This is a genomic window from Bradyrhizobium oropedii (genome assembly GCF_020889685.1).
GTDB classification, from domain to species: domain Bacteria; phylum Pseudomonadota; class Alphaproteobacteria; order Rhizobiales; family Xanthobacteraceae; genus Bradyrhizobium; species Bradyrhizobium oropedii.
The window spans coordinates 1-56,124 of the sequence record NZ_JACMYO010000030.1 but is presented as its reverse complement, the minus strand read 5'-3'; the positions used below and the strand labels follow the sequence as shown (position 1 = coordinate 56,124).

The window sequence follows — 56,124 nt, the reverse complement described above, 5'->3', positions numbered from 1 at the left end:
ACGCTATTTAAGGGCGGTGCTATCCGGAATTTCTGACGGCAAAAGAGAAAAAAGGCTGCTTCGGCAGCCTCATTTCGTTTCAGCAGTCACACGAACTCGCCAAAAGCGGGAATAACGTCCCTCTCCGCTGGAAACCGACCCGCACATCCATAAGGGGTATTCATGAAGACCGCCAAAGACGTCCTGAAATCGATCAAGGACAACGACGTCAAATACGTCGACCTGCGCTTCACCGATCCGCGCGGCAAGTGGCAGCACGTCACCTTCGACGTCAGCATGATCGACGATGACATCTTCGCCGAGGGAACGATGTTCGACGGATCGTCGATCGCGGGCTGGAAGGCGATCAATGAATCCGACATGTGCCTGATGCCGGACCCGGTGACCGCGACGATCGACCCGTTCTTCGCCGAGACCACCATGGTCATCACCTGCGACGTGCTCGAGCCGACCACCGGCGAGCCCTACAACCGCGACCCCCGCGGCATCGCCAAGAAGGCCGAGGCCATGGTGAAGTCGATGGGCGTGGGCGACACCGTGTTCGTCGGCCCCGAGGCCGAGTTCTTCGTGTTCGACGACGTGCGCTACTCGGCCGAACCCTACAACACCGGCTTCCGCCTCGACTCCTCCGAGCTGCCGATCAACTCGGCCACCGAGTATGAAGGCGGCAACCTCGGCCACCGCATCCGCACCAAGGCCGGCTACTTCCCGGTGCCGCCGCAGGACTCCGTGCAGGACATGCGCTCCGAAATGCTCGGCGCGATGGCCAAGATGGGCGTCAAGGTCGAGAAGCACCACCACGAGGTGGCGTCGGCCCAGCACGAGCTCGGCATGAAGTTCGACACGCTGACGCTGATGGCCGACCATATGCAGATCTACAAGTACTGCATCCACCAGGTCGCACACATCTACGGCAAGACCGCCACCTTCATGCCGAAGCCGGTCTATGGCGACAACGGTTCGGGCATGCACGTGCACCAGTCGATCTGGAAGGACGGCAAGCCGACCTTCGCCGGCAACAAGTATGCCGATTTGTCGGAGACCTGCCTGCACTACATCGGCGGCATCATCAAGCACGCCAAGGCGATCAACGCCTTCACCAACCCGTCGACCAACTCCTACAAGCGTCTGGTCCCCGGCTATGAGGCCCCGGTGCTGCTCGCCTACTCCGCGCGCAACCGCTCGGCCTCCTGCCGCATCCCCTACACCGCGAACCCGAAGGCCAAGCGCGTCGAGGTGCGTTTCCCCGACCCGATGGCCAATCCCTATCTCGGCTTCGCTGCGATGCTGATGGCCGGCCTCGACGGCATCAAGAACAAGATCGATCCGGGTCCGGCGATGGACAAGGACCTCTACGACCTGCCGAAGGAAGAGCTGAAGCAGATCCCGACCGTGTGCGGCTCGCTGCGCGAGGCGCTCGAGTGCCTCGACAAGGATCGCGCGTTCCTCAAGAACGGCAGCGTGTTCGACGACGACTTCATCGACGCCTATATCGAGCTGAAGATGACCGAGGTCGCCCGTTTCGAAATGACCCCGCACCCGGTCGAGTTCGAGATGTACTACTCGCTGTAAGCTTTACGGCACCTCACGAATGCGAAAGGCGCTTCCATCGGAAGCGCCTTTTGCTTTTGCGTCATTGCGAGGAGCGAAGCGACGAAGCAATCCATTGCGCCGATTGTGGTGAGAGATGGATTGCTTCGCTTTGCTCGCAATGACGATGCGGTGAAAGCGCCTCGCTTACACCTTCGCCTTTGCGATCCGCCGCCCGCCTGAATCGAGCGCCCCGAAATTGCCCGCTATCATGTCCGGCGTCGGGATCATGCCGCCCAGCGACCAGCTCGCCGGCTCACCTTCCTCGATCTTGACCCAGACGTTGCGGCGGAAATCGGGGTTACCCTGGCCCTCGATCTCGACCATGAGATCGGTGACGCGCTCCAGCATCGCGCGCTTCTGCGCGACATCGAAGATGCCGCGGACGGTGGAAATGGTGACGTAAGGCATGGTCTCTCTCCATTAGCTGAGGTTGTGACAACGCAACAAAGATGGACCGGCATGGCCCAATCAGGCAGTGGCCGATCGGACAGAGATCGGGCAATATCTGCCACGGCCCGATGGCCCAGATCGGGTAGGACGTCGGCAAATCCGGAGGTCCCATGAAACTTGCGATCGTCGCGCTGGAAGGCTGTATGCAATCGGCGGTCGCCGGCATCGCCGACATCCTCACACTCGCCAACCATGTGATGCAGCTGCGCGGCAGCAAGGCGCGCTTCAGCTGGCAAACGCTCTCGCTCGACGGCAAGGCGGTTCGCGCGGGCGGCGGAAAGCTGCTCGCCGTCGACGGCGCTCTCGGCAAGCGGACGGCATGCGACGCGATCATCGTGCCCGGCAGCCTGGTCGACCATCTGACCGCCGAACGCCTGCAACCGCAATACGACCGTGTCGGCGCCTGGCTGCGCCAGCAACACGCCAGCGGCCGGTTGATCGGCGCCTTCTGCAGCGGCGTGCTGCTGCTCGCCAATGCCGGGCTGCTCGACGGCCGCCGCGCCACCATCACCTGGTGGCTACAAAGCGAGCTGCGACGCCGCCATCCCAGGATCGATCTCGCCAGCGACGCCGTCATCACGCAGGCCGATCGCCTGGTTTGTGCCGCCGGCCCGATGTCGTGGGTCGATCTGCTGCTGCGGCTGATCGAGCTCGTCGAGGGCCCGGAAGTCGCAAAAGTCTGCGCCGACTATGCGGTGATCGACACCGCACAGCGCACCCAGGCGATCTTCATGCCGCTCGGCTACATGCTCGGACAGGACCCGCTGCTGATCAAGGCGGACATGCTGGTGCGCCGTACCGGCAAGACGCCGATCACGGTGCGCGGCCTCGCGCACGCACTGGGCCTGAGCGAACGCACATTGAACCGCCGCTTCCGCGAGCTGACCCACGAGCCGCCGCAGGCCTTCATCATGCGACGCCGCGTCGAGCACGCCCGCACGCTGCTGGAGACCACGGCACAACCCATCAAGTCCATCGCCCGCGCCACCGGCTATGAGGACGAGAGCAGCTTTCGAAAAGCCTTCCGCAAGCTCACGCTGCTGTCGCCCCAGGCCTACCGTGCGCAGCGATCAATGCGCGCGGCGTAGCCGCAGGGATTTCCCGGAGGACTACGGTCAGCAACACTGACAAACCGCGCGAAGCGATGCGACGCGGGCATGCAAGCTGCGACGTTCGGAATCGACAACGCCCGGGACTGGGTGTTCACTCGCAGCAAGGACCCGAAAGCGGCCTCGACAAAAACAGACACCTTCATTTTGCATTTTGGGAGAAACGAGATGTCTTTCGTCGCTCGACGAATGGCGGCGCTTTCGACCGCCATTGCTATTCTGGCTGTCTGTGCAGGCACCGCATTTGCCCAGAAGAAATACGACACCGGCGCAACCGATACTGAAATCAAGGTTGGCAACATCATGCCCTATAGCGGGCCGGCATCCGCCTATGGCACCAGCGGCCGGGCTCAGGCGGCATATTTTCGCAAGATCAACGCCGAGGGCGGCATCAATGGGCGCAAGATCAATTTCATCTCGTATGATGACGGCTACAGTCCGCCGAAAACGGTCGAGCAGGCGCGCAAGTTGGTCGAAGGCGACGAGGTCTTGCTGATCTTCGCCGCTCTCGGCACGGCGTCCAACGGCGCCATTCAGAAATACATGAACACCAGGAAGGTGCCGCAGCTGTTCATCCAGACCGGTGCGACCAAATGGAATGATCCGCAGAACTTTCCGTGGACCATGGGCTGGCAGCCCAGCTACCAGAGCGAGGGACGGATCTACGCCAAACATATCCTGAAGGAAAAGCCGAACGGCAGGATCGCTGTGCTCTACCAGAACGACGATTATGGAAAGGACTATCTCAAAGGCTTGAAGGACGGTCTCGGCGACAAGGCGGCCTCGATGATGGTGACCGAGGATGCGTATGAGGTCGCCGAGCCCACGATCGACACACACATCGTCAAGATGAAATCGCTGAATGCCGATGTGTTCGTCGACATTGCCACGCCGAAATTCGCGGCGCAGGCCATCAAGAAGGCAGCCGAGATCGGCTGGAAGCCGCTACACATCCTGAACTCGGTCGGCTCCTCGATCGGCGCCGTGATCCAGCCTGCCGGCTTCGAGAACGCGCAAGGCATCATTTCGGTGGCCTACCTGATGGATCCGCTCGATCCGCAATGGAAGGACGACCCCGGCATGAAGGCGTTCGACGAATATCTCGCCAAATACTTCCCGGAAGGCAACCGGGCCGATGGCCTGGTGGTGACGGGTTACAACGCCGCCCAGACGCTGGTTCAGGTGCTGAAGCAGTGTGGCGACGATCTCACGCGGGCGAACGTGATGAAACAGGCCGCCAACCTGAAGGCTTTCCGCACCAACAACCTGCTGCCTGGCATCACGATGAACACCAGCCCGATCGACTTCGCGCCGATCAAGCAGATGCAGCTCAGACGACTCAAGGGCGAGCGATGGGAGCTGTTCGGGCCCATGCTCAGCGCGGAGGTCGGAGGTTAGCAGTCCGCGGCCCAATTCGCATCGTTGCTCCGGCATCCGCCGGGACGACGATGCGTGCGGCATAGACTGGAGGAATCACACTCGCGTGGGATGGAGGAGCGAAGCGATACCCATCGGGCAATTGCTCCACGAGGCAAGAGTCCACGATCCACTCAGTCGAAGGAATTAGTGCCGTAGCCAAACGATCAATCCCACGATGACGATAGCGGCAGCAATCGCCTGCCAACCCTTAGCATTGAAATCAAAGAATGGGCCCTTGAACCGAAGTTCGTGGTCGGACATGACGCAGCTCTCCATTTGAAATCTTGAGAGCCGACTCGACCGAACGGGCAGTTCTGACAATGCATCAACGCAAAAAATCCGCAAATCGCGAGGACCGAGTGCTTTTCATTTCATAGGGTTAGGCTGACTCAGCAGTCTTCTAGGAATGCTGCGCCTTCGCTTTGCCCAATACTCATTGATTTCGCTGCAGTATTCCTGCGCGATTTCGCGCCGCATTTAACGTGCTGTTAAATGCGGGCGAGACTCGGAGGCCGCGGGATAAATGCACGCGAAGACGCTTACACAGCCTTTTGCTTGCCTGTGCGCCATCAAATATCCACTCGCCTTGAGCTACTTCAAGGACTTTCCGTTGCTGTTCGAGTAGCTCTCATGGGGGCGTCATGATGGCGCCCACATTCGTCGTGATCGGTGGCGCGCGCTAGGCGAGCCGATACGATCGTCCCTACCATGGAAGAAGGATGGGTTTCGCTTCGCTCTACCTATCCTGCAGTGTCACACCCGAAACAGCTTCGCATACCTCGCCTTGATCTCCTCGCTCTGCGCCTGCACCTGGGCCGGATCGGCCTTGAGCATCTTCAGTCTGTCGAGCGGCACGTGCCCGGCTTTCTCTTTCACCTTGGCGTGGAACGAGCGGTGCGCGAACTCGTCGGCCAGCATCTGCTGGGTCTCGGCGCTGAAGAAGTAGCTCTGGAACAGCCGTGCCGCATTCGGGTTCGGCGCGCTCTTGAAGATGCCGCTCGGCACGATGATCAGCGGCGCGCCTTCAGCCGGGTAGACCACCTCGACCGGCTTACCCTGATCCTTGGCCAGCACGAGGTTGTAATCGTTGCCGTCGGCCATGACGGCACGCTCGCCGAGCAGGATCTTCTTCGGCGGATCGGCCGCCGACTGCACCTGCATCACCCGCTGCTGCGAAAGCTTCTCCAGATACGGCCAGCCGAGATCGCGCGCCAGCACGAAGGTCGCGGTCATGATCGCGCCGGAGTAGCCCGGGTGGGCCTTGACGATCTTGCCGCGCCATTTCGGATCCAGCAGATCGGCGTAGCTCTTCGGCGCCTCCTCGCGCTTCACCTGCTCGGTGTTGTAGCCGATCACCTCGAACCAGGCGCAGGATGTCGCGGACGTGCCGTCGGGATCGATCTGGTCGGCCGGAAAGTGCTTGGCGACCTCCTCCGGCATATAGGCTGCGAGCCAGTCGTTCTTCTTCCAGTCGAGATAATGCGCGGGATCGGTCGAATTGGCGACGTCGACGGCATGGATGCCGCTGCCCTGCTCCTGTGCGATGCGCTGGAAGATCCGCTCGGCGCCGGAGCGTTCGACTCGGACGCTGATCCCTGGATATTTCTGCTCGAAATCGCGCGCCAGACGCTCGGCCGTGCTCAGTTCCAGCGCACTGTAGAACGAGATCCTGCCTTCCTTCTTGGCCGCCGCGATCAGCTCCGGCGTCACGGCCTCAGCCGGCGGCGCCGCCGCTCTTGAGGGTTCGGCGAACACCATGCCGGCGGCTGTCGCCGCCGTCACCTTGAGCCAATCGCGTCTCGACCAGTTGCGGTCCTGCATTCTATGCTCCCTGAATCGGGCCGTTGACCGGCCGCGCCATTGTTGTGGGACGACGATAGCGCCCAGGATGGGTAGAGCGAAGCGATACCCATCAAACAGAGCCGCAGGAGAGATGATGGGTTTCGCTGCGCTCTACCCATCCTGCGGCCCCGCCGACGCGGCTGACCATGCCTACGTTTTCTCCGGCGGGTTCTCGCGCAGGAAGCGTTCGAGATCGGGCTGCACGGAGTAAGGTTGCGGAACCGGATCACCCTGGAAGTCGACCTGAAGATCAAGGCAGCGCCGCAGTATCCGCGCCAGCTCGCTGCGCCGATAGGGTTTGGTCAGCAGCGGAATGCCATGGCCGCCACGCCCCTGTTGTGCCGGCAGCACGCCGTCGCTGTAGCCGGACGTGAACAACACCCGCAGCGCCGGACGCCCCGCCATCAGCGTGTCAGCCAATTGCCGGCCATTCATGCTGCCGGGCATCACGATGTCGGTGAATAAAAGATCGAACGCGGTGCCGCGGCTGACGATCTCGAGCGCGGCATCTGCATTCGCTGCCGCCAGCACCTTGTAGCCGAGGCTTTCGAGCTGGCCCATGACGTAGTCGCGGATCGTTGGGTCGTCCTCGACGCACAGAATCGTCTCGTTGCCGCCCCTGACCGGCAGGTCGTCCTCCTCGGTCGCGCGCTGCGCGGTGCCGTCTGCCTTGGGCAGATAGATCCTGAAGATGGTGCCCCGCCCCTGCTCGCTCCTGACCTCGATCCCGCCGCCACTTTGCTTGACGAAACCGAACACCATGCTGAGCCCGAGCCCGGTGCCCTGCCCGACCTCCTTGGTGGAGAAGAACGGATCGAAGATCTTCTTCAAATCCGACGGCGAAATTCCGGTCCCGGTATCGGTCACCTCGATCACGAGGTGGTCACCGGCGCGCTCGACGCCGTGCGCCACGGCCTCGGGAATCCCGAGCTGGATGTTGCGGGTCGCAAAGGTCAGCGTGCCGCCCTCCGGCATGGCATCGCGTGCGTTGATGGCGAGATTGACCAACGCTGCGCCGAGCTGGCTGCGGTCGACGAAGGCAAGCCATGCGCTACGGTTGAGCTCCGTCCTGATCTCGGTCTGCGAGCCCAGCGTCTGCGACAATAGCCGCACCACTTCGCCGATCAGGTCGTTGACGTCGGTCTCGGCGGGCTGCAACGGCTGCTTGCGCGCGAATGCCAGCAGGCTCGAGGTGAGTTGCGCGCCGCGATCGGCGGCATCGCTGATCAGCTTAGCGATCGCGGCAAGCTGCGGGTTGTCCTTGACGCCGTCGGCAAGGATCTCGACCGTGCCGGTGATCACGGTCAGCATGTTGTTGAAGTCGTGCGCGATGCCGCCGGTCAACCGCCCAAGCGATTCCGTCTTCTGCGCCTGGATCAGCTGCTCCTCCGCGATCCGTCGCTGGGTGACATCCCTGACAAAGGAATTGATGATGTAGCCGTCGCCGCGGCGGAGCGCATTGAGCGACACCTCGACATGGAAGCGGTGGCCGTCGCGGTGCACCGACGCGGTTTCGTAGCGCATGCCCATGCCGCCGGCCGCGGTCTCCTGCAGGAAGCGGGTGATGCGCTGGCGATGCGCGACGCGAAGCTCCTCCGGGAACACCAGCTCGACGACGCGCTGGCCGACCGCCTCGGAGCGTGTCCAGCCGGTCAGCGCCTCGGCCTGCGGGCTCCAGTCGAGAACGATGCCGTCCTGATCGGTCTGGACGAAGGCGTCGAGCGCGGTCCTGACGATCGCCTGCGCCATCTGCTCGCTGTCGACCAGCGCCTGATGCGCGCGCCGGTGCGCGGTGACATCGTGCAGCACGGCGACCGCGCCACGCAGATTGGCGGCGTCATCGCGCAGCGGCCTGGCGTTGGCGACGAGATAGACGTCCGGATCCGGCGGCGACAGTGGTCTCACGATCAGTTCGAAATCGTCGATATTCTCGCCGCGCAGCGCGCGCGCCACCGGCGTGTCCGAGATCGGCATCGCCGTCCTGCCGTCGGCATAATAGTTCTGGAACCTGCGAACGCCGGTCAGGGTGTGAAAACCGGGTTCGACACTGTACAGCCGCCGCGCCGCGGCGTTGGCGATCACGACCACACCGTGCTCGTCGGCGACCACGACCGGATCACGGATGCTCTCGATGGTCTTCTCCAGCAGGTTCTGCCTGCTGCCCAATTGCGCCGACAGTTCGGCGAGCGTCGCGGCGAGTTGAGCGGCCTCATCGTTGCCGCCTGTGCCGACCGATGCCTGCTGGCCGCGCGACGGCGCTTCCGCCGCCCGCACCATCTGGGCGGGCGTCCTGGACAGCGACTTCGCAATCAGCTCAGCAGTCATCAACACCACCGCAACCGCACCGCCGGCGAGCGCAACGCCCGACCAGCTGACGCCATGGATGAAGCCCAGAGCGAGCAGGAGCATGACGACGGGAAGCATCATCCCGACCGCCAGACGGCCCGACAAATTCATCCCGACCAACTCATCGTGAGCAGCTGCACCGGAAAATGTAAAAGGAAACCAATATCGGAAAGGACGTCGGCGCCGGGGCAATATCGGGGGCTTGCCCCCTTGCTTAGCCGAGTCCGGCCCGGCAATCCGCCACTTTCGTATCCGTATAAGTACGGAGAATTTCTACGTCCCGGCGCCGATTGATCCGAGTCGGACGCCGGATGGTCCAAGCCTCAGCTGGCCGGCCGACATATCCTGGTGCCGACGCCGCATGCCGGGGAGGCATCGTTGCAGATCAACATCATCTACGACAGCAGCGTGAGCAGCGCTCCGGTCCAGAAAGACCTCTCAGGAGGCGGAACGTAAGTCATAATAAATCTCTTCCGACACGACCTGTTCAATCTCTGGCGCCGTGTCGTGTCGGCGGGACTTCGAGAGTCCCGGCTTGTGGCGTTTGCGCCATCATGCCGCAACGGGATCGTCGCGGCCGGCGGCACCGCTGCGGTGAATTTGCAGGGACGAAAGCGATGCTCCCAGCCGGCTACGCCGCCCGCCGCCGCTCGCGCAGCGCGTCGCCGAATGCCTCGAACAGCGCGCGGTTGATCGGATTGCGCTGCGGATCGTATTCGGCGTGCCATTGCACGCCGAGCGCAAAGCCGGGCGCATCGGCGATGCGGATCGCCTCGATGGTGCCGTCCTCGGCGACACCCTCGATCACGACCCGCTTGCCGGGCTCGAGAATGCCCTGGCCGTGTAGCGAATTGACGCGAATGGTCTCGCGGCCGAGAATCTTGGCGAATGCACCACCGGGCGTCAGTGCGACGTCGTGCCGGTCGGCGAACACAACAGTCGGATCGGGATGGATTTCGCCGCTCTCGAGCCGCGGCATCCGGTGGTTCATGCGGCCGGGAATCTCGCGGATCTCCGGATGCAGCGAGCCGCCGAACGCGACGTTCATCTCCTGGAGGCCGCGGCAGATGCCAAAGATCGGCACCCCGCGCGCGACGCAGGCCTCCGACAACGCCAGCGCAACGTCGTCGCGGTGGATGTCGTAGGGCTCGTGAGCGGCGCAAGGTTCGATGTTGAAGCGCGTCGGATGGACGTTGGCGCGGGCCCCGGTCAGGACGACGCCGTCGACCACGTCGAGCAAGGCGCCAACCTCGGTGATTTCGGGGCTGCCGGCGAACATCAAGGGCACGGCACCCGAGACCTCGGCAACCGCGCGCAGGTTCCGCTCTCCGACCATCTGGACCGTGAAACGATTTTCAATGCGATGGGCGTTTCCGATCACGCCAACCACGGGCCGTCTCATTATTGAAGTCTCGCGCAATGATTCTTCTAAGTTTGCGACGTTGCGGAGACGATCATGCCTTCGAGTTCCCGCCGGATCAACCGTCTATATCTGCACAGCGGGCCTTGCAGTCCTGCACAGATTCGCCCCCGGGAAGCCCAGGTCCGGCCCGGCGCCCGGTGGTCGTGCCGGATGCCACGGCGCGTCAGCGGCAAACCGGCACGGTCCGGGCAGCTTGATCCCGGCGGGATTTTCGCCAAAGACTGCTCCGGACACCGTCCGCGAAGGGGAATCACCCGTGACAGACTCGGCTGACAATCGCCTGCAGGCCCGCAGCGACATGGCGTGGGCGATCGCCGTCGGCGGAATCGGCGCCGTGCTGTTCGCCGCCCTCCTGATGTTCGCCTGGCATTTCGCCGCAACCCTGTTCCTGCTGTTCGCGGGCATGCTGCTCGGGGTCGCCCTGAATGCCATGGCCACCCTGCTCGGCCGGCTGACCGGGCTGCCTCACGCGTTGCGGCTTGCGATCGTCTGCCTGGCGATGGCTGGGCTGCTGTCCGGCATCGTGTTCCTCGGCGGCACCACGATCGCGCAGCAGGCCACGGTGCTGAGCAACACGATCAAATCGCAGCTCGGCAGCGTCAAGGAGTTCCTCGAGCAGCATGGCGTCGATACCAGCTATCTCGATTTCACCAATGCCGCCGGCGAGGCGAAGCCGGAAGGTACCGCCGTGACGACAACGACAACGACGCCGGCAGCGTCGCAGTCCCATGGCATCCCCGGCGCCGGCGCACTGGCCTCCAGCGGCGGCGCCATCATCAGTCAGACACTGAAGGTGCTGCTCGGCACCGTGAGCGTCGTCGGCAATTTCTTCATCGTGCTGTTTCTCGGGCTCGCCTTCGCGGCCCAGCCGAGCATCTACCGCGCTGGGCTGTTGTTCATCGCGCCGGCCAAATACCGCGCGCAGGCAACTATCATCGTCGATCGCATCGGCGAGACGCTGGAGCGCTGGCTGATCGCGCAGATCATCACCATGACCGCCGTATTCCTCGTCACCTGGATTGGCCTTGCCATCATCGGCATTCCGAGCTCGTTCATCCTCGGCATCCAGGCCGGCCTGCTCGCCTTCATTCCAACGGTCGGGGCGATCCTCGGCGGGCTGATCGTGGTGTTGGCGAGTCTCGCGACGGGGTGGATCGCGGCGCTGTCCGCTTTCATCCTGTTCCTCGGCGTCCACGCACTGGAAAGCTACGTGCTGACGCCGATCATTCAGCGCCAGGCGCTCGACATCCCGCCCGCGACGCTGTTCGCGTTCCAGATCCTGCTCGGCGTCGTATTCGGCATCTGGGGGCTGGCGCTGGCGCTGCCGTTGATGGCGATCGCCAAGGTGATGATCGATCACTTCAAGGCGGAGGATCAAGCGCCTGCGCGGGCAGCGTAAACGCCCGTCAGGTGGTCAGCACCGTCTCGGTGTGCTCGACCTCCGGCGCCGCCGCGAAATAGGGGCCGACCAGCGCGCGCCAGGCGGTGAAATCCTCGGAGCCGCGGAAATCGACGGTGTGGTTCTCCAGCGTCTCCCACTTGGCCACGAGACGGTAGCGCGACGGCTTCTCGATCGAGCGGTGCAGTTCAAACCCCTTGCCGCCCTTGGCGCGCAGGAACAGCGGGCGCGCCTTGGCCACCGCAGCCTCAAAATCCTTCTCGCTGCCGGGCTTGACGTCGATCTGTGCGATTTCCGTGATCATTGGGTTTTGGCCTCGCTTTATTGGTTTCCCTTGGGCAAGGCCCGTCTCTAGCGCAGCCGGCACGAAAGCAAAAGGCGCCCTCCGCGGCGCCTCCTCCGTCGAATTTGCAGCGGCTCAGCCGAACAGCAAGACCGTGCCGACAACCATCAGCATCACGCCGAGCAGCATCACGATCGGCCATCGGCTCTTCGGCGGCTCATATCGCCCTTGCGCGCGCCGTTCGGCGATCAGCGCGGTCTCGTATTCATCCGAGTCCGAGAACAGGCAGGCGAAGCCGCTGCGCGCGGAAACCGCGTCGGCTTCGAGCGACATCAGGGCTGATTGCGGATTGCGGGTGCGGATCGACTCCATGCCCGAAAGCATGGGATCGAATGGTTAACCGGTCGTTACCATCCTCACACGCGGGCGGTCGCCGGCTTTTGCCGCGCCGATGCGGACAGGCCCGCGGTCTTGCGTCGCCAGTTCTCCAGCGAGAGCGGCAGCTCCTCAGCAGCCTCGACCCGGTTCCGGCCGCCGCGCTTGGCCTGGTAGAGCGCGGTGTCGGCCGAGGCCAGCAGCACCTCGAGCTCGGTCCCGGCCGGCCCACCGGCGACACCGATGCTGACCGTGGTGTCGACCGCGCCGTCCTCGCAAGTGATATTGCTGTTCTCGAAGGCCTCACGCACCCGCTCGGCGACCAGCACGCCCTCCTCCAGCGAGCACGGCAGCAGTGCCGCGAATTCCTCGCCGCCGATCCGGCCCGACAGATCGCTGATCCTGAGACTATTGACCACCACGGCGGAGAACAGTTTGAGGATCTCGTCACCCGCGGGATGGCCGAACCGGTCGTTGATCGACTTGAAGTGATCGATATCGAAGATCATCACGGTGACCGGCCGGCCGCCATTGGCCTCGCGTTCGATCACGCGCGCGCAGGCCTCCGAGAAGCCGCGGCGATTGAGCATGCCGCTCAACGGATCGATCGACGCAGCGGTCTTGTGCACGGCCACGGCGCGGTCCGACACCATCATGAAGATCACGAACACCGTGCCGATCGCGTACAGCACGAGTTCGATCGAGAACAGCGTGACCCAGAAGGTGCTGATGAAATTCTGGCCGTTCAGTCGCAGCAGGTCGCCGACCAGGATCGGCAGCATCAGGACACAGCCATGTGCGACCGGGATGGCGATCGCAATCCAGCGCCGTTGCATCGCACGGCGGCGCTCACTCCAGAGTTCAGAGGCGGTCAGCGCGGCATAGATCGCGACGATCCCGGCGCCGATGGTCAGCCGCATCGCCGGATCCGCCACCGTCGTCATGGCGCCGATCCACGCGACCGGGCCGAGCACGAGGCCCAGCAGGTTGGCCTTGCGGCCGTGGAAGATCCGCGAGGCATTCCAGACCATGCCGCAGGCGGCGAAGCCGATCGCATTGAGGCCCAGCAGGACCATGGGATCGAGCGTCGAGCTGCCGACCGTCCAGAGCGCGACCGAGGCCGCGCCGAGCAGATAGGCCGTGCCCCACCATTTCAGCGCGGGGATATTCTCCTGCCTGCCGAACAACCAGAGCATGGCGCCGAGCATGCCCGCGACCATGGTGGCGAACAAATAAAGCGTCGATGGATCGAACGACATAGAGTCACCCCAGCCCGGTGTGATGCAACGTTCGCAGGCGCAATTAATACGGTGATGCAGCGCCGGTGCGAGACCGCAAGCTAGAAGGCCCGAGTTCCAATTTCGTTTGCACGCACACGCAAGTTTTCATGAAAACTGCGCTAATTCGCGTCGAAGCACGCCCGATTTGGGCACAGCAAAAAGGGCGCCTCGCGGCGCCCTCTGCAACTCGATGCACGCGACAATTGCCGCGAATTTTAGGACTCGAATTAGCGCTTCGAGAACTGGAAGGACTTGCGGGCCTTGGCCTTGCCGTACTTCTTGCGCTCGACCGTGCGGGAGTCGCGGGTCAGGAAGCCGCCCTTCTTGAGGACGCTGCGCAGCTCGGGCTCGAAATTCGTCAGAGCCTTCGAGATACCGTGTCTGACAGCACCGGCCTGGCCGGAGAGACCGCCGCCGGCGACGGTGCAGATCACGTCATACTGGCCGTTACGGGCGGCAGCGACCAGCGGCTGCTGGATCATCATGCGCAGCACCGGGCGAGCGAAATAGACTTCGAACTCGCGGGTGTTGACCGAGATCTTGCCCGAGCCGGGCTTGACCCAGACGCGGGCGACCGCGTCCTTGCGTTTGCCGGTGGCGTAAGCGCGGTTGAACTTGTCGACCTTCTTGACGTACTTCGGCGCGTCAGGAGTGGCCGGCTTGACCTGCGAAAGCTGGTCGAGGGACTGCAACGTATCGGACATTATGCGGCCCTCGTGTTCTTGCGATTCAGGGAAGCGATATCGACCTTCTCGGGGCTCTGGGCTTCATGCGGATGATCGGCACCCGGATAGACGCGGAGGTTGCCCATCTGCATGCGGCCGAGCGGACCCCGCGGGATCATGCGCTCGATCGCCTTCTCGACGACGCGCTCGGGGAAGCGACCCTCGAGGATCTGCTTCGCGGTGCGCTCCTTGATGCCACCGATGAAGCCGGTGTGCTTGTAGTAGACCTTCTGGTCGCGTTTGCGACCGGTCAGCACCACATGCGCGGCGTTGACGATGATGACGTTGTCACCGCAATCGACATGCGGCGTGTAGGTGGGCAGGTGTTTGCCGCGCAGGCGCATCGCGACGAGCGTGGCGAGACGACCGACGACCAGACCCTTGGCGTCGATCACAACCCACTTCTTCGTCACTTCGGCGGGCTTGGCCGAGAACGTGCTCATGTGTGAAATCCGTGAAAAAGAAATCGGCGCCGTATGCGCCGAACTGCGTGGCTTTCTAGAGAAGCCCCGACCGCACGTCAACGTCGATACGCGATAATTGCACTAACAAAAACAATGACTTAAAAATATGGTGTAATAATACCGCGAAAAAGACTATTGATTCGGAATGGAATAGGTCGCCGTGACATGGGCGATTGGATCGGGCGAGGTGCCGGACAGCAGGTTCACCTCGCCGACCGCGAGCCGCTTGCCGAGCTTGAGCAGCTTGGCGACCGCGAGCACGTCCTGGCCCGGCTGGCCCTTGCGCAGGAAATTGATGTTGAGGTTGGTGGTGACGGCGAGGCCGATCGGCCCGATTGCCGACAGCAGCACCACATACATCGCGAAATCCGCCAGCCCCATCAGGGTCGGCCCGGACACCGTGCCGCCCGGCCGCAGCATCCGTTCGCTGAAGCGCTGGCGCAGCAGCGCCGTCTCGCCGTCGGCGCTTTCGATCCTGATGTCGTCGTGGGTGAATGCCTGCGGAAACTCCTTGCGCAGGAACTCCTCCAGGTCAGCCACACTCATTTTCGCAATCGCCATGCGGTCCCTGCCCTCGCTTCAGTCTGCCTGTTACATTAAGTTGTCACAGAGACCAAAGTGGAATTTCACCATGTCCGCCCAAGCCGCCCGCGCGGAAGCGCCGCAACATCAGCCGATCCTGCTGCGCGAGACCGTCGGCAGTATCGCGTTACTGACGCTCAACCGCCCCGCGGCGCGGAACAGCCTCTCCGAAGGCCTGATCGGGGCGTTGCATGCTGCGCTGATCGACATAAGCGGTGACAAGAGCATCCGCGCCGTGGTGCTTGCCGCCAATGGCCCGGCCTTCTGCGCCGGCCACGACCTCAAGGAGCTTACCGCGCGCCGCACCGACGCCGACCGCGGCCGCGCCTATTTCGCTGAGATCATGAACGCGTGCAGCGCAATGATGCAGGCCATCGTGCATCTGCCGAAGCCGGTGGTCGCATCCGTCCAGGGCATCGCGACCGCGGCCGGCTGCCAGCTCGTCGCAAGCTGCGACCTTGCGGTCGCCTCCGAGGCCGCGGCATTTGCGACGCCGGGCGTCGATATCGGGCTGTTCTGCTCGACACCGATGGTGGCGCTGTCGCGCAACGTGCCGCGCAAGCAGGCGATGGAAATGCTGCTGACCGGTGAGCCGGTCTCCGCAGCAACGGCGCAGAGCATCGGCCTCGTCAACCGCGTGGTGTCCGCAGGCACCGAACGCGACGCCGCGATCGCGCTGGCCGAGAAGGTCGCACTGAAATCGGCCTACACGGTCAGGCTCGGCAAGGAGGCGTTCTATCGTCAGGCCGAGATGAGCCTTGCGGACGCTTATCGTTTCGCCGCCGAGGTGATGACCGAGAACATGATGGCGCGCGACGCCGAGGAAGGCATCGGCGCCTTCATCGAGAAGCGCGATCCGAAGTGGCAAGACAAGTAAATTCCCGTCATTGCGAGCGAAGCGAAGCAATCCATCGCGCCACAAGGAAGTATGGATTGCTTCGTCGCTTCGCTCCTCGCAATGACGCAACTGAAAAAGACGACTGATGAATCACGACGCCTACGACGACAACTACATCCGCAGCATCCTGAACAACGTCAAATCGATCGCGATGGTTGGCGCCTCGCCGGTCAATGTGCGGCCGAGCTATTTCGCATTCAAATACCTCGCGCAGCGCGGCTACGACATGATCCCGGTCAACCCCGGCCATGTCGGCAAGGCGCTGATGGGCAAGCCGTTCGTCGCGTCGCTTGCGGACATCGATCGCCCGATCGACATGATCGACATCTTCCGCAACTCGAGCCACATCATGCCTGTCGTCGAGGAGGCGCTGAAATTGTCGCCGCTGCCGAAGGTGATCTGGATGCAGCTCGGCGCGCGCGACGATGCCGCGGCCGAGAAGGCCGAGGCCGCGGGGCTGAAGGTGGTGATGAACCGCTGCCCGAAGATCGAGTATGGCCGGCTGTCGTCGGAAATCTCCTGGATGGGCGTCAACTCGCGCACGCTGAGCTCCAAGCGTGCACCGATCCCGACACAGGGCATGCGGCTGTCACTCAACCGCACGAGTTTCGGCGGCGGCCAGACTGCGGCATCCGACCGCGCGGCGAAAAACAAGACCGAGACGACCTGACGTCGCGGCGGAATAATCCTTCCACTGATCCGGTATGGCGTAGGATGCCTTTCCAGGAAATGGCGGCGTCCCGAACTCGCTTGACGGCGGTCGCCGCCACCATCAGCATGCCGCGCATTTCGACCAGGCCACAACAGGACGCAAAGAATGACCGATCGCCTTCCGGGATTTTCCACCCTCGCCGTGCACGCCGGCGCACAGCCTGATCCCACCACCGGCGCGCGGGCGACGCCGATCTACCAGACCACGTCATTCGTCTTCAACGACGCCGACCACGCGGCCTCGCTGTTCGGCCTGCAGGCATTCGGCAACATCTATACCCGCATCGGCAACCCGACCAACGCCGTGCTCGAGGAGCGCGTTGCAGCCCTCGAGGGTGGCACCGCGGCGCTCGCCGTCGCCTCCGGCCACGCCGCGCAGCTCGTCGTGCTGCAACAGCTGCTGAAGCCCGGCGACGAGATCATTGCCGCGCGCAAGCTCTATGGCGGCTCGATCAACCAGTTCACCCACGCCTTCAAGGCGTTCGGCTGGAACGTGGTCTGGGCCGATCCCGACGAGATCGAAAGCTTTGAGCGCGCGGTGACGCCGCACACCAAGGCGATCTTCATCGAGTCGATCGCCAACCCCGCCGGCAGCATCACCGACATCGAGGCGATCGCCGCGGTTGCGCGCAAGGCCGGCGTGCCGCTGATCGTCGACAACACGCTGGCCTCGCCCTATCTGATCCAGCCGATCGACCACGGTGCCGACATCGTCGTGCACTCCCTGACCAAGTTCCTCGGCGGCCACGGCAACTCGCTCGGCGGCATCATCGTCGACGCCGGCACCTTCGACTGGTCGAAGGACAACAAATATCCGATGCTGAGCGAGCCGCGCCCGGAATATCACGGCATCCGGATCCAGGAGACCTTCGGCAATTTCGCCTTCGCGATCGCCTGCCGCGTGCTCGGCCTGCGCGACCTCGGCCCCGCGCTGTCGCCGTTCAACGCCTTCATGATCCTGACCGGCATCGAGACGCTGCCGCTGCGCATGCAGAAGCACTGCGACAACGCCAAGGCGGTGGCGGAATTCCTTTCCACCCATCCGGCCGTGTCGGCGGTGAACTATGCTGGCCTGCCTGGCGACAGGTACAACGCGCTGCAGCGCAAGTACGCCCCGAAGGGCGCCGGCGCGGTGTTCACCTTCAGTCTCAAGGGCGGCTACGACGCGGGCGTCAATCTGGTGTCGAACCTGAAGCTGTTCTCGCATCTCGCCAATGTCGGCGACACCCGCTCGCTGGTGATCCACCCGGCCTCCACCACCCACAGCCAGCTCGACGACGCCGCCAAGGTGAAGTCGGGCGCGGCGCCAGAGGTGGTGCGGCTGTCGATCGGCATCGAGGACAAGGAAGACCTGATCGCGGACCTTGACCAGGCCCTGCGCGCCTGATCCCGTAGGTGTTCCGGGGCGATGCACGGCATCGCTCCGGCATTCGCCCGACGGCCTCGTTAACGCTTAATACCGACGGGTCTCTCGTTAACGCTCAATCCGGCATAAAGTGGCAGTGATAGGCTCCGGATGATTCGGGAGACCAAGGATGCTGCGCTGGATATTGCCGCTCGCGATCGCGCTGTCTGCGATATCGCCTGCTGACGCCGCCGACGGCCCTGTCGTCGCCAAGAGCCCAACCGTCAAGGCCGCGCGCCAATTGCCGGCCGGCCTGCCGCGCCGGCACTACGCCTACCGCACCACCATCACCGGGCCGACCTATGTACGGCGCGGACGCCAGCTCGTGGTGGTCGAGCCCACGGTGATCCCGCTCAATTCAGAGCCGGTCATTCCGTTCGTGCGCGGCGAACCGCTGCTGCCGGGATCGTCGTCCCTGCCCGGCTACTACGGCAACTGGCATTCCTACGACTATCTCGGTCCCTATTACGGCGGCGCCTACGTGACCTATTGGGACCGCCTGCCCTACGCCTGCGGCGTCTACGGCTACTGCTAGCCCGGGACGAACGCGTGGCCAGATCGCCGCAGAAGAAAGCCAGCGCACCGGCCTCGGGCAATGCGGTCACCGCCGACCTCGTCGCGGTGCTGGTCGCGGTCACCGACGGCACGCCGAAGATCGTGACCATCGCCGGCGGCTCCGCGTTGCCGAGCGGTCCGTTCGAGTTCACCCACCGCTCGCTGCAGACCGCGCTGCGGGCCTGGGTCGAGGCGCAGACCGGCCACCCGCTCGGCTACGTCGAACAGCTCTACACGTTTGCCGACCGCGGCCGCTCCGGCGATGCCAAGAGCCCGCATAGCGTCTCGATCAGCTATCTCGGCCTGACTCGCGAAGACAAGGTCGGCGAAGGTTTCGAGGCGCATTGGTCGGGCTGGTACGACTACTTCCCCTGGGAGGATCATCGCGCCGGCGCGCCGGCTTGCCTCGCCAAGATCATCGCGCCGCAGCTGAAGGCATGGGCAAAGGCTGCGTCGTCGCCAACGCTGCAGCGCGAGCGCTGGCAGCGCTGCGCGATCACCTTTGGTCTCGATGATCGCGACTGGAACGAAGAACTGGTGTTGCAGCGCTACGAGCTGCTCTGGGAGGCCTCGCTGATCCCGGAAGCCGGCCGCGCGCATGGCCGTGACGCACCGGTCGTACCCGGCAAGCCGATGACGGCGGATCATCGCCGCATCCTCGCGACCGGGATCGCGCGGCTGCGTGCCAAAATCAAATATCGCCCGGTGGTATTCGAGTTGATGCCGGCCGAGTTCACCCTGCTGCAACTGCAACGCAGTGTTGAAGCACTCGCAGGCCGGCTGGTCCACAAGCAGAACTTCCGCCGGCTCATCGAGCAGCAGGAACTCGTTGAAGAGACTGGCGCAATGGCCGCCGATACCGTCGGACGGCCGGCCAAGCTGTTCCGCTTCCGCCATGCCGTGCTGGCGGAACGGGCCGTCGCCGGCACCAAGCTGCCGCTTTCGCGCACTTGACACGCCTTATGCTCAGGATAAGTATAAGCCATCTTATGCTCAAGGAGAGTATAAATGGCCTTGCTCGATACCGATGTTCTCACCCGCACCGCGCCGCTCTATGAGCGCGTCAAACGCGTCATCCTGCCGTTCGAATGGGCCACGTTTGCCGAGGACGTCGATGCGATCCTCGCGCTGAAGCGCCGCCGCAATGCGGTGGTGCTGGCGCACAACTACCAGACGCCGGAGATCTTCCACGGCGTCGCCGATATCGTCGGCGACAGCCTCTTGCTCGCGCGCGAAGCGACCAAGGTCGACGCCGAAATCATCGTGCTCGCGGGCGTGCACTTCATGGCAGAGACGGCCAAGCTGCTCAATCCGGCCAAGACCGTGCTGATCCCCGACACGAAGGCCGGCTGCTCGCTGGCGGATTCCATTACGGCTGAAGATGTGCGGCTGATGCGGGCACGCTATCCGGACGCGCCTGTGGTCGCCTACGTCAACACGTCGACGGCGGTGAAGGCGGAGTCCGATATCTGCTGCACCTCGGGCAATGCGCTCAAGGTCGTGGACTCGCTCGACGCCGAGCGCGTCATCATGCTGCCGGATGAATATCTGGCGCAGAACATCGCCAAGCAAACCAGCAAGAAGATCATCGCCTGGAAGGGCCATTGCGAGGTGCATGAGCTGTTCACCGCCGATGACGTGCGCCAGCTGCGCGAAAACTACCCTGACGTCACCGTGCTGGCACATCCGGAATGCCCGCCCGAGGTGGTCGCTGAAGCTGACTTTGCGGGATCGACGGCCGCGATGCAGTCGTTCGTCGAGACCAAACGCCCGCCGCGCGTCGTGCTGCTGACGGAATGCTCGATGAGCGACAACATCGCGGCGCGAAACCCGGATGTCGACTTCGTTCGCCCCTGCAATCTCTGTCCGCACATGAAGCGGATCACGCTGAAGAACATCCGCCACGCGCTGGAGACCAACCAGCACGAGGTCACAATCGATCCTGCGATCGCCGATCGCGCGCGCAAGAGCGTCGAAAGGATGCTGGCAATATGAGTACCGACGTTTCCGATCTCAACGGCCGCCCGGTGATCATCGGCGGCGGCGCCGCGGGACTGATGACCGCGCTGCAACTCGCGCCCGAGCTGGTCGTGCTGCTGTCGAAATCGCCGCTCGGCGCGGAAGCCTCCAGCATGTGGGCGCAAGGCGGCCTCGCCGCGCCTGTCGGCGCGGATGACACCCCTGCCCTCCATCTCGCCGATACGCTCGCGGCCGGTGCCGGCCTTTGCGATGCGGCAGCGGCATCGCGGATCGTCCACGCCGCGCCTGCGGCCGTGGAGCATCTCGCCGAGCTCGGCGTTGCCTTCGACCGCCGCGCCGACGGTAGCTGGCGACTTGGGCTCGAGGCCGCGCATGGCCGCAACCGCATCGTGCACGCCACCGGCGACGGCACCGGCCGCGAGATCATGCGCGCGCTGATCGCCGCGGTGCGCCGGACGCCGTCGATCACGCTGCTGGAAGTTGTCGAGGCGCGCCGCCTGCTGGTCGAGGACAATGCAGTCAGGGGCGTGCTTGCAGCGAGCGACCGCGGTCCGCTCACGATCGCGACCAACCGCGTCGTGATCGCGACCGGCGGCATCGGCGGGCTGTTCGCCGACAGCACCAATCCGGGTGGGTGTTTCGGCCAGGGGCTCGCGCTCGCCGCGCATGCCGGCGCAAGGCTATCGGACATCGAATTCGTCCAGTTTCATCCGACCGCCTTCGACGGACCGTCGCGGCCGATGCCGCTGTTGACCGAGGCGATCCGCGGCGACGGCGCGGTGCTGATCGACGAGACCGGCCGGCGCTTCATGGCCGATCAACCCGGCGCCGAGCTTGCGCCACGCGACATCGTCGCGCGCGCCGTCTGGCGCCACCGTGCCGCAGGCCATCGCACCTTCCTCGACGCGCGCCAACATCCGGGCGCGGATTTCGCGCAGCGCTATCCCGTGATCAGCGCGTTCTGCAAGATGGCCGGCATCGATCCCGCCCATGCCCCGATCCCGATCCGGCCGGCGGTTCATTACCACATGGGCGGCATCGCGGTTGACGGCTTTGGCCGCAGCACAGTGCAGGGCCTGTGGGCCTGCGGCGAAGCCGCGCGCACCGGGCTGCACGGCGCCAACCGGCTCGCCAGCAACTCGCTGATGGAAGCGATCGTCTGCGCGCGATGGGTCGCCGAGAGCATCGAAGGCGTGAGCGCAGGCCCGCGCGCGATGCTGCGCGATGACACGATGCCACAGGCGTCCGATCCGTCCGCCGTGCGGCCGATCCTCACCCACGGGCTCAGCGTGCTGCGTGACCGCGACGGCATCGCACGCGCGATCCGCAGCCTCTATCCGCTCGCGCGCAGCCCCAGCGCCGCATCCGACGCTGCGCTGGTCGGCTTGATGATCGCGGTTGCCGCAATCAGGCGCGAGGAAAGCCGCGGCGGCCATTTCCGCATCGACTTCCCGCACACCGCCTTGTCGGCATCCCCGTCGTCCCTCACCCGCGCCGAGGCGCTCGCCGCCGCACGCGACATCGTTGAATCCAAGACATTCGCCAGGAGTGCCCTCTCATGACCCTCAATCCCCTGCTGCCGCTGCTGTATGAGCCGATCGTGCTGACCGCCTTGCGCGAGGATCTCGGTCGCGCCGGCGATATCACGGCCGATGCAATCGTCCCGGCCAGCCAGCAGGCCCGGCTGGTGATGCGCGCCCGGCAGCCCGGCGTGATCGCCGGGCTCGACGTCGCACGGTCTGCCTTCCAGACAGTGTCTCCGGCGATCGAGCTGCGCGCCGAGCGGCCCGACGGCAGCGCGGTCGAACCCGACCAGGTCATCGCGATCATCGACGGTCCGGCGCGCAGCCTGCTCACCGCGGAACGAACCGCGCTCAACTTCCTCTGCCATCTGAGCGGCGTCGCGACCGCAACTGCCACGCTGGCCAAGGCCGTCGCGGGCACCCGGGCGCAGATCGTCTGTACCCGCAAGACCACGCCAGGGCTTCGTGCGCTGGAGAAATACGCGGTCCGCGCCGGCGGCGGCGGCAATCATCGCTTCGGGCTCGACGACGCGGTGCTGATCAAGGACAACCACATCGCGCTAGCCGGCGGCATCCGCCCCGCGGTCGAACGCGCCAAGGCCAATGCCGGTCATCTCGTCAAGATCGAGGTCGAGGTCGACACGCTGGCGCAGCTCGAAGTGGCGCTGGCGCTCGGCGTCGACGCGGTGCTGCTCGACAACATGACGACCGAGCAGCTCACTCAGGCAGTGGCGATGGCGCGCGGCAAGGCGCTCACCGAAGCCTCGGGCCGCATCACGGCTGCGACGGCGGCGGCGATTGCCGCCACCGGCGTCGACCTGATCTCGGTCGGCTGGGTGACCCACAGCTCGGCCGCGCTAGATATCGGGCTCGACTATCTGTCCTGATCGATCAAACGGACTGGCCGGCCGGAACGAGGGTCGGCTGGTCCCGCTCGGTCCGGCGCGCCGCGAAGCGCTCGGCCTGCAGCACCGCGAGCGTCAGCACCACGATGGCGACCGCCTGGTGGGTCAGCGCCAGATCGATCGGCACCTGGTGCAGCAGCGTCAGGATGCCGAGCGTCGCCTGCAGCGTGATCGCGGCGACCAGCCACCAGGCGCCCGCGATGACAGCGCCGCCGGCGCGCGAACGCACGGCATCGATCGCATGCGCGATCGCCAGCGCGAACAGCAGATAGGCGGTCATGCGATGCTCGAACTGCACCGTCAGCGTGTTGTCGAACAGGTTGCGCCACCACGGCGTCTCGAACCACAACCGGTCAGCCGACGGAATGAAGCCGCCATCGATCTCGGGCCAGGTGTTGTAGACCCTGCCTGCACGAAGCCCCGCGACCAGCGCGCCGAAATAGAGCTGCACGAAAGTCAGCACCAGCAACACCACGCTTGTAATCTTCAGCCTGACGGGCGCGACCACGGCCGAGCGGTCGGTCAGCCGCCGCAGCGTCCAGACGATCGCCGCAAAGATCAACAACGCCAGCACCAGGTGCGTCGCCAGTCGATACTGCGACACCTCGACGCGCTCCGAGAGGCCGGACGCCACCATCCACCAGCCGACGCCGCCCTGCAGCGCACCGAGGCCGAAGATCATCCAAAGCCGGCGGCCGAGCTCGCCGCTCACCGCGCCACGCCACAGGAAATACAGGAACGGCAGCAGATAGGCGGCGCCGATCACGCGGCCGAGCAGCCGGTGGCTCCATTCCCACCAGAAGATCGTCTTGAACTGCGCGAGCGTCATTCCGGCATTGAGCTCGCGATATTGCGGAATCTTCTGATAGCCCTCGAACGCCTGGGTCCACTGCGTCTCAGTCAGCGGCGGCAGCGCACCGGTCACCGGCTTCCATTCGACGATCGACAGACCGGACTCGGTGAGCCGCGTGGCGCCGCCGACCAGCACCATCAATGCGATCAGGCCGGCGACCGCCAATAGCCAAACTCTGACGGCGCGGAGCTGCGATGTCTTTGCGGAAATACCGGCCATTTCGCCCTGACTTGATTGGATTTTCGGGCCCCTTATAGTCCGGCGCGCCCGCGGCGCAAGCGCCGCCGAAACGCTTGGGATCACGAGTTGCAGATATCCGCCATGGCCATACGCACCCGCAAACTGCTCGGAACCATCTTCCTGCTCATCCTGGTGGTGGTGTGGTCGCTGCTCGGCATGACGGTCGCCCAGACCCCATGGCTCGCCAGTTCGGGGCTGCTGCAAGCGATCTTCTACGTCGTCGCCGGCCTCGGCTGGGTGCTGCCGGCGATGCCGATCGTATCCTGGATGTCGCGGCCCGACCGCGCCTAAGGCCTGATCCGGAAAAGTGCGAAGCGGTTTTCCGAAAAGATCATGCCCAACTTAGATTCCGCTCTGGATGCTCGCGCTCCGCGTCGGCCGAACCCGCGCGAACATCACGCCCGAGAGCAGCACGCGCATGATCCGTAAAGAGCGCACACGGCCGTCCCATGCGATGCGCGGCAGGGCGTGAAGGTTGGTGCGCCCCTGCGCCTCGACGACGCCGGAGATGGTCGACACTGCGCTGGCAAAGCCGGTCTCCTCCGCCATCACCACATCCGGACGAGCGAACGCGTCGCGGTCCCCGAAAGGATACGCGAAATGCTTGATCGGCCGCCGGAGCGCACTCTCGGCGACCGCCTTTCCCATCGCCATCTCGCGCAGCGCAGCGGCAGCCTTCAGGCTCGACAGTGCCGGATAATTCACCGTGGCGCAGCCGAACGTCACGTTCGGATCGGCGGCGAGTTTCGCCAGATCCGCCCAGTCGAACGAGGCGCTGCGTGACAATTGCGCTGCATCGACCGAATAGCGCCGGCCGAGATCGTTCACCGCATAGGACAGCTCCGACGGCGGCAGCTTGCGCAGCCAGCCGGACAGGAAGTCGAACAGCTCGTATTTGTCCGACAGGCTTGAGACCACGAAGTGCCGGTCCCGGCCGTCGATCACCAGGTTGATACGGCTTTCGCGCGCGATGATATCTTCCAGTGCCAGCCACCACGCCACGCCAACGCCGTCGGGAAACGCCGTCGGCAGGTAAAGGGTGAAGGGAACGCCGTGCCTGACGAGCACGGGATAGGCATGGGTGACGATGTCCTTGGTGGCGCCGTCGAAGGTCAGGCAGGCAAAGCGCCGGCGCTCCGGCATGGTCACCGCCCGGCGGCAGGCCTCGTCGATCCCGACGATGTCGTACTGCCAGCGCTTCAGAGCGCGGATCGTGCGATCGAGCAATGCCGGCGTGATCTCCTGCGACTTCAGCGGCTGGAACCGTCCTCGACGCGCGGGGCGGACGCGCGCAAAGCGTAGGATGACCCCGGCGCCCCCGACCTCGCGTTCCCGCAGCCTGAAAGCGCCGCTGAAATAGGCGAGCTCCATCCGGGCCCGTCGCAAAATCCCGTTGTCCGGCGCCAAGATCCCTCTACCCGCCCTTGCCCTGTCGGGCAGTTCCGATACGCCGCCAAGCCCACGGTTGGGCCATTGTTCTTACTCTTTGTTGACATTTCCCTGCGAAGGTCGGCCCCAGCCGAGAACTGTATATTATTACCTTAAAAAATTTAGGTTCCGAGATGACCATGGCGGCGGCAATCGAAGGCCAGACGGTGGGGACGCGAACGTGGCCGAACGCAATCCGCGTTGCAGGCGTCGACATCATTCATGATCTCGCTGCGGCCGAGGCGATCTGGCGCAGTCTCGAGACATCGCAACACAGCTACACACCCTATCAGCGCTTCGATTTTCTTGCCAATTGGCAGCGCCAGGTCGGCGAACGCGAAGGCCTGCGGCCTTTCATCGTCGTCGCGCATGACAGCGAACGCCGGCCGCTGCTGCTGTTGCCGCTCGCCGCCGAGTCCCGTCTGGGCGCGAACTGCGCGAGCTTCATGGGCGGCAAGCATGCAACCTTCAACATGGCGCTGTGCGACAAGGATTTCGCCGCCAACGCAACCGAAGCCGACGTCACCGCCTTGATCAGCTCGATCACCGACCGCTCCCGCGTCGATGCGCTCGTGCTGTGTCAGCAACCGTTGCGCTGGCAGGACTTGCCCAATCCGCTCGCCTTGCTGCCGCACCAGCCTTCGGTCAACGACTGCCCGCTGTTGCAGATCGAGCCCGGCGCTGAACCTGCGGCACTGATAAGCAATTCGTTTCGCCGCCGCCTCAAGGGCAAGGAGCGCAAGCTGCAGCCGCTGCCCGGCTATCGCTATCACGTCGCGAGCGAGAGCGCCGATGTCTGCCGCCTGCTCGACTGGTTCTTCCGCGTCAAGCCGCAGCGCATGGCCGAGCAGAAGCTGCCTGACGTGTTCGCCGAGCCGGGCGTCGAGCAGTTCATTCGCAGCGCCTGCCTCGCACCGCGCGCCGACGGCAAGGGCTACGCGATCGACATCCACGCACTGGAGTGCGACGAGGAAGTGATTGCGATCTTCGCCGGCGTCTCCGACGGTCATCGGTTCTCGATGATGTTCAACACCTACACGATGTCGGCCAATTCCAAGTTCAGCCCCGGCCTGATCCTGATGCGCGACATCATCGATCGCCATGCCGGCCAGAACTACCGCGCTTTCGATCTCGGCATCGGCTCGGACGAGTACAAGCGGCTGTTCTGCAAGGACGACGAAGCGATCGTCGACAGCTTCATTCCGCTCAGCCTGCGCGGAAAGGCGGCGGCCGGCGCACTGTCAGCCATCAGCCGCGCCAAGCGCGCCGTGAAGCACAATCCTGCGCTGTTCGAGATCGCGCAGAACCTGCGCAGCATGTTCCGCTGAGCACGACTGCGGACAGCGTCACGCGGACTGCCCGTCAGCCGCCGGCCGGCTGCTCTCGACGCCGAGCCGCATCATCGCATCGAACACCAGCATCGCGGCCGGCGACAGCGCGCGTTTGCGAAGCTTGATCAGCCCGTAACTCTCGAGCATCAGCTGGTCGCGGATCCGCAGCATCTTGAAGCGCTGCGGATCGAGCAGATCGAAGATCAGCAAGGGCACCGGCACGATCGCATCGATCCCTGCGGCAATTCCGATCGACGCGGAGAAGGACTCGGTGTTGATCATGCGCTGGGGCGGCGCGATGCCCCGGCTGTAGAACAGCCGCTCGAGCGCCTGGCGCATGAAGGATTCCCTCGGCTGGGAGATCCATTGCAGGTCGACCGCATCTTCCAGATTGACGCTGTCGAGCGCGGCCAGCGGATGCTCGGCGCGAACCAGCAAGCCGGCCTGCTCGGCGCCGATCTCGTGATAGTCGAACTGCCCGGGATCGACGCCGGCTGGAATGCGCGCAACGACGAAGTCAAGCTCGAGCGCGAGCAGACGCGCGATCAACGGCTTGCTGGTGCTGACATCGAGCGAAATGTTCACCCGGTGCAGCTTCTCGCCGAGATACTGCATGACGTCGACGACAAGGTCGATGCTGGGCTTGGCGACCGTTCCGACCGATACCGTACCGAGCTCGCCGGACCTGTAACCAGCAAACTCATTGGTGACCCGGTCAAGGTCCGCCAGCACGCTCCTGCCGCCACGGATCAGAATCGAACCATAGGCCGTCGGCTCAACGCCGCGCGCCGTTCGCTCGAACAACGGAACCCGCGCCACCGCCTCGATCTCGGCCAGCATCTTCGATGCTGCCGACTGGGTGATGTTCAAGCGCTCGGCAGCCAGTTGCAGCTTGCGCTCGGTGTCGAGCGCGACCAGCAGGCGCAACTGGCGTAATTTCAGATTGTTGATCACCGCCCGCCACCATCCTGCCCGGCAAGGTTCCCGCGGTTATGCCGCGGTGCATCATGACGGTTTCGCCATGGCTCCATTCCCAAATGCCATTAGTCACGCGACCGTCGATTACACAACAATGAATGCGAGGATTGCAAGCAGACTTGCAAGGGCAACGCGACGGACCGCTGCGGGTGTACAATGTGCCACCCCGGACAGCGCGGTGACCGTGCGCCGAATTGAAAACCAGAAGGGATGGGAACGATGAGCGACGATGTCGAGAAGCGCGCAATCGGAAAGATGATGCGGCGGCTGATCCCCTTCCTCATCCTCTGTTACTTCGTGGCCTATCTCGATCGCGTCAATGTCGGCTTCGCGAAGCTGCACATGAACACCGCGCTTGGCCTCAGCGAAGCCGCCTACGGGCTCGGCGCAGGCCTGTTCTTCGTCGGCTACTTCTTCTTCGAGGTGCCCTCCAACATCCTTCTGGAACGATTTGGCGCGCGACGCTGGATCGCCCGCATCATGATCAGCTGGGGCATCGTCTCGGCGGCATTCGCCTTCATCCCGCAGATGTCCGCGGCGAGCGGCCTCTCGAGCGAGTGGATCTTCTACTTCCTTCGCCTGCTGCTCGGTGCTTGCGAGGCCGGGTTCTTCCCCGGCATCATCTTTTATCTGACGCTCTGGTTCCCGACGATCTATCGCGCCCGCGTCATCAGCCTGTTCATGCTCGCGATCCCGATCTCGAGCATCATCGGGGCGCCGATCTCGGGACTGCTGCTCAACCTGTCGGGAGGCGGTCTCACCGGGTGGCAGTGGCTGTTCATCTGCGAAGCGCTGCCGTCGGTGCTGGTCGGCTTCGCCGTCCTGGCGATGCTGCCCGACTTCCCGCGCCAGGCGAGCTGGCTGCAGCCCGACGAGATCAAGTGGGTGCAGAACACCCTTGAGATCGAGCGGCAGAAGAAGGAAGCCGTGGAGCACATCTCGGTGATGCAATCGCTCACCGACTCGCGGGTGCTCGCCTGCGCGCTGGTGTACTTCTGCCTCAATGCAGCGAGCTACGGCGTCGCGTTCTTCCTGCCGACCATCATCAAGGCGTTTGGCGTCACCGACACCCAGACCGGCTTCATCGCCGCCCTACCCTTCGTGTTCGGCGCGGTCGGCATGGTGCTGCTCGGCCGCCATTCCGACAAGACCGGCGAGCGGCGCTACCATGTCGCCGGCGCATTGACGCTTGCTGCCGTCGGCATCGGCCTTGCCGGGCTGGTCTCCAGTCCGGTGCTGATCGTCGGCCTGCTCTGCATCGCCCAGATCGGCGTTTCGGCGGTGCCACCGATGTTCTGGCCGATGCCGGCCAGCATCCTGAACGGCGCTTCGGCCGCGGCAGGCATTGCCGCGATCAACTCGCTCGGCAATCTGTCAGGCTTCGCCGGCCCGTTCGCCATGGGATATCTGAAGGACTTGACCGGTGGATTCACCGCCGGCCTGCTGCTGCTCGCGGTCGTCGGATTGATCGGCGCGCTCGTCACGATCCGGCTGCGGATCGATCCGGTCCTGGAGCGATCCATGCGCGAGCCGATGATGGCGCACTGAAGCGCCATTTGGAAAACGGGTGACGCCGATTTTCGAAGGGCAGCGCGATGACGACTCATCGCGCTTTGGAGGTCTTGTTCAGGCCGCCACCACCCGCGGGCCCGTCACGACCGTTTCCGACGGCGCGCAGGGCTTGCTCAGCATCGTCACCTCGGAGAAGCCGACGGCCCTGAGCTGATCGACCATCGAGCGGCGTGCATCCTGCGCCATGGCGGCGTCGGGCACAACGACGGCCTGCGCCTTTGCCGTCAGCAACTCGGCCGGCAGATCGACCGCCGAACCGGCATCGAGCAGAACGTGATCGTAAACCCGCAGCAGCGCGTCGATCGCAAGCACCAGCCGCGGCGATTGCAGATGGCTGCGATCGAAGCCCGGACGACCGGCACTGACGATCTGGACACGCGACTGCCGATCCTTGGTGATGATCTGCGCGAACGTCGCCTCGCCCTGCATCAGCTCGGCAAGGCCGGGCGCTGCGGAATCGACGGTGGCCGCCGCCAACACCGGCGAGGACGCGACGAGATCGACCACCACGACCTTGGCCTGGCGCGCCATCAGGCGGGCCAGCGTCAGCGCGGTCGTCGTGACGCTCTCACCGGCGGCCGGGCCGAGCACTGTGACCTTATGGGCGGCGGGCCCCTCAGCGACGAGCCGCTCGGCGAGTTCACCGATCTCGTCGACAGTCTGGGCCGGCGCGGGCTGCGGCTCGCTGACGGCAGGTTCATGCACAATTGCAGGCTCCAGCGGCAGTTCAGGCTCCGGTGCCCGCCTGGCTGCAACCGGCGATGCGAGCGCGGGTTCAGGCGGCAGCGCCGGCGCCGGCTCGTCCACCGTTGCGGCCTCCATGACCGGCTCGCGGCGCCGGATCACGGCAGCCGCCGGCGCGAAGGCACGGCCAACCGCACCGGGCGCGGAGATCCGGAGCAACTCGCCGGTGATGACGATGCCGGCTGACAGCAACAGCGTTGCCAGCGTGGCGATCAGCACGATCGGCAGCTTCTTCGGATAGGCCGGCGTGTTCGAGACCGTGGCGCGCGAGATGATGCGGCCGTCGGTCGGCGCGGCCTCGATGTTCTCGCGTGCGGTCGCCTCGCGATACTTGGCGAGATAGGCTTCCAACAGATCGCGCTGCGCCTTGGCTTCACGCTCGAATCCGCGCAGCTGCACGTCCTGGCTGTTGCTCGACGATGCCTGCTTCTTCGACTGGTCGAGGCTCGCCTGCAGCGCCTGGACGCGGCCGTCGGCGACGCGGGCATCGTTGTCCAGCGAGCGTGAAATCTTGCCGGCCTCCTCGCGCAATTGCCGGTCGAGGTCGGAAATCTGCGCCTTCAATTCCTTGATGCGCGGATGGTTGTCGAGCAAGGTCGACGACTGCTCGGCAAGCTGCGCACGCAGCGTGCCGCGCTGTTCGGCGAGCCGGCGGATCAGCTCGGAATTGAGCACTTCCGAGGCCTCGATCGACTTGCCGCCCTGAAGCATCTCGCGGATCAGCCGCGCCTTGGTCTCGGCGTCCGCCTTCAGCGCGCGGGCGTTGTTGAGCTGGGTGTTCAGCTCGCCCATCTGCTGGTTCGACAGCGGGATGTTGTTGGTGCCGACGAACAGGCTCGACTTCGAGCGGAACTCCTCGACCCGCGAATCGGCGTCCGCGACCTTGCCGCGCAGCTTGTCGATCTCGCCGAGCAGCCAGGCGCTGGCGGATTTGGCCTGATCCTGCCGCGCCCCCTGCTGCAACACCAGATAGCCGTCGGCAATCGAGTTGGCGACGCGCGCCGCAAGCTCGGGATCCTCGGACTGGAATTCGATCACCATGACGCGCGACTTGTCGACCGCGAAGGCCTGGAAGCGCTCGTAATAAGAATCCAGCACCCGCTCTTCCGGCGTCAGGCTGAACGGATCGCGGCCGATGCCGAACAGCGCCAGCAGCGACTTCAGCGGGGAGAAGCCACGCAACACCGGATCGAACTCCGGACGCTCGGCGAGCTTGTTCTTCTTGATGATGTCGCGAGCGAGATCGCGCGACAGCAAAAGCTGCACCTGGCTCGTCACGGCCTCGGCGTCGAGCGAGGTGCGCTCCAGGTCGCGCTCGCCATTCGGGCGCAGGAAGGCGTTTTCGCGATTGTCGATCAGGATGCGCGCTTCCGACTTGTAGCGCGGCGTCACGACATTGACCGCAGCAAGCGACAACGCGAACACCAGTACGGTCGGAACGATGATCCAGCCGCGTTTGCGCGCCAACGCGCGGCCGAGCACATGCAAATCAAGATCAGCCGCCTCGGCTGGACGCGCGGGCTTGTCGGAAACCGGTCTCGGCGAAGCCGGCTTGGCAACAGCCTCGTCGGCAGCGGGCGCAGACTTCGGCAACGCCCGTTGCGCGACGACCTTTTCCTCGCCTCTACGCCAAAATGCAAAACGCATAACCGAACTCCCGCGGACGCCGCGATTCCACCTCAATGCGGGCGATTACAGTCCATTAAGGTTGCTGCTGGGTTAATCGGCGGGGTTGACGGACATGGCCGCCACCACCCGACCCGTCACCCTTTGTTAACCATGAGCGCCGTTAATCGGGGCCAGTATTTTCGCGGGATTCTTCACATGCGCGATCTGCGCGCTCCCCTTGTTTGTCTGATTGCTGCGCTCGCGCTGTCGGGCTGCATGGGACGGACGTCGCCGGTCGCCGGCGACCCGGTCCTCGATTCGATGGCCTATGGGCAGCCCTCCTTTGCTGCGCCCGTGGCCTATGCCGAACCTGCGCCGCGCGCGGCCTACAATCTCGGGCCCGGCGACAAGCTTCGCGTCGTGGTCTACGGTCAGGAAGGGCTGACCAACTCCTATGCGATCGACGCCGCCGGCGCGATCACCATGCCGCTGATCGGCTCGGTGCCGGCGCGCGGCCGGACGCCGGCCGGGCTCGCTGCCGAGATCACCGCGCGACTGCGCAACGGCTTCATCCGTGAGCCGTCGGTCGCGGTCGAGATCGAGTCCTATCGGCCGTTCTTCATCCTCGGCGAAGTCGCAGCGCCCGGCCAATATCCCTACGTGCCCAACATGACGGTCGAGAGCGCGGTGGCAATCGCCGGCGGCTTCTCGCCGCGCGCCCGGCGCGACGAGGTCACCCTCACCCACACCGATGCATCGGGCGCGGGCCGCTTCGTCGCTCCCCTGGGCACGCCGATCGGACCCGGCGACACCGTGTTCGTCGGCGAACGCTGGTTCTGATCGATGGCGCAGGATCAAAACCAGCAACAACCGCTTCGGATCCTGCACGTCGTCCGTGCCCCGGTCGGCGGCATCATTCGTCACATCCTCGACGTCGCCAACGGCCAGATCGAGCGCGGTCACCATGTCGGCATCGTCGCCGACAGCCTGACCGGCGGTACCCGCGCCGACGCGGTGCTGGCCGAGATAGAACCGCGCCTCAATCTCGGCGTCCACCGGGTGGCCATACGCCGCGAGCCGCGCTTCGCCGACTTCATGGTCTGGGCCCATATCGCCGGCCTGATCCGCAAGCTGAAGCCCGATGTCGTGCACGGCCATGGCGCCAAGGCCGGCGCCTATGTCCGGCTGCGGCGGCGGTCCAACAAGGTGATCCGGGTCTACACGCCGCATGGCGGCTCGCTGCACTACCCGCTCGACACCTGGAAGGGCCGCTTCTACAGCCAGCTCGAGCGCACGCTGATGAACAGCACCGACCTGTTCCTGTTTGAGAGCGCGTTCGCCCGCGACACCTATCAGCGCACCGTGGGCAAGCCTGCCGGCCTCGTGCGCTGCGTCTTCAACGGCGTAACCTCAGAAGAATTCGAACCGGTCCCCAAGGCCGACGACGCCTCCGACGTGGCCTATGTCGGCGAGTTCCGGCGCATCAAGGGCGCCGACCTCCTGATCGACGCGGTCGCCAAGCTGCGCGCCGAGGGCAAGCCGGTGACGCTGACGCTCGGCGGCGACGGCGAGGAATTCGAGCGCCTCAAGGAGCAGGTGAAGCGGCTGTCGCTCGGCGATGCCGTCCGCTTCATCGGCCACGTCAAGGCGCGCTTCGGCTTCTCCAAGGGCAGCGTGCTGGTGGTTCCCTCCCGCGGCGATTCGATGCCTTATGTGGTGATCGAGGCGGGAGCGGCCGGTGTTCCGATGATCGCCGCCAATGTCGGCGGCATCCCGGAGATCTTCGACACCCACACCGACGCCCTGTTCGCGCCGAGCAATGCGGCCGCGATGGCCGATGCGATCAAGGCCGCGCTCGACAACCCCACTGCGACCGCGGCGCGCGCCGAACGACTGCGCGAGCGGATCTCCGAACATTTCTCGCAGAACGCAATGGTCGAGGGCGTGCTGGCCGGCTATCGCGACGCATTTGCCAAACGTTAACCATTTCTTGCGCACGTAACCGTTTCTTCCGATTTGTCCCCTTAAGTCACGTCCCGGGGAATTTCGCTGCTGCGCGCGGATGCCCATCTGCAAGCGCAGGAATGGACGTGGACTCGTGGAACCGTTTAACGCACGCTCGATGCTGGATGCCGCTGCGTCTGCGACGGCCGCTCGGCCGCAGGTCGAACGCCGCCGCCGCCTGTCGCCGGCCGCGCTCGCCGTTACCAATCAAAAAGTTCGCGGCGCCTACTCGCCGGTCGTGATCGCCGGCGTGGTTCGCCTCGCCGATTTCGTGCTGCTCAGCCTGGTCGGCGTCGGGCTCTATTTCGCCTATGTCAGGCCGCTCGCCGGCGACATCCATTGGGGATACATCGCGTCGATCCTCGGCATGTCGGCTGCGGCCGTGGTCTGCTTCCAGGCGGCCGACATCTACCAGGTGCAGATATTCCGCGGCCAGCTCCGCCAGATGCCGCGGATGATCTCGTCGTGGGCCTTCGTGTTCCTGCTGTTCATCGGGGTCTCCTTCCTGGTCAAGCTCGGCGGAGAGGTCTCGCGGGTCTGGCTGTCGTCGTTCTTCTGCGTCGGCCTTGCGGTCTTGATCGCCGAACGGCTGGCGCTGCGCTCGATGGTACGCGCCTGGGCGCATGACGGCCGGCTCGATCGCCGCACCATCATCGTCGGCGCCGACCAGAACGGCGAGAAGCTGATCGAGGCGTTGAACGCCGACGATGATTCCGACATCCACATGCTCGGCGTGTTCGACGACCGCAATGACGGCCGTGCCATGGATACCTGCGCGGGCTCGCCCAAGCTCGGCAAGGTCGACGACATCGTCGAGTTCGCCCGCCGCACCCGCGTCGACCTCGTGCTGTTCGCGCTGCCGATCTCGGCGGAGACCCGCATCCTGGAGATGCTGAAGAAGCTCTGGGTGCTGCCGGTCGACATCCGCCTGTCGGCCCATACCAACAAGCTGCGCTTCCGCCCCCGCTCCTATTCCTATGTCGGCAAGGTGCCGACGCTTGATGTCTTCGAGGCGCCGATCACCGACTGGGATCTGGTGCTGAAATGGCTGTTCGACCGCGTCGTCGGCGGCCTGGCCTTGCTTGCGGCGCTGCCGGTCTTGGGACTGGTGGCGCTCGCGGTGAAGCTCGACAGCCCCGGCCCGGTGCTGTTCCGACAGAAGCGCTTCGGCTTCAACAATGAGCGCATCGACGTCTACAAATTCCGCTCGCTCTACCACCACCAGGCCGATCCCACCGCCTCCAAGGTGGTGACCAAGAACGATCCGCGCGTCACCCGCGTCGGCCGCTTCATCCGCAAGACCTCGCTCGACGAATTGCCGCAGCTGTTCAACGTCGTGCTGAAGGGCAATCTCTCGCTGGTCGGCCCGCGCCCGCACGCCGTGCAGAGCAAGCTGGAGAACCGCCTGTTCGACGAGGCCGTCGACGGTTACTTTGCGCGCCACCGCGTCAAGCCAGGGATCACCGGCTGGGCGCAGATCAACGGCTGGCGCGGCGAGGTCGACACTGACGAGAAGATCCAGAAGCGCGTCGAATACGACCTCCATTACATCGAGAACTGGTCGGTGCTGTTCGACCTCTACATTCTGCTCAAGACCCCGTTCTCGCTGATTACAAAGAACGAGAACGCGTACTGAGATCTGAGACCAACTGCCGTCATTGCGAGCGCAGCGATGCAATCCATGCTGCGGCTCGGGGATAGGTGGATTGCTTCGTCGCTTCGCTCCTCGCAATGACGAAGCAATCGAGTGTTTTGTACCGCGTTGCGTGAGTATCCGATGGCCTATGCGGCGACAGCCGGGACGTCCCAATCGCTGCCATCGGCGCCGTCAGGCGTGCTGGCGTTGCAGCGGGCGCTGGTGTGGCTGGCCGGCGCGTCGATGGCCATCGTATTCATCGAACCGAGCCCGTATGAACTCGTCACGCTGACCGCCTGCGTGCTGTTCTTCGCCACGGGCCTGCGCATGCAGCTGGTGTTCATGCCGCTGCTGTTCACGCTGATCGTGCTCAATGTCGGCTACAGCATCGGCGCGGTGCCGTTCCTCGACAAGCCGGAGGTGGTGAACTGGGTCCTCACCTCCTGGTACATGGCCGTCACCGTCATCTTCTTCGCCATGGTGATGTCGGAGGACACCGAAGCCCGCCTCGACATGCTGCGCCGCGGCCTGATCGTCGGCGCGATGATCGCTTCGCTCGCGGGCATCGCCGGCTATTTCCACCTGGTGCCCGGCGGGTACGATCTGCTGACGCTGTATGATCGCGCGCGCGGCACTTTCAAGGATCCCAACGTGCTCGGCGCGTTCCTGATCCTGCCGGCGCTGTTCACGCTACAGAGCGTCGTCTCCGACCGCTTCGGCAAGGCGTTTCGCAACGCCATCGCCTTCGGCATCATCTCGCTTGCGATCCTGCTGTCGTTCTCCCGCGCCGCCTGGGGTGGCCTCTTGATCACCGCAGCCTTCATGCTGGCGCTGATGGTGTTCACCAGCCGCTCGCAGGCGCAGCGCTCGCGCATCATCGTGATGACGCTGATCGCGGCGGTCCTGGCTGTTGCGCTGATTGCGGTGCTGCTCTCGATCGGCTCGGTCGCCGACATGTTCAAGCAGCGCGCAAGCTTCGACCAGAGCTATGACGAAGGCCGCTTCGGCCGGTTCGGCCGCCATATCCTCGGCGCCCAGATGGCGCTGGAATTGCCGTTCGGCATCGGGCCGCTGCAATTCCACACCTACTTCCCCGAGGACACCCACAACTCCTATCTCAATGCGTTCATGTCGGGCGGCTGGATCTCGGGAGTCTGCTATCCGGCGCTGGTGTTCGTCACCGGGATCATCGGCTTCCGCTACGTGTACACGCGGGTGCCGTGGCAGCGCGGATATCTCGCGGTGTTCTCGGCATTCCTCGGCTTCGTCGGCGAGAGCTTCATCATCGACACCGACCATTGGCGGCATTTCTGGATGATGCTGGGCACGATGTGGGGCATGTACGCGGCGGCCGAGCACTACCGCGCGAGATCGACCGAAATCATCGACGAGACTTCGGCGGCATCTTGAGATCGGCGCGCTGTTCCGGCGGCATCTCGATCACCGCCTTCAATGCTTCGGTCGCCTGCAAGACGCCCTTGTAGCCGTCATTGGCGAAGCGCAGCAGCAGGCGCAGCTCGTCGTCGGTGTAGCTGCTCCAGAGCTTGAGCATCGCCTCCTGCATCGGCACGTAGAACTTGCCGATTTCCATCGCCTTTTCCTCCACCACCGAGATGAAGACCTTGCGGCGATCACTCTCGTCCCGCTCGCGTCGCACGTAGCCGGCCTTCTCCAGGCGATCGACCACGCCGGTGATCGCACCGGTGGTCAGCCCGGTGACTTCGGCGAGCCTTCCTGCGGTGACGCGGCCTTCAAGGTGGAGGATGTCCATGCACTCCATGTCGGAATTGGAAATTCCGGCCATGTTTGCAACGGCTTGGCCATACATCACGCCCTGCGCCGAGGATCGCCGCATGGCCTCCTCGAGTTCCTGCATCAGCGCATCGCGCGATTTGGCGCTTGACAAGTGCGACCTCTTACCTCAGAAGATAAATATCTTAGCAACTAAGATAATTAGCCGCTAACCCTTCCTAGCCGACAAGGATGCATGGAGCAAGACATGATGACCAGACGTCCCCGCAAGGCACTCATCATCGGGGCCGGGATCGCCGGTCCGGTGACCGCGATGTTCCTGACCCGCGCCGGCATCGAGGCCGAGCTCTATGAGGCCTGGCCCTACTCCACCGGGATCGGCGGCGGCCTGCAGATCGCGCCCAACGGCATGCATGTGCTGGCAGAGCTCGGCCTTGCCGACGAACTGATCCGCAACGGCTCGATCGCGGAGTCCTTCGACTTCTATTCGCAGAACGGCAAGAAGCTCGGCTCGCTCAATCAGAACATGCAGCAGCGCTTCGGCCAGCCCGCGGTGAACATGTGCCGCGCAACCCTCAACGAGACGCTGATCGACAAGGCCTGGGCCTCAAACGTCTCGGTGTTCTTCGATAAGAAGCTGGTCAGGATCGAGGACCGCGGCGACCAGCCCGTCATCGCCTATTTCAACGACGGCACCACCGCCGAGGGCGATTTCGTGATCGGCGCCGACGGCGTGCATTCGGCGGTGCGGCGGCACGTGATCCCGGACGGCCCGACGCCGTTCGATACCGGGCTGATCGGCTTCGGCGGCTTCGTGCCGCGCGCCGTGATCGAGCACCTGCGGATCGGCCAAAAGATCGAAACGACGTTCGGGCAGAGCGGCTTCTTCGGTTACGGGATGTGCAGCCCCGATCCGGAGACGGGCGCGATGTGGTGGAGCACGCAGCCTTCGCACGGCATGACCGCGGCCGCCTACCGGTTGCAGAGCCAGGGCGCGATCAGGCAGCATCTGCGCGATTTCCACGCCGGCTGGCATGCGCCGATCCCCGATATCATCGCGGCCGCAGAGGACATCGTGGTGACCGACACGCTCGACGTTGCGACGCTGCCGACCTGGTCGCGCAAGCGCACGCTCTTGATCGGCGACGCCGCGCACGCCACCAGCCCGCATGCCGGTCAGGGCGCGTCGCTCGCGCTCGAGGACGCCCTGCGGCTCGGCACGCTGATGCGCGACGGCCAGGAGCTGGGCATGACGTTCCAGGCCTTCGAGCACGAGCGGCGCCCGCGCGCCGAGAAGATCGTGGCGATCGCCCGCCGCAACGGCAACAGCAAGCGCGAGTTCAGCCCCACCGGCGCCTGGCTTCGCGATCACATGCTGAAGCTGATCCTGCCGGTGTCGTCGAAGGGCATGGACTTCATGTACGCGTACAATCCGCGCGCGGCGGCGTAGCCACGACTGTCATGCCCTCGCGAAAGCGGGGCATCCAGTATTCCAGAGACGTTTGTGCTTGAGCGGAGAAGCCGCGGAGTACTGGATCGCCCGGTCGAGTGCCGGGCGATGACATCGAGGACAACTACTTCTCGACCTCGAAGGTCAGTCCGGCGTGATCGACCAGGCGCTTGATCAGCTTGCCCTGCATCGCGGCTCCCGGGGTCCAGAAGCCCGGTGCGACATCGGGCGTGTCGCGCAACAGGCAGATCGCGCATTCCGAGATCATCTTCGAGGTCGAGCCGTAGCCGGGATCGCGATCGCCCTTGATGCCGGCGCGGACCATGCGGCCGTCGGGCGCCACCGCGAGATAGAGCAGATCGTAGCGGCCGTTCTCACGCTCTTCCTTTGACGGGCCCTCGCCCGGCTTCGGCGCGCTCGGCCCGGTCTTCTCGGAATTCAGCGCCATCACCTTCTTGGCATTGGCCTCGCCCTTCTCGCCGGGCCCGGTCAGGACCATCTCGTCGTAGACGAAGTCCTGTCCGTAGGGAAAGCCCATCAGCATGTTGGAGCGGTGGACGTTGCGCGTGTTGATCAGCGCCATCATGAACGGCGCGGTCCAGGAGTGCAGATCCTCCTCGTAAGCCGGCTTGCTGCCGCGCGGCTGCTTCGGGCCCTCGAAGCCCGGCGTCAGCGCGAACGGATTGTTGAGGATCGCGACCAGGCTGAGGTCCTTGGCGACCGCATCGAACGTCGCCTTGGCGCTCGCCGCGGTGCCGCCGGACAGCGTGCCGCGCATGTCGCGCACGCGGCCTTTGACGCGCGCGGCCGGCGCGCCGAACACGCGCTTGGCCTCTTCCTGCACGAAGAATGCGCCTAGCTCGAACGGCACCGAGTCGAAGCCGCAGGAGAACACGATGCGCGCGCCGCTGGCCATTGCCGCCGCCTCGTGCTTGTCGATCATCTGCCGCATCCAGACCGGCTCGCCGCAGAGATCGAAATAGTCGGTGCCGCTTTCCACGCAGGCTGCGATCAGCTCATTGCCGTAGAGTTGATACGGACCGACCGTCGAGATCACCGATTTGGTCTGCGCCAGCATCGCCTTCAGCGATGTGGCGTCGCTGGCATCGGCAACGATCAGCGGCGTGTCCGAAGGCGCACCGATCGCATCGCAAACCGAGGCGAGCTTGTCCTTGCTGCGCCCGGCCATCGCCCATTTCAGGCTACTGTTGCGATAATTCGCCGCGAGATATTCGGCGACCAGTTGGCCGGTGAAGCCGGTCGCGCCATAGACGACGATATCGAGTTTCGACGAGGACATGGATCAGGCTCCCTGCGCAGCGAATTGGGCGCCCTTTTGTCATCGCGGGCGCGGCGACGCAATCGGCTATTTCTTGGCGTAGGACACGCCCATGCCGGCGCGCACGTCGGCCTGGATGCCATAGGGCGCGATCGGGTAGCGCAGGCCGTTCTTGGCGAGCTGCTTCATACCCGCGATCGCCTTCACCAGATAGGCCGGCGGCAGCGCCATCAGCATCTCCTCGTCGGGCACGCCGCCGTAGCGGCGCTCGGCGAAGCACGGCAACGACAGGCTCGGCTCGCCGGTCTTCAGCGCCCGCCCCCACGAATCCGCGCAGGCGGTCTCGCCGACAACGCCCCATTCGAACTTCTTGTAGCCGGTATACTGGAGACCGTTGATCAGGATGATCATCTGTCCCGGCGTCGCATAGACGAGGCAGATGTCGGGCGGATTGAGCCGGCCGCTGGTCAGCGGGCTCACCGCCATCGCCTGGTACTGGCCGTAAGGCACCACGTCGAGCGCCTCCTGGCGCTTGCGTGCGTCTTCGGCCGTACCGTGCCAGACGCCGACATAATTCTCGCCGGCAAGCCACTTCTCGTCCTGTGGTGCGAGCCCGATCACCGCACGGCATTGCGCGCCGACCAGATCGTCGCCGGTGATGCCGACGGTCCAGCCGAGCCGAGAGGCCATGCTGACGATCTGGTCGGTGGTATGAACCGCCGACGGACGGCGGATCTTCGGGATCGCTTCCATCTCCTCGACCCGCGCGAACATCTTGATGCCGATGACCGTGGTCTTCAGCCGCAGCAGATTGTTCAGGTCGGTGACGATCGCGCCGAGGTCGAACTGTTCCGGTGATGTCTGCTGTTGCATGGCGAAAACTCCCGTGATCGGCGGCTTGGCGCCGCCTGTTGGCGTGATGTTAGCCCGATTGGACAAGGGAAGCGACAAGCTCGTGCTGCGGCTCAACGTGCGGCCGGTCCGGGCAGCCAATCATCGGTCTTGCCGGCCAGATGATACGCGACCAGCCCGATCCACTCCCGTGTCCCGAGATCGGTACGCGATAACCCCTCGATCGCAAGCGTCGCGAAGCTCATGACATTGCCGACGCGCCAGTCGACCGGATAAGCCTCGACATTGAATCCCGCCTTGCGGAACAACCCGACCGAACGCGGCATGTGATAGGCCGAGGTCACGAGCAGCCAGCGCTCGCCCGGCTTGGGATCGACCAGTGCCTTGGAGAACTCGGCATTCTCCACCGTGTTGCGCGAGCGGCGCTCGATGACCAATCGCGATCCGGGAATACCGAGGCTCTCGAACATCTCGGCGGCATAGTCGGCCTCGCGCGCATCGTTCGAGATCAGGTTCGCGCTGCCGCCGGTGAACACGAGCCGCGCGTTCGGATATTTGCGCGCGAGCGCCGCCGCCGCGATGACGCGATCGGCGGCACTGCGCACGACAGGCGTGGCATGCGCGACCGACAAATCGGCATCGATCGAGCCGCCCAGCACGATGATGCCGTCGGGCGCGCCGCGCGAGGCGTCCCATGGCGGGAAGCGCTGCTCCAGTGCGGAGATCAGGATATTCCCGAGCGGCGAGAAGCCGCAGATCGCGAGCAGCAGCAGTGCGGTAACCATCAGCCGGCGGCCGAGGCGCGCAAACCGCGTCGGCAACAGCACGGCGCCGATCACGCCGATACCGATCAGGAAATTGATCGGCAGCAGCATGATGCCGAGCGTCTTGGAGAGCGCAAAAAACAAGGGAAGCCTCTGCGAAGTTCTGCTACAGCGTCATACGCTGCTGGGAAACCAATCAAAAGCCGTCACATGACCCATCATCACCTGAAATCCAGTCCTGAAACCTGCCATTGGGGCTTCTTCGAAGCAAAGCTGAAGCCGGTCCTCACGATCGCCAGCGGCGACGAGGTCACGATCGAGACCGTCAGCGGCGGCGCCGACGTGGTGCCCGACCGCAGCAAGTTCTATGTGCCGCCGGAGCTCGACGACATCCATGCGAAGAACGAGCGGATGGTGCCCGGGCACATCCTGACCGGCCCGATCGCCGTCAGCGGGGCTGAGCCCGGCGACGTGCTCGAGGTCGACATCCTCGACGTCCAGCTCCGCCAGGACTGGGGCTACAACCTGATCAAGCCGCTGTCCGGCACCCTGCCCGACGATTTCCACGAGACCCGCATCCTCAACATCCCGCTCGATCGCGGGCGCATGGTCGGCCGCATGCCCTGGGGGCTCGACCTGCCGCTGAAACCATTCTTCGGCGTGATGGGCGTCTCGCCGCCGCCGGCCTGGGGCCGTATCTCCTCGCTGATCCCGCGCGCGATCGGCGGCAATCTCGACAACAAGGAGCTCGGGGCCGGCGCCAAGCTCTATCTGCCGGTGTTCGTGCCGGGCGCGCTGTTCTCCTGCGGCGACGGCCATGGCGTGCAGGGCGACGGTGAGGTCTGCGTCACCGCGATCGAGACCGCGCTGACCGGGCGCTTTCGCCTCACCTTGCGCAAGGATCTCAAGCTCGGCTATCCGCGTGCCGAGACCGCTGACCATTACATGACCATGGCGATGGATCCCGATCTCGACCAGTGCGTGGTGCGGGCGCTGCGCGACATGATCGTGCTGCTCGGCGAGAAGCGCAATCTGTCGCGCGAGGACGCCTACACGCTGTGCAGCCTGGCCGCCGACCTGCGCGTGACGCAGACGGTCAACGGCTCCAAGGGTATTCACTGCATGATCGCCAAATCGGTGGTCCACGGCTGACCACCTCGTCATTCCGGGGCTCGCGAAGCGAGAACCCGGAATCTCGTGCTTGGTCCGCGCGCAAGCCGATCTCGAGATTCCCCGGTGCGCAATTGCGCACCCGAGGATTCGATGCTGCGCATCGCTCCGGAATGACCGAGGGCCAAATAGCCGCACTTGTGTTCGGCAAGCGCCGCTCGATACAATCCTCCTTCCAACGAACAAAAATGGACGGGGACGGACATGCTGAAGGACAGGCTTTCGCCGGCCGACGAGGCTGCGCGTGACAAGGAGATGCAGGAGACGCTCGCCGCCTGCCCGCGCATCCTCGATCTCATTGCCCGCGGCCCGCAGGCCGCGCCGGACGCCGAGGCCGCGATCTATCTGCGCTCGCCGCTCGATCCCAATCCGGTCGTGATCTCGAACGATCATTTGATGGGCTGCATCAAGGCCGCCGAAAACTATTTCCGCAGCCAGGGCATCGGCAAGGATGATGCGGTCGCGATCCTGCTGCCGGCCTGTCCGGCGAGCGTCGTCGCGATCTTCGGCGCCGCTGCCTGCGGTGTCGGCGAGCCGCTCAATTTGCTGTTCACCCGCGAAGCGATTGTCGCCCAGCTCAATGCCATCAATGCGAAACTGCTGCTGGCGCCGCCGCCCGGCATGCCGGGCGGGCTCTATGAGAGGATCGAGGGGCTGCAACGCGAGGTGCCGTCGCTCAAAGGCATCGTGATCGTGCCGCTCGACGGCGCCATCGCGTTCGACGGCAAGGTGCTGCAACCGGATCCCGCCTGGCGCGACGACTACGGCAAGTCGAAGGATATGAGCGAGGCCGACCGCGTCGCGGTGATGCTGCCGACCGGCGGCACCACCGGCCATCCCAAGGTGGCGCGGCTCACCAACCGCGCGATGGTCGCTTCCACCGTCTCCTCGCGGATGGCACTCGATTTCCATCGCGGCGAGCGTGCGATGATCACGATGCCATTGTTCCATGTCGGCGGCCTGTTCTGCACCACGGCCAATTGCCTTGCCGCCGGCACGACGATGGTGATCCCCGGCCCCGCCGGCGCGCGCGATCCGGCGCTGGTCCGGAACTTCTGGCAAATCATCGAAACCTACCGCATCAACATCGCCGGCAACGTGCCGACCATACTCGGGGCGCTGGCCGACGTTCCGGTTGGACAGAGCGACATCTCGACCCTTCGCGTCACCGCCACCGGCGCCTCGATCTGTCCGCCGGAGATCGAGCGGCGCTACCTTGCGACCTGGGGCGGCGCCTGCATCCAGCAGCTCTACGGCATGACCGAACTCGCCGGCGCCATCACCCATGACGTGCACGGCGTGAAGCCGCGCGCCGAAAGCGTCGGCACCCGCAATCCGCTGGTCGAGCTTGCGATCCTCGAAGGCAACAAGCTGCACACCGGGCCGTGGCCGTCGCCGGTCGGCGAGCTCCTGACCAGGGGCCCGCAGGTGTTCGCCGGCTACGTCGACAAGAAGCAAACCGATGAGGCGTTCCGCGACGGCTGGCTGCGCACTGGTGACATCTGCCGGATCGATGCCGACGGCTTCGTCTACATTCTGGGCCGCGCCAAGGACGTCATCATCCGCGGCGGCCACAACATCGATCCGCGCGTGATCGAGGACGCCGCGCTGGCGTTTCCGGGCGTGGCGCTTGCCGCCGCCGTCGGACGCCCCGACACCTACGCCGGCGAAGTGCCGATGCTGTTCGTCTCGGCCCAGCCCGGCACCCACATCGATCCGAATGCGCTCGCCGCTTTCGTGCAGGACAACATCCTGGAGCCGCCGGCGCGCCCGCGCGTGGTGTCGGTGATTGCGGAGATGCCGGTGACGCCGGTCGGCAAGATCTTCAAGCCGAAGCTGCGCGAGATCGCCGCCGGCGAGGCCGCGCGTGAGCTGCTGGCGCTGGAAGGATTGTCGGGCGAGGTCAGTGTCGACGCCATCACCGACCCGTCCCGCGGGCTGTACCTGAGCGTGAAAGCGCCTCCGGACAAGGCCGAAACGGCTGAGCGACTTCTCAAGAAGTTCCCGGTTAAGGTCGAATTGCAACCCTAACTATCTCATTCACCTCAATAATCTGACGAGGTCACCGCGCTGGAGTTGAGCTCCGGCGCGGCTATCCGCATTTTTCGGTGTACGGCTTGACGGACGGCCACATTCCTAAATAGACTCTAAATAGATACTTTTCAGTACAGGCGTTCAGAGTTAGCGTTTCACCATGGCTACGGAAAAGGCCGAAACCGACCGCGTCCCGGTCACGTTGGCGCTCTCGACCATCGGATACCTCGAGAGGCTGGTGAGACAGGGCACCCACGGCACGAGCGTCCCGGGCGTCGCACGGACATTGATCGAGGAAGGCATTCGGCTCGCCATCAAGGACGGGTTGCTTGCAATCCGCGATAACGGTCGCGCGCCCTGAGAGCATGATCCCCCGCGACAAACGCGAAGCGTTTGCGCGGAGCTCAAGAACTAGGGGCGCGTGTGCCGGCGCGGCGGTTCAACACAGAACGTGGAACCGTCAGATGATTGCCAACGAACCGACACTTCAACCAACCTGGACGCCGGAGCGCGTCGACCAACTCAAGATCTATTTCGAAGCCGGCCTCTCCTGCCGCGACATCGCCGTCAATATCGGCGTCAGCCGCAATGCGGTGATCGGCAAGCTGTCGCGGCTGAACCTCATGCGCACGACGCCGGACGAACGCCGCGCCCGGCGCAAGAAATCAGCCGCGCACGCCGCGCAACGGGCGACTGCGAAGCAGCAGCTCCGGTTGCTCCAGGCGGTCTACGAAGAAGAACCCGACGAGGCGCCGGTCGTCAGCGCCAACAATTGCTCGCTGTTCGAGCTCAGCGAGCAGCGCTGCCGCTGGCCGATCAGCACCCCGGGCGCCGACGATTTCTGCTTCTGCGGCAACCCGCCGCTCGGCGGCATGCCCTATTGCTCAGGGCATTACCGCCTCGCCTATCAGGCGGGATCACGCCAGCGCGCGATGCGCGGGTAGTCGATAGCAACAAGGAAGCGCTGATCCCGTCATCCTGAGGTGCGAGCGGAGCGAGCCTCGAAGGATGAACGGCCCCACAGTCGGGCCGTCGACCCTTCGAGGGCCGCTGAAGGAGCGGCCACCTCAGGGTGACGGGTCTTCTGTAATCAGCCGACCTTCCAGCCGGTCGCCGCAACGAGGTCCTGGTAGAACTCCGGCGTGTAGGCCTGTTCCGGGGTCTTGCGCACGCGCTCGTCGAGCAGATGCGCGTCGTCGCCGACCAGGATGCGCCAGCGGTCGGCCTTGACGCCGTCAAGGATGATCTTGGCGGCGGCCGCCGCCGTGGTCGGCGCCTCATTGTGGAAGATGCGGGCACGATCCAGCGCGAGCTGCTGGATGTCGGCATCCGACATCTTGGCGACATCAATTCCCTGCCCTTGCAGCCGCTGACGGACCTGTTTGAGCTCGTCGACGTTGAGCTGGTCGGCGCCGTTCTGCACCTTGCGCGAGTTCGACACGATCGAGGTGCCGATGTGACCGGGCATCACAACAGAACACTTCACATGCGGCGCGTTGAGACGGAGATCGTTAATCATCGCCTCGGTGAATCCCTTCACCGCGAATTTCGCCGCGCTGTAGGCCGTGTGCGATACGCCCAAACCGACCGAGGCCCAGAATCCATTGACGCTCGAGGTGTTGACGATGTGCGCCTCGTCGGCCTTCACCAGCAGCGGCAGGAAGGTGCGGACGCCGAGATAGACGCCGCCCCAGCAGATGTTGAAGGTGCGCTCCCATTGCTCGCGGGTGTTGGTGAACAGGCTGCCGCCGCCGCCGATGCCGGCGTTGTTGAACAGCAGGTGGATCTTGTCGGTCGCCTGCTGCTCGATCAGTTCGTCGCGGAAACGTTTGTAGTGATCCTCGATCGAGACGTCGGCAACGTGCGTGGTGATGCGCAGGCCCTGCGGCAACTTCTCGACCTCGCAGAGCCGCTTGGTCTCGGCCATCGCCTCGGCCGAGACGTCGCACATCGCGACATTGCATCCCTCGGCAACCAGCTGCCGTGCGAGCTCGCGCCCCATGCCCGTGCCGCCACCGGTGATGACGGCAATCTTTCCGGCAAAATCCTTCATGTGAGATCCGTTCCTTCCCTGACTTTCTTGCCCTGCTTCTTCTTCATTCGGCTGGAGCGCGGATCGCAGTCCCAACCACTTGGCTGAGACACCTTACATCAGCGAATTATCGCCCAGCAACGGCGCCCGTCCCTCACGCGCAAGTGAGCCGCTTGCAGCAGATTGAAGCAGACGGCGGCGTAACGAGACCATTCCGCGCGGCGAACAATCCGACATCGACAATCGGAGACGATGATCGTGAACATCCTGAACGGACTCGTCGCGACAACGCTGATGGCGATCGCAACCGGAATTTCCAGCGCCGCCGCTGCAGACGGCACGCAAGCCCGCGTCAAATCACGGCGCTGGTGAGGACAGCTTCACGCTGAGCAAAGCGCTATTCGGCAGTCTCGATGCGCACAGCAGCGCGGCGCCGCAGGACGCTGGTGCCGGCGCTCACCGCCAGCTTGAAGAGGCCGCGCCACGAGAAGTCGATGACCACTTCATGGTGCCGCAATCCCTTGCCGCCCTTCACCAGCCCGAGATCCCGTATCAAGCAATAGTGGCCGCTGCTCATGCGCGCCAGCCGGCTGTTCTTGAAGCGTCCCATGAATGACGAGAATGCACTGCGGATCGATTCCGTCAAATCTTGACGGCGTCGAATCGGCGCCGGGACGTGTGCCCGCTTGCGATCGGCAATTGCCGGTGGCCGCGCGCGTCACGATGGAAGGCGCAGCTCAGGCTCAGGCCTTGAATCAAAAACCTCCGGCAGGGCATTGCCGGAGGTTTGGGAGGCTTAGCAGCAAGCTAAGAGCCATCATTCAATGTGTTGGCCAGTCCGTATATAGTTTAGTAGATCAGGTAAGTAAATAAGTTTGCGGCCAATGAATCGCATGGCTCGTCTTCGTCGTTCGCGTGGGCCGAAATGACGCAGCTGGAAGCTCTATAAACTCAGGCCTGGTGCAGTTTCTTTCACGCCAACCGGCAACCATGTCGCGCGAAGTCGCAGCACCATCCGCTACTGATATTCGCTAAACAAAAACCCCGGCAGTTGCCTGCCGGGGTTCTGTTGGATCGTGATCAGATCAACCGGGATTACCAGTTGCGCTGAGCGCGGAAGAGCATCTGGACAGTGTCCTGATTCTTCAGCTCGTAGGTCGCGACCGGCTTGCCGATACCAGCCGACGAGGTGGTGATCGTGCCAGCATACTTCTGATCGAGATGGACGTAGGTCACGTCTGCCGAGAAGGTCAGGTTCTTGACCGGGGTCCAACGGGTGATCAGGCCGAGCTGCCCGATGTTGTAGTCGGGGTTGCAGCTGGTCACGCCAGCGCCGCCAGCGAAGGCTGCGCGGAACGTGCCACCGACGCCGCCGACGCCGCAGATGAGCGACTTAGCCGTGTCGTTGTACATGACCGCAGCGTAAGCACCGTACAAGCTGGTGTTCCAGTAGGGATCCCAGTTGTGGGTGTACGCGCCGCGGAAGCCCCAGGTCTTGATGGACTGCTGCTGACCGCCGGGGCCGAACACCGTGTCGGGTGCCGTACCGAAGCCAACGCTGCCATAGGCGCCCGGCAGGTTCGAACCGCCGTAGATGGCGATCGAGCTGAGGCCGCTGGCCAGTTCCTGGATGTTGTAACGGGTCGCACCGTCGGTGTAGACGCCCTGGATGTTGATGGTGTCGCCGGGTCCGGTCGGGATGTTCTTGATCGACAGGGCCAGTGCACCAGCCCAGCCCCACTTGTCGTCGGGATGACCGGTCAACTCGGTGCCGCCGTAGTAGGCAGCGTGGTTGTCATGCGCAGCGATCGACGCCTGGAAGATGCCCCAGGCCTGATCGACCTTGAGCGAGGCGACGAAGTCCGGCGCGACCGTGCCGGCGTAGTCGCTGGAGCCGTAAGCGCCGCCAACACCGAGGTTGTTCACGCCAGCCTGCATGTACGCAACCTGGTCCTGCGCCGACAGAGCGAGCGACACGCCGTTGCCGAACTGCGCGGTGTAGGTGAACTGGTTGATGCCGTTGGTGGTGTTCACGCCGCCGACGAGAGCGTCGTAGTTGTTGCCCGGATAACCGTTCCAGGGAGCAGCGAACTGCGAGACCGCCTTACCGATGGTGAAACCGGCGAACTGGATGAAGGCGTAGTAGACGCCGACCGTGCCGGCAGCGACGTTACCCGAACCGGCATTGTTCGGCGCAGCAGACGAACCGATCGCCGAGTAGACGCTCGAGCCGTTGCCCTGGCCGGTGTAGGTGTCCGAGGTCCAGGTGAACACCGCATCGAAATAGGTGCGGACCACGCCGTACTCGGTCGCGGTGCGCGTATCGATGTTCAGGTCTTCACGCGAACGCCAGGTGTAGCCGTTGGTGAAACGGTTGTTGGCACCGCTGGCACCGTTGGTGTTCGGGCCGTAGACGCCGTTGCCGTTGACAACCAAGTCAGCGCGCACATAGCCGCCCAGCTTGATGCAGGTGTCGGTGCCGGGGATGTAGTAGAAGCCCGGACCATAAAGCGAGCAAACCTTCACGTACTCGACCGCTTTGGCCTTCACGGGAAGATCGGCCGCCTGTGCCCCGCCGACCGCGACCAGCGCAGCAGCCGAGCTCAGAATAAGGCTCTTCGCCAATTTCATATTAAACCTCCAAGTTGCTCATATGCGGAGAGTCCGAGGCCGCGAGCGCCCCGTGATCCTCCCGCATTGTCCAAGACCGTTTTCCCCAAACCCCGCACCCGCAGATCAATCTGTGGTGTGCGACGGACTTGAACGATCACCGCAACGGGACGATCGAGATTCCCCTACCGCCGGGTTCAATATGCATTGGCGAGTTCGCCAATCAAAATAGTTTATAAAGTCAGGAATGCGAATGCGGCCACACTGTGGCTCGTCAGCAACGCTGCCCCTAAGCCCCTTGCATCCATGGGCAAATTTGTCGCACCTCAAAAAGCTCAATCGTCACATGAGCATCATAATTGCTTTGCGTTCACTTGCCTTCCTGACCGACTTACGAGAAAAAATACCGCGCCGAGCGGGAATCAAGAAATAAATCAGCAAAAAGCTGAGTCGGCACCTAGGGAAGGGGAAGCTGTGTCAGTGACCAGGAAGGATACGACGCGCCTGCGCGCCATCGAGCATCTCGACATCATCAAGCGCTTTACGCTCGAGATCTCGTCCATCAATTCGCATCTCGAACGAGTCCGCCAACTCTGGGGCAAGGCGCTTGGCGTCAGCGGTCCGCAGTGGATGATTCTCATCGCCATCTCGGATCTCGACAAGGATGACGGCGTGCCGATCAACGTGGTGTCGAAGCTGCTGCACGTCGATCCGTCGTTCGTGACCACGCAGTCGAAGCTGCTCGAGCAGAAGGAATTGCTGCATCGCTCGCCCTCCCCGGCCGATGCCCGCGTGGTTCGGCTGTCGCTGACCGACAAGACCAGAAAGCATCTGGCCGGCCTCGCCGAGCAGCACAAGGCGTTCAAGAAGACCGTGTTCGAGGAATTCAGCGAGACTGAACTGGCCGAGTTCACGGCCAAGCTTGCGATGCTCAACAATCGCCTGGAAAAGGCCTGCCTGATCGCCGCGATGGATATCGAGAACTGACGCGGCGGGCCGCATTGGGCGGAAAATAGCGCCGTCGAATGCTTTCAGGGAACCGATGCCGCCCGGATGGCAGCCATTATAAGGCCTACTCCGCCTTGCGCGAACACAGGATCGCGGCTAATGGAACGGCATCGGAGCGTGGCGCAGCCCGGTTAGCGCACTAGTCTGGGAGACTAGGGGTCGGAGGTTCAAATCCTCTCGCTCCGACCATTCTTTAAATTCAGCCGTCCTTCATCGCCGCGTCGATCATCTGTCGACAGGCAACCAGCTCTTGCAGCACGCGTTCGAGCCGCTCCCGATCCAACGACGGAACGGAGGGGCGCACCAGCGGTGCCGCGGACGCTTTCCCCGGGTGGGCGTGCGCCTTGTAGGTCGACAGGATCGGATCTTCGTCGGGATCGACGAATCGGTAGTCGATTCCCTTCTCGTCGCCGTCGCCCTCCTCGCCGTCGAAATCGAGGCCGTCATTGCTCTCGGGATCGTCCGGCTCGGCCATGCTGTTGCCGACCGCCTCCTCGACCGCGCCGAACGAAACCGCCGCAGTCTGGTCGGCAATGCCCTGCACCGATTTGATGCCGTGCTCTTTCAGGATCCGCTGCACACCGCGGATCGTGTAGCCCTCGCCATAGAGCAGCCGGCGGATACCCTTGAGCAGGTCGACGTCGTCGGGCCGGTAATAGCGGCGTCCGCCGCTGCGCTTCATCGGCTTGATCTGCGCGAAGCGCGTTTCCCAGAATCTCAGCACATGCTGGGGAATATCGAGCTCGTCAGCGACTTCGCTGATGGTACGGAACGCATCCGGCGCCTTGTCCAAATGCCCGCTCCTCTGGCTTCAATGCCTGGAGCCTCATCCGTTCCGATTGGATCGGAACGGGGCCCCAGATTCTGGTTTTGCCGCGTTTTCTTCACGCGAACCGGGTATCCACTTCGCTTGAAAACGCTCTAATCGGCCTTGCTGCCGTCGCCATTGGTGACGACATGGCCATTGATCCGCTGCTTCAGGATCGCCGACGGCTTGAACACCATCACCCGCCGCGGCGAGATCGGCACCTCGGTGCCGGTCTTCGGATTGCGGCCGATACGCTGGCCCTTCTTGCGCACCATGAAGGAGCCGAATGAGGACAGCTTCACCGTCTCGCCCTTTTCCAGGCAATCGGTGATCTCCTTCAGCACCAACTCGACAAACGCCGACGATTCCGTGCGCGACAGACCCACCTTTTGGTAGACCGCCTCACACAAATCGACGCGCGTAACTGTTTTTCCGGTTCCCGTGGTCATCGCCTGCCCCGCACTCTCGGCGAACAATTTCTTGACTGAAATTAAAAGCTTAGCGCGCAATGGTCAACAGCGACCAGCATCCGGGCGCCGGAAAGATGCCGGCAACCTGCTGATACTCTTTGGCGATGCGCTACCAGCGCACGAGCGCCGAGCCCCAGGTGAAGCCGCCGCCCATCGCCTCGAACAGCACCAGATCGCCCTTCTTGACGCGTCCGTCCTTCACCGCGACCGACAGCGCCAGCGGGATCGAGGCCGCCGAGGTGTTGCCGTGCTTGTCGACCGTCAAGACCACCTTCTGCGGCGCAATATGAAGCTTGTGCGCCGACGCATCGATGATTCGCTTGTTGGCCTGGTGCGGGATGAACCAGGTGATGTCGTCGGCGTTCAGGCCGGTGGCGTTGAACGCATCGACGATCACGTCGGTGATCATGCCGACGGCGTGCTTGAACACCTCGCGGCCCTCCATCCGGAGATGTCCGACCGTCTTGGTCGAGCCGGGACCGCCGTCGACGAACAGCTTGGACTTGTGGCGCCCGTCGGAGCGCAGATGCGTCGTCAGCACGCCGGGATCGCTGATCGTGCCGGAATGCTGCTGCGCCTCCAGCACAACCGCGCCGGCACCGTCGCCGAACAGCACGCAGGTGCCGCGGTCGCTCCAGTCGAGGATGCGCGAGAAGGTTTCGGCACCGATCACCAGCGCCCGCTTGTGGCTGCCGGCGCGCAGGAAATTATCCGCGGTGGTCAGCGCAAAGACGAAGCCGGAACACACCGCCTGCAGATCGAAGGCCACGCCGTGGTTGATGCCGAGCGCGTGCTGGACTGCGACTGCGGTGGCCGGAAAGGTGTTGTCGGGCGTCGAGGTCGCCAGCACGATCAGGTCGATCGACTGGGCGTCGATGTTGGCGTCGGCGAGCGCGGCGCGCGCCGCATTGATCGCAAGATGCGAGGTGAACTCGTCATCCGCCGCGATGTGGCGCTCGCTGATGCCGGTGCGCTGCACGATCCAGTCATCCGACGTGTCGATCCGAGCAGCCAGTTCGGCATTGGTCAAAACCCGCTGCGGCAGATATGAGCCGCAGCCGAGCACTACCGAACGTATCGCAGTCACGAGACAGCCTCCTGCGCGGTTTGCGCCTGCACCAGCGCGCTACCGTCGCGGTTTAACATCTGATTGATCTTGGTGAGGAGATCGAAGTGGGCCATCTCATAGCCAACATCGACCGCATAGGCAAAGCCTTCCGCGTTGGTGCCGCCGTGGCTCTTGACCACCACGCCCTTGAGGCCGAGCAGCAGGCCGCCATTCGACTTGTTGGGATCGAGCTTGTCGCGCAGCTTCTGGAACGCGCCGCGGGCAAGCAGATAGCCGATCCGCGCAAGCCAGCTCGACGACATCGCCTCGCGCAGCAGCGTGAACATCTGGCGCGCGGTTCCCTCGGCGGCCTTGAGCGCGATATTGCCGCTGAAACCTTCCGACACGATGACGTCGGTCAGCCCCTTGCCGATCGCGTCGCCCTCGACGAAGCCGACATAGTTGAACTGGGTCGAGTTCATCGCGCGCAGCATCTCGGCCGCCTCGCGGATTTCCCCATGCCCCTTCATCTCCTCGGACCCGATGTTGAGCAGGCCCACGGTCGGCCGTTCGAGGTTGAACAGCACGCTCGCCATGGCGCTGCCCATCACCGCCAGCGTCGCCAGATGACGGGCGTCGCCGCCGATCGTGGCGCCGAGATCGAGCACCACGGAATCGCCGCGCAGCGTCGGCCACACCGCGGCGAGCGCCGGACGGTCGACGCCGGGCAGCGTCCGCAGATTGAGGCTCCCCATCGCCATCAATGCGCCGCTGTTGCCGGCGGAGACCGCGACATCGGCCTCGCCATGCTTCACCGCGTCGATCGCGAGCCACATCGACGAGGCACGGCGGGTTCGCCGCAGCGCCTGGCTCGGCTTCTCGTCATTCTTCACGGCGACGTCGGTATGGATCACCTTCGATACCGCCTTCAGCGCCGGATGCTTGGCCAGCTCCGGCTCGATCTGGGCCCGGTCTCCGACCAGCAGGAATTCGCTGTCGGGATGACGACTCAACGAAATCGCGGCGCCGGGTATGACGACCGATGCGCCGACATCGCCCCCCATGGCGTCAAGCGCGATTCGAACCTTTTGAGGCATGAACGTCCCGGAAGCCTGCTCTCCCACAGCCCTTCAGACGAAGACCGCGAGCTTGAAGTCACCGCCGTCAACGGCGCGCGGCCAAACACCAAATCGGGTTCCGGCCGGGCCGCGACAATAGCGTGTCCACGGTCCGGCACAACCTCTTGACCGCAAAGGATGGACTCGCCGAACCGTCACACACCGCGGTCGAACAATACCAGAAATACATTGTACTTCAATGTATTATGACAGTTATTTGAAGTGACGCCGAACACCGCTCGCGCAAGCCTGCAGACAAGCCATCCCCTCAAATGTTGGCGCGAGCTGCCCTCAATTGCCCTCAGTTACCCTTGGGCTTCTTGCCGTTGGCCTTGTCCTGCAGCGCCTTCAGCGCCGCGAAGGGATGATTTTCCGGATCAGGCGCCTCAACCTGTTGTTCAAAGACCGCATCCGCCCTGCGCGGATGCGGGTCTATGCCGAGAAACAACGCATCGGTGGCGAGCCGGCCGAGATCGATGAAGCCGCCGACGATCGGCTCCGGCGGGTCCGGCGTTTCCTCATCGCTGTCCTCGGCGTCGTCGACCAGGTCGGCCATCTCGGGAATCTGCTCGGGCGGCGCGAACACCACGTCGATCGGCTCGTCGATCTCGTTCTCGATCGGATCGAGCGTCACCACGCAGGTCTGCCCGATCCGGGCCTGAACGCGGCCGGTGACGTGGTAGCTGCCGTCGCGCTTGGGCTGCAGATCGAACTCGGCATGCGCAGAGATGACTTCACGCAGCTCCGCGACCTCGGCCATTGCCTTGCGCGCTGCCTCGTCGGCCGAGATCTCACGATGCAGGCCGGTCTCGGGGATCTGCGCGACATTGACCAGCACGCGCCAAGGGTCGCGGTCATCGCGGTTGCGCGGTGCATCGGGCCGTCCTGTGGTGTCGCTGGTCATGCCGGGGTCCCCGCAGCCTGCGGCGCGGGAAACTGCCACGCGCCCTTGGTCAGCGCCGCGAGGTCAGCCTGACCCAGCACCGTCATCGCCTCGCGGGCATAGGCGGCCAGTTCGCGCGCCTTGTCGAGGTGCTGGCCATTGAGGATGTTCTTGCAGAACGACTCGGCCAGGGCCCCCTCGCCATCGGTCAGCGCCAGATCATAGGCTGCGGTACGGCCGTAAAAGGCCTCGCCGAACGCCTGCATGCGCTTGGGCACCGTGAGGTCGCCGACGCCCATTTCCCTGAGATTGTCGTCCATGTCGATGCAGAAATGGTCGAAAAGGGCCTGCGACAGCTCCACGCCGCCCTCGACGGATTTCAATCGCCGCAGCACCAGCCACAGATGCATCAGAAGCAGGTCAAAACGGCCATTAACCGTGTCCGGAACGCCCAAGTCACGGTAAAACAACGGTTCTCGCGCCTGCGTCACGATCATGCCATAGATGGTCTCAATGGTGCTGCGCGCGGGCACCCGGGGTTTTCTGAAGTGATTGAACGGCCAAAGCATGACGGGTTCCGGCTGCCGGTCCCCAAAAGACCCTGTTGAGGGGTCGCCCGTGGCGCTCGGCACGATTGCAATCCATTGAGCTGCCCGGTACGTCAATGCCCCGGCCGATGCAAGAGGACGGATCAGTTCCGCCGATGAACCACACCCTTCCAAGACAGTCTCGCGTGGCTTCCGCGCGCGGGTTCCTTTCGCGCTTCCGTGCCATCGCGGTCGTTGGCCTCATCTGCTCCGCGGCGCTCGGCGGCTGCACCGGCGAACAATTCCAGAAGGGCTACATCCTGCCCGATGGGGCGCTCGAGCAGATTCCGATCGGCGCGAGCCAGGATCAGGTGTTGATCGTGCTCGGCACGCCGTCGACGGTGGCAACGCTGGATGGTGAGGTGTTCTACTACATCTCGCAACGGACCTCGCGCCCGGTCGCCTTCATGAACCAGCACGTGGTCGACCAGCGCGTCATCGCGGTTTACTTCGACAAGAACCGCCAGGTGCGCCGGCTCGCCAATTACGGCCTGAAGGACGGCAAGATCTTCGACTTCGTAAGCCGCACCACGCCGACGTCGGGCCAGGAAATGTCTTACCTGACACCGCTGTTCAAGCTGCTGAGCTTCAACTAGCA

At 64.3% G+C, this 56,124-nt stretch carries 54 protein-coding genes and 1 tRNA gene (1 of these 55 only partly in view); 28 read left to right on the top strand and 27 right to left on the bottom strand.

Annotation, left to right across the window (positions count from 1 at the left end; genetic code table 11):
* Positions 1-11: the end of a P-II family nitrogen regulator gene (locus H8A95_RS11405; protein ID WP_011441447.1), read on the top strand. The gene continues 328 nt to the left of window position 1, outside the view; the window shows 11 of its 339 coding nt (coding positions 329-339); its start codon lies off the left edge, out of view; it ends in the stop codon at positions 9-11.
* A 151-nt stretch (positions 12-162) separates the two neighbouring features.
* Positions 163-1,572: a type I glutamate--ammonia ligase gene (glnA, locus tag H8A95_RS11400; RefSeq protein WP_229183257.1), complete on the top strand. Its 1,410-nt coding sequence runs from the start codon at positions 163-165 to the stop codon at positions 1,570-1,572.
* Between the two features lie 165 nt (positions 1,573-1,737).
* Here glnA and H8A95_RS11395 read toward each other — a convergent pair whose 3' ends face one another.
* Positions 1,738-2,001 carry a tautomerase family protein gene (locus H8A95_RS11395; RefSeq protein ID WP_163152514.1) on the bottom strand — a complete coding sequence of 88 codons (264 nt, stop codon included), beginning with the start codon at positions 1,999-2,001 and terminating at the stop codon, positions 1,738-1,740.
* 152 nt (positions 2,002-2,153) lie between these two features.
* On the opposite strand from H8A95_RS11395, the gene H8A95_RS11390 reads away from it, so the two are divergent.
* The gene (locus tag H8A95_RS11390) at positions 2,154-3,131 is read left to right on the top strand and encodes a GlxA family transcriptional regulator (RefSeq protein ID WP_229183256.1); all 978 of its coding nucleotides are present in this window, start codon (positions 2,154-2,156) and stop codon (positions 3,129-3,131) included.
* 189 nt (positions 3,132-3,320) lie between these two features.
* A complete protein-coding gene (locus tag H8A95_RS11385; protein WP_229183255.1) occupies positions 3,321-4,550 on the top strand; it encodes an ABC transporter substrate-binding protein in 1,230 nt (409 codons plus the stop codon).
* Positions 4,551-5,324: 774 nt separating this feature from the next.
* On the opposite strand, the gene H8A95_RS11380 is transcribed toward H8A95_RS11385, so the two are convergent.
* The 3 genes from H8A95_RS11380 to H8A95_RS11370 all read right to left on the bottom strand — a co-directional run bounded on the left by H8A95_RS11380 (position 5,325) and on the right by H8A95_RS11370 (position 10,161).
* Positions 5,325-6,392, bottom strand: a complete 1,068-nt coding sequence (locus H8A95_RS11380) for an ABC transporter substrate-binding protein (protein WP_229183254.1) — start codon at positions 6,390-6,392, stop codon at positions 5,325-5,327.
* A gap of 171 nt (positions 6,393-6,563) precedes the next feature.
* The gene (locus tag H8A95_RS11375) at positions 6,564-8,870 is read right to left on the bottom strand and encodes a hybrid sensor histidine kinase/response regulator (protein WP_229183253.1); all 2,307 of its coding nucleotides are present in this window, start codon (positions 8,868-8,870) and stop codon (positions 6,564-6,566) included.
* 520 nt (positions 8,871-9,390) lie between these two features.
* Positions 9,391-10,161 (bottom strand): gamma-glutamyl-gamma-aminobutyrate hydrolase family protein, encoded by a 771-nt coding sequence (locus H8A95_RS11370; protein ID WP_229183252.1) that lies wholly within the window; start codon positions 10,159-10,161, stop codon positions 9,391-9,393.
* 277 nt (positions 10,162-10,438) lie between these two features.
* On the opposite strand from H8A95_RS11370, the gene H8A95_RS11365 reads away from it, so the two are divergent.
* The gene (locus tag H8A95_RS11365; protein WP_175068361.1) at positions 10,439-11,581 is read left to right on the top strand and encodes an AI-2E family transporter; all 1,143 of its coding nucleotides are present in this window, start codon (positions 10,439-10,441) and stop codon (positions 11,579-11,581) included.
* A 7-nt stretch (positions 11,582-11,588) separates the two neighbouring features.
* Here the strand turns inward: H8A95_RS11365 and H8A95_RS11360 are convergent, their stop codons facing one another.
* From H8A95_RS11360 to H8A95_RS11335, 6 genes are all read right to left on the bottom strand, one after another.
* On the bottom strand, positions 11,589-11,885 hold the full coding sequence (locus H8A95_RS11360) for an antibiotic biosynthesis monooxygenase family protein (protein WP_076857811.1): 297 nt from the start codon (positions 11,883-11,885) through the stop codon (positions 11,589-11,591).
* A 114-nt stretch (positions 11,886-11,999) separates the two neighbouring features.
* Entirely contained in the window at positions 12,000-12,236 is a 237-nt protein-coding gene (locus H8A95_RS11355) for a hypothetical protein (RefSeq protein WP_229183251.1), read from the bottom strand.
* Between the two features lie 44 nt (positions 12,237-12,280).
* Positions 12,281-13,498, bottom strand: a complete 1,218-nt coding sequence (locus tag H8A95_RS11350; RefSeq protein WP_229183250.1) for a GGDEF domain-containing protein — start codon at positions 13,496-13,498, stop codon at positions 12,281-12,283.
* Positions 13,499-13,746: 248 nt separating this feature from the next.
* Complete coding sequence (gene rpsI / locus H8A95_RS11345) at positions 13,747-14,223, bottom strand: 30S ribosomal protein S9 (protein ID WP_229183249.1); 477 nt, start codon at positions 14,221-14,223, stop codon at positions 13,747-13,749.
* On the bottom strand, positions 14,223-14,687 hold the full coding sequence (rplM, locus tag H8A95_RS11340) for a 50S ribosomal protein L13 (RefSeq protein WP_229183248.1): 465 nt from the start codon (positions 14,685-14,687) through the stop codon (positions 14,223-14,225). The genes rpsI and rplM overlap by 1 nt, the downstream gene beginning before the upstream one ends.
* A gap of 153 nt (positions 14,688-14,840) precedes the next feature.
* On the bottom strand, positions 14,841-15,269 hold the full coding sequence (locus H8A95_RS11335) for a PaaI family thioesterase (RefSeq protein WP_097673498.1): 429 nt from the start codon (positions 15,267-15,269) through the stop codon (positions 14,841-14,843).
* A gap of 70 nt (positions 15,270-15,339) precedes the next feature.
* On the opposite strand from H8A95_RS11335, the gene H8A95_RS11330 reads away from it, so the two are divergent.
* The 8 genes from H8A95_RS11330 (at position 15,340) to nadC (ending at position 23,249) form a co-directional block, all read left to right on the top strand.
* The gene (locus H8A95_RS11330) at positions 15,340-16,167 is read left to right on the top strand and encodes an enoyl-CoA hydratase (RefSeq protein ID WP_229183247.1); all 828 of its coding nucleotides are present in this window, start codon (positions 15,340-15,342) and stop codon (positions 16,165-16,167) included.
* A gap of 106 nt (positions 16,168-16,273) precedes the next feature.
* The gene (locus H8A95_RS11325; protein ID WP_050405660.1) at positions 16,274-16,858 is read left to right on the top strand and encodes a CoA-binding protein; all 585 of its coding nucleotides are present in this window, start codon (positions 16,274-16,276) and stop codon (positions 16,856-16,858) included.
* 147 nt (positions 16,859-17,005) lie between these two features.
* The gene (locus tag H8A95_RS11320; RefSeq protein WP_229183246.1) at positions 17,006-18,286 is read left to right on the top strand and encodes an O-acetylhomoserine aminocarboxypropyltransferase; all 1,281 of its coding nucleotides are present in this window, start codon (positions 17,006-17,008) and stop codon (positions 18,284-18,286) included.
* A 148-nt stretch (positions 18,287-18,434) separates the two neighbouring features.
* Entirely contained in the window at positions 18,435-18,839 is a 405-nt protein-coding gene (locus tag H8A95_RS11315) for a hypothetical protein (RefSeq protein WP_229183245.1), read from the top strand.
* 14 nt (positions 18,840-18,853) lie between these two features.
* The gene (locus H8A95_RS11310) at positions 18,854-19,813 is read left to right on the top strand and encodes an NUDIX hydrolase (protein ID WP_229183244.1); all 960 of its coding nucleotides are present in this window, start codon (positions 18,854-18,856) and stop codon (positions 19,811-19,813) included.
* A gap of 54 nt (positions 19,814-19,867) precedes the next feature.
* Entirely contained in the window at positions 19,868-20,854 is a 987-nt protein-coding gene (nadA, locus tag H8A95_RS11305; protein WP_229183243.1) for a quinolinate synthase NadA, read from the top strand.
* Entirely contained in the window at positions 20,851-22,401 is a 1,551-nt protein-coding gene (locus tag H8A95_RS11300; RefSeq protein ID WP_229183242.1) for an L-aspartate oxidase, read from the top strand. Before nadA ends, H8A95_RS11300 begins: the two co-directional genes overlap by 4 nt.
* Positions 22,398-23,249: a carboxylating nicotinate-nucleotide diphosphorylase gene (nadC, locus tag H8A95_RS11295; RefSeq protein WP_229183241.1), complete on the top strand. Its 852-nt coding sequence runs from the start codon at positions 22,398-22,400 to the stop codon at positions 23,247-23,249. Before H8A95_RS11300 ends, nadC begins: the two co-directional genes overlap by 4 nt.
* Before the next feature lie 4 nt (positions 23,250-23,253).
* Here the strand turns inward: nadC and H8A95_RS11290 are convergent, their stop codons facing one another.
* Entirely contained in the window at positions 23,254-24,339 is a 1,086-nt protein-coding gene (locus tag H8A95_RS11290) for a COX15/CtaA family protein (RefSeq protein ID WP_229183240.1), read from the bottom strand.
* Between the two features lie 102 nt (positions 24,340-24,441).
* Here H8A95_RS11290 and H8A95_RS11285 point away from each other — a divergent pair, with 102 nt between their 5' ends.
* Entirely contained in the window at positions 24,442-24,651 is a 210-nt protein-coding gene (locus tag H8A95_RS11285; RefSeq protein WP_229183239.1) for a DUF2842 domain-containing protein, read from the top strand.
* Between the two features lie 51 nt (positions 24,652-24,702).
* On the opposite strand, the gene H8A95_RS11280 is transcribed toward H8A95_RS11285, so the two are convergent.
* The gene (locus H8A95_RS11280; RefSeq protein ID WP_229183238.1) at positions 24,703-25,767 is read right to left on the bottom strand and encodes a polysaccharide deacetylase family protein; all 1,065 of its coding nucleotides are present in this window, start codon (positions 25,765-25,767) and stop codon (positions 24,703-24,705) included.
* A 155-nt stretch (positions 25,768-25,922) separates the two neighbouring features.
* Between H8A95_RS11280 and H8A95_RS11275 the strand changes: the two genes are divergently transcribed.
* The gene (locus tag H8A95_RS11275; protein ID WP_229183237.1) at positions 25,923-27,116 is read left to right on the top strand and encodes a GNAT family N-acetyltransferase; all 1,194 of its coding nucleotides are present in this window, start codon (positions 25,923-25,925) and stop codon (positions 27,114-27,116) included.
* 18 nt (positions 27,117-27,134) lie between these two features.
* Here the strand turns inward: H8A95_RS11275 and H8A95_RS11270 are convergent, their stop codons facing one another.
* Complete coding sequence (locus tag H8A95_RS11270) at positions 27,135-28,073, bottom strand: LysR family transcriptional regulator (protein WP_229183236.1); 939 nt, start codon at positions 28,071-28,073, stop codon at positions 27,135-27,137.
* 234 nt (positions 28,074-28,307) lie between these two features.
* On the opposite strand from H8A95_RS11270, the gene H8A95_RS11265 reads away from it, so the two are divergent.
* A complete protein-coding gene (locus H8A95_RS11265) occupies positions 28,308-29,645 on the top strand; it encodes an MFS transporter (protein ID WP_229183235.1) in 1,338 nt (445 codons plus the stop codon).
* Between the two features lie 78 nt (positions 29,646-29,723).
* Here the strand turns inward: H8A95_RS11265 and H8A95_RS11260 are convergent, their stop codons facing one another.
* Positions 29,724-32,060 carry a GumC family protein gene (locus H8A95_RS11260; RefSeq protein WP_229183234.1) on the bottom strand — a complete coding sequence of 779 codons (2,337 nt, stop codon included), beginning with the start codon at positions 32,058-32,060 and terminating at the stop codon, positions 29,724-29,726.
* Between the two features lie 177 nt (positions 32,061-32,237).
* Here H8A95_RS11260 and H8A95_RS11255 point away from each other — a divergent pair, with 177 nt between their 5' ends.
* The 4 genes from H8A95_RS11255 (at position 32,238) to H8A95_RS11240 (ending at position 37,071) form a co-directional block, all read left to right on the top strand.
* Positions 32,238-32,861, top strand: a complete 624-nt coding sequence (locus H8A95_RS11255; protein WP_229183233.1) for a polysaccharide biosynthesis/export family protein — start codon at positions 32,238-32,240, stop codon at positions 32,859-32,861.
* Between the two features lie 3 nt (positions 32,862-32,864).
* Positions 32,865-34,004, top strand: coding sequence for a glycosyltransferase family 4 protein (locus H8A95_RS11250; protein ID WP_229183232.1), 1,140 nt, complete (start codon positions 32,865-32,867; stop codon positions 34,002-34,004).
* Between the two features lie 115 nt (positions 34,005-34,119).
* Positions 34,120-35,661 (top strand): undecaprenyl-phosphate glucose phosphotransferase, encoded by a 1,542-nt coding sequence (locus H8A95_RS11245; protein ID WP_229183231.1) that lies wholly within the window; start codon positions 34,120-34,122, stop codon positions 35,659-35,661.
* 141 nt (positions 35,662-35,802) lie between these two features.
* Positions 35,803-37,071: an O-antigen ligase family protein gene (locus H8A95_RS11240; protein WP_229183230.1), complete on the top strand. Its 1,269-nt coding sequence runs from the start codon at positions 35,803-35,805 to the stop codon at positions 37,069-37,071.
* Here H8A95_RS11240 and H8A95_RS11235 read toward each other — a convergent pair.
* Positions 37,043-37,516 (bottom strand): MarR family transcriptional regulator, encoded by a 474-nt coding sequence (locus H8A95_RS11235; protein WP_420839374.1) that lies wholly within the window; start codon positions 37,514-37,516, stop codon positions 37,043-37,045. The two genes, H8A95_RS11240 and H8A95_RS11235, sit on opposite strands and share 29 nt — an antisense overlap.
* Positions 37,517-37,663: 147 nt before the next feature.
* Here H8A95_RS11235 and H8A95_RS11230 point away from each other — a divergent pair, with 147 nt between their 5' ends.
* A complete protein-coding gene (locus tag H8A95_RS11230) occupies positions 37,664-38,863 on the top strand; it encodes an FAD-dependent oxidoreductase (protein ID WP_229183229.1) in 1,200 nt (399 codons plus the stop codon).
* A gap of 124 nt (positions 38,864-38,987) precedes the next feature.
* Here the strand turns inward: H8A95_RS11230 and H8A95_RS11225 are convergent, their stop codons facing one another.
* The 3 genes from H8A95_RS11225 to H8A95_RS11215 all read right to left on the bottom strand — a co-directional run bounded on the left by H8A95_RS11225 (position 38,988) and on the right by H8A95_RS11215 (position 41,902).
* The gene (locus H8A95_RS11225; protein WP_229183228.1) at positions 38,988-40,163 is read right to left on the bottom strand and encodes a saccharopine dehydrogenase family protein; all 1,176 of its coding nucleotides are present in this window, start codon (positions 40,161-40,163) and stop codon (positions 38,988-38,990) included.
* A gap of 66 nt (positions 40,164-40,229) precedes the next feature.
* Positions 40,230-41,015 carry a DUF169 domain-containing protein gene (locus tag H8A95_RS11220; RefSeq protein WP_229183227.1) on the bottom strand — a complete coding sequence of 262 codons (786 nt, stop codon included), beginning with the start codon at positions 41,013-41,015 and terminating at the stop codon, positions 40,230-40,232.
* Between the two features lie 92 nt (positions 41,016-41,107).
* Complete coding sequence (locus tag H8A95_RS11215; RefSeq protein WP_229183226.1) at positions 41,108-41,902, bottom strand: YdcF family protein; 795 nt, start codon at positions 41,900-41,902, stop codon at positions 41,108-41,110.
* Between the two features lie 66 nt (positions 41,903-41,968).
* Between H8A95_RS11215 and H8A95_RS11210 the strand changes: the two genes are divergently transcribed.
* The 4 genes from H8A95_RS11210 (at position 41,969) to H8A95_RS11195 (ending at position 45,906) form a co-directional block, all read left to right on the top strand.
* Entirely contained in the window at positions 41,969-42,910 is a 942-nt protein-coding gene (locus H8A95_RS11210; protein ID WP_229183225.1) for an acetamidase/formamidase family protein, read from the top strand.
* 222 nt (positions 42,911-43,132) lie between these two features.
* Positions 43,133-44,959 (top strand): AMP-binding protein, encoded by a 1,827-nt coding sequence (locus tag H8A95_RS11205; RefSeq protein ID WP_229183224.1) that lies wholly within the window; start codon positions 43,133-43,135, stop codon positions 44,957-44,959.
* Positions 44,960-45,122: 163 nt separating this feature from the next.
* On the top strand, positions 45,123-45,323 hold the full coding sequence (locus H8A95_RS11200) for a hypothetical protein (protein WP_044542480.1): 201 nt from the start codon (positions 45,123-45,125) through the stop codon (positions 45,321-45,323).
* A gap of 103 nt (positions 45,324-45,426) precedes the next feature.
* Positions 45,427-45,906 (top strand): GcrA family cell cycle regulator, encoded by a 480-nt coding sequence (locus H8A95_RS11195; RefSeq protein WP_229183260.1) that lies wholly within the window; start codon positions 45,427-45,429, stop codon positions 45,904-45,906.
* A 146-nt stretch (positions 45,907-46,052) separates the two neighbouring features.
* Here H8A95_RS11195 and H8A95_RS11190 read toward each other — a convergent pair whose 3' ends face one another.
* From H8A95_RS11190 to H8A95_RS11180, 3 genes are all read right to left on the bottom strand, one after another.
* Positions 46,053-47,015 (bottom strand): SDR family oxidoreductase, encoded by a 963-nt coding sequence (locus H8A95_RS11190; protein ID WP_229183223.1) that lies wholly within the window; start codon positions 47,013-47,015, stop codon positions 46,053-46,055.
* A gap of 376 nt (positions 47,016-47,391) precedes the next feature.
* Positions 47,392-47,640 (bottom strand): hypothetical protein, encoded by a 249-nt coding sequence (locus H8A95_RS11185; RefSeq protein ID WP_420839373.1) that lies wholly within the window; start codon positions 47,638-47,640, stop codon positions 47,392-47,394.
* Positions 47,641-48,089: 449 nt separating this feature from the next.
* Entirely contained in the window at positions 48,090-49,625 is a 1,536-nt protein-coding gene (locus H8A95_RS11180; RefSeq protein ID WP_229183222.1) for a porin, read from the bottom strand.
* Positions 49,626-50,078: 453 nt separating this feature from the next.
* Here H8A95_RS11180 and H8A95_RS11175 point away from each other — a divergent pair, with 453 nt between their 5' ends.
* Positions 50,079-50,591: a MarR family transcriptional regulator gene (locus H8A95_RS11175; protein ID WP_163162412.1), complete on the top strand. Its 513-nt coding sequence runs from the start codon at positions 50,079-50,081 to the stop codon at positions 50,589-50,591.
* Positions 50,592-50,723: 132 nt separating this feature from the next.
* Positions 50,724-50,801: transfer RNA gene (locus tag H8A95_RS11170), tRNA-Pro, on the top strand.
* Positions 50,802-50,811: 10 nt separating this feature from the next.
* Here H8A95_RS11170 and H8A95_RS11165 read toward each other — a convergent pair.
* The 6 genes from H8A95_RS11165 to H8A95_RS11140 all read right to left on the bottom strand — a co-directional run bounded on the left by H8A95_RS11165 (position 50,812) and on the right by H8A95_RS11140 (position 55,508).
* Entirely contained in the window at positions 50,812-51,405 is a 594-nt protein-coding gene (locus H8A95_RS11165; RefSeq protein WP_229183221.1) for a MerR family transcriptional regulator, read from the bottom strand.
* Positions 51,406-51,533: 128 nt separating this feature from the next.
* Positions 51,534-51,869 carry an integration host factor subunit alpha gene (locus H8A95_RS11160; RefSeq protein ID WP_035631661.1) on the bottom strand — a complete coding sequence of 112 codons (336 nt, stop codon included), beginning with the start codon at positions 51,867-51,869 and terminating at the stop codon, positions 51,534-51,536.
* 130 nt (positions 51,870-51,999) lie between these two features.
* Positions 52,000-52,977: a beta-ketoacyl-ACP synthase III gene (locus H8A95_RS11155; RefSeq protein WP_229183220.1), complete on the bottom strand. Its 978-nt coding sequence runs from the start codon at positions 52,975-52,977 to the stop codon at positions 52,000-52,002.
* On the bottom strand, positions 52,974-54,035 hold the full coding sequence (gene plsX / locus H8A95_RS11150) for a phosphate acyltransferase PlsX (protein ID WP_163163377.1): 1,062 nt from the start codon (positions 54,033-54,035) through the stop codon (positions 52,974-52,976). Before plsX ends, H8A95_RS11155 begins: the two co-directional genes overlap by 4 nt.
* Positions 54,036-54,357: 322 nt before the next feature.
* On the bottom strand, positions 54,358-54,960 hold the full coding sequence (locus tag H8A95_RS11145) for a YceD family protein (RefSeq protein ID WP_229183219.1): 603 nt from the start codon (positions 54,958-54,960) through the stop codon (positions 54,358-54,360).
* On the bottom strand, positions 54,957-55,508 hold the full coding sequence (locus H8A95_RS11140; RefSeq protein ID WP_229183218.1) for a ubiquinol-cytochrome C chaperone family protein: 552 nt from the start codon (positions 55,506-55,508) through the stop codon (positions 54,957-54,959). The genes H8A95_RS11145 and H8A95_RS11140 overlap by 4 nt, the downstream gene beginning before the upstream one ends.
* Positions 55,509-55,642: 134 nt before the next feature.
* Between H8A95_RS11140 and H8A95_RS11135 the strand changes: the two genes are divergently transcribed.
* Complete coding sequence (locus tag H8A95_RS11135) at positions 55,643-56,122, top strand: outer membrane protein assembly factor BamE (RefSeq protein ID WP_420839372.1); 480 nt, start codon at positions 55,643-55,645, stop codon at positions 56,120-56,122.
* Positions 56,123-56,124 lie beyond the last annotated feature (2 nt).

What these genes read in the sequence shown, in the direction of transcription:
- glnA (WP_229183257.1), top strand. Translation starts at nt 163, where the DNA reads ATGAAGACCGCCAAAGACGTCCTGAAATCGATCAAGGACAACGACGTC.
- H8A95_RS11395 (WP_163152514.1), bottom strand. Translation starts at nt 2,001, where the DNA reads ATGCCTTACGTCACCATTTCCACCGTCCGCGGCATCTTCGATGTCGCG.
- H8A95_RS11390 (WP_229183256.1), top strand. Translation starts at nt 2,154, where the DNA reads ATGAAACTTGCGATCGTCGCGCTGGAAGGCTGTATGCAATCGGCGGTC.
- H8A95_RS11385 (WP_229183255.1), top strand. Translation starts at nt 3,321, where the DNA reads ATGTCTTTCGTCGCTCGACGAATGGCGGCGCTTTCGACCGCCATTGCT.
- H8A95_RS11380 (WP_229183254.1), bottom strand. Translation starts at nt 6,392, where the DNA reads ATGCAGGACCGCAACTGGTCGAGACGCGATTGGCTCAAGGTGACGGCG.
- H8A95_RS11375 (WP_229183253.1), bottom strand. Translation starts at nt 8,870, where the DNA reads ATGAATTTGTCGGGCCGTCTGGCGGTCGGGATGATGCTTCCCGTCGTC.
- H8A95_RS11370 (WP_229183252.1), bottom strand. Translation starts at nt 10,161, where the DNA reads ATGAGACGGCCCGTGGTTGGCGTGATCGGAAACGCCCATCGCATTGAA.
- H8A95_RS11360 (WP_076857811.1), bottom strand. Translation starts at nt 11,885, where the DNA reads ATGATCACGGAAATCGCACAGATCGACGTCAAGCCCGGCAGCGAGAAG.
- H8A95_RS11355 (WP_229183251.1), bottom strand. Translation starts at nt 12,236, where the DNA reads ATGGAGTCGATCCGCACCCGCAATCCGCAATCAGCCCTGATGTCGCTC.
- H8A95_RS11350 (WP_229183250.1), bottom strand. Translation starts at nt 13,498, where the DNA reads ATGTCGTTCGATCCATCGACGCTTTATTTGTTCGCCACCATGGTCGCG.
- rpsI (WP_229183249.1), bottom strand. Translation starts at nt 14,223, where the DNA reads ATGTCCGATACGTTGCAGTCCCTCGACCAGCTTTCGCAGGTCAAGCCG.
- rplM (WP_229183248.1), bottom strand. Translation starts at nt 14,687, where the DNA reads ATGAGCACGTTCTCGGCCAAGCCCGCCGAAGTGACGAAGAAGTGGGTT.
- H8A95_RS11335 (WP_097673498.1), bottom strand. Translation starts at nt 15,269, where the DNA reads ATGGCGATTGCGAAAATGAGTGTGGCTGACCTGGAGGAGTTCCTGCGC.
- H8A95_RS11330 (WP_229183247.1), top strand. Translation starts at nt 15,340, where the DNA reads ATGTCCGCCCAAGCCGCCCGCGCGGAAGCGCCGCAACATCAGCCGATC.
- H8A95_RS11325 (WP_050405660.1), top strand. Translation starts at nt 16,274, where the DNA reads ATGAATCACGACGCCTACGACGACAACTACATCCGCAGCATCCTGAAC.
- H8A95_RS11320 (WP_229183246.1), top strand. Translation starts at nt 17,006, where the DNA reads ATGACCGATCGCCTTCCGGGATTTTCCACCCTCGCCGTGCACGCCGGC.
- H8A95_RS11315 (WP_229183245.1), top strand. Translation starts at nt 18,435, where the DNA reads ATGCTGCGCTGGATATTGCCGCTCGCGATCGCGCTGTCTGCGATATCG.
- nadA (WP_229183243.1), top strand. Translation starts at nt 19,868, where the DNA reads ATGGCCTTGCTCGATACCGATGTTCTCACCCGCACCGCGCCGCTCTAT.
- H8A95_RS11300 (WP_229183242.1), top strand. Translation starts at nt 20,851, where the DNA reads ATGAGTACCGACGTTTCCGATCTCAACGGCCGCCCGGTGATCATCGGC.
- nadC (WP_229183241.1), top strand. Translation starts at nt 22,398, where the DNA reads ATGACCCTCAATCCCCTGCTGCCGCTGCTGTATGAGCCGATCGTGCTG.
- H8A95_RS11290 (WP_229183240.1), bottom strand. Translation starts at nt 24,339, where the DNA reads ATGGCCGGTATTTCCGCAAAGACATCGCAGCTCCGCGCCGTCAGAGTT.
- H8A95_RS11285 (WP_229183239.1), top strand. Translation starts at nt 24,442, where the DNA reads ATGGCCATACGCACCCGCAAACTGCTCGGAACCATCTTCCTGCTCATC.
- H8A95_RS11275 (WP_229183237.1), top strand. Translation starts at nt 25,923, where the DNA reads ATGACCATGGCGGCGGCAATCGAAGGCCAGACGGTGGGGACGCGAACG.
- H8A95_RS11265 (WP_229183235.1), top strand. Translation starts at nt 28,308, where the DNA reads ATGGGAACGATGAGCGACGATGTCGAGAAGCGCGCAATCGGAAAGATG.
- H8A95_RS11260 (WP_229183234.1), bottom strand. Translation starts at nt 32,060, where the DNA reads ATGCGTTTTGCATTTTGGCGTAGAGGCGAGGAAAAGGTCGTCGCGCAA.
- H8A95_RS11255 (WP_229183233.1), top strand. Translation starts at nt 32,238, where the DNA reads ATGCGCGATCTGCGCGCTCCCCTTGTTTGTCTGATTGCTGCGCTCGCG.
- H8A95_RS11250 (WP_229183232.1), top strand. Translation starts at nt 32,865, where the DNA reads ATGGCGCAGGATCAAAACCAGCAACAACCGCTTCGGATCCTGCACGTC.
- H8A95_RS11240 (WP_229183230.1), top strand. Translation starts at nt 35,803, where the DNA reads ATGGCCTATGCGGCGACAGCCGGGACGTCCCAATCGCTGCCATCGGCG.
- H8A95_RS11235 (WP_420839374.1), bottom strand. Translation starts at nt 37,516, where the DNA reads ATGCGGCGATCCTCGGCGCAGGGCGTGATGTATGGCCAAGCCGTTGCA.
- H8A95_RS11230 (WP_229183229.1), top strand. Translation starts at nt 37,664, where the DNA reads ATGACCAGACGTCCCCGCAAGGCACTCATCATCGGGGCCGGGATCGCC.
- H8A95_RS11225 (WP_229183228.1), bottom strand. Translation starts at nt 40,163, where the DNA reads ATGTCCTCGTCGAAACTCGATATCGTCGTCTATGGCGCGACCGGCTTC.
- H8A95_RS11220 (WP_229183227.1), bottom strand. Translation starts at nt 41,015, where the DNA reads ATGCAACAGCAGACATCACCGGAACAGTTCGACCTCGGCGCGATCGTC.
- H8A95_RS11210 (WP_229183225.1), top strand. Translation starts at nt 41,969, where the DNA reads ATGACCCATCATCACCTGAAATCCAGTCCTGAAACCTGCCATTGGGGC.
- H8A95_RS11205 (WP_229183224.1), top strand. Translation starts at nt 43,133, where the DNA reads ATGCTGAAGGACAGGCTTTCGCCGGCCGACGAGGCTGCGCGTGACAAG.
- H8A95_RS11200 (WP_044542480.1), top strand. Translation starts at nt 45,123, where the DNA reads ATGGCTACGGAAAAGGCCGAAACCGACCGCGTCCCGGTCACGTTGGCG.
- H8A95_RS11195 (WP_229183260.1), top strand. Translation starts at nt 45,427, where the DNA reads ATGATTGCCAACGAACCGACACTTCAACCAACCTGGACGCCGGAGCGC.
- H8A95_RS11190 (WP_229183223.1), bottom strand. Translation starts at nt 47,015, where the DNA reads ATGAAGGATTTTGCCGGAAAGATTGCCGTCATCACCGGTGGCGGCACG.
- H8A95_RS11180 (WP_229183222.1), bottom strand. Translation starts at nt 49,625, where the DNA reads ATGAAATTGGCGAAGAGCCTTATTCTGAGCTCGGCTGCTGCGCTGGTC.
- H8A95_RS11160 (WP_035631661.1), bottom strand. Translation starts at nt 51,869, where the DNA reads ATGACCACGGGAACCGGAAAAACAGTTACGCGCGTCGATTTGTGTGAG.
- plsX (WP_163163377.1), bottom strand. Translation starts at nt 54,035, where the DNA reads ATGCCTCAAAAGGTTCGAATCGCGCTTGACGCCATGGGGGGCGATGTC.
- H8A95_RS11145 (WP_229183219.1), bottom strand. Translation starts at nt 54,960, where the DNA reads ATGACCAGCGACACCACAGGACGGCCCGATGCACCGCGCAACCGCGAT.
- H8A95_RS11140 (WP_229183218.1), bottom strand. Translation starts at nt 55,508, where the DNA reads ATGCTTTGGCCGTTCAATCACTTCAGAAAACCCCGGGTGCCCGCGCGC.
- H8A95_RS11135 (WP_420839372.1), top strand. Translation starts at nt 55,643, where the DNA reads ATGAACCACACCCTTCCAAGACAGTCTCGCGTGGCTTCCGCGCGCGGG.